At 70.3% G+C, this 57230-nt stretch carries 50 protein-coding genes and 3 tRNA genes (2 of these 53 only partly in view); 19 read left to right on the top strand and 34 right to left on the bottom strand.

Annotated features, from left to right (window positions below; genetic code table 11):
- The 4 genes from EF387_RS18085 to EF387_RS18070 all read right to left on the bottom strand — a co-directional run.
- A protein-coding gene (locus EF387_RS18085) for a dihydrolipoamide acetyltransferase family protein (protein WP_128377578.1) crosses the window boundary here: on the bottom strand, positions 1 to 1260 show its 5' portion. It extends 267 nt beyond the left edge of the window; only the first 1260 of its 1527 coding nucleotides appear in the window; its start codon is at positions 1258 to 1260; its stop codon lies off the left edge, out of view.
- A gap of 10 nt (positions 1261 to 1270) precedes the next feature.
- Complete coding sequence (locus EF387_RS18080; protein ID WP_128377577.1) at positions 1271 to 2248, bottom strand: alpha-ketoacid dehydrogenase subunit beta; 978 nt, start codon at positions 2246 to 2248, stop codon at positions 1271 to 1273.
- 1 nt (position 2249) lies between these two features.
- A complete protein-coding gene (pdhA, locus tag EF387_RS18075; RefSeq protein WP_128377576.1) occupies positions 2250 to 3434 on the bottom strand; it encodes a pyruvate dehydrogenase (acetyl-transferring) E1 component subunit alpha in 1185 nt (394 codons plus the stop codon).
- 786 nt (positions 3435 to 4220) lie between these two features.
- Entirely contained in the window at positions 4221 to 5792 is a 1572-nt protein-coding gene (locus tag EF387_RS18070) for a protein kinase domain-containing protein (protein ID WP_128377575.1), read from the bottom strand.
- A 383-nt stretch (positions 5793 to 6175) separates the two neighbouring features.
- Here EF387_RS18070 and EF387_RS18065 point away from each other — a divergent pair, with 383 nt between their 5' ends.
- Together EF387_RS18065 and EF387_RS18060 are read left to right on the top strand one after the other, a co-directional pair.
- Positions 6176 to 7858 (top strand): protein kinase domain-containing protein, encoded by a 1683-nt coding sequence (locus tag EF387_RS18065; protein WP_128377574.1) that lies wholly within the window; start codon positions 6176 to 6178, stop codon positions 7856 to 7858.
- A 101-nt stretch (positions 7859 to 7959) separates the two neighbouring features.
- Positions 7960 to 8394 (top strand): hypothetical protein, encoded by a 435-nt coding sequence (locus EF387_RS18060; RefSeq protein WP_155589769.1) that lies wholly within the window; start codon positions 7960 to 7962, stop codon positions 8392 to 8394.
- Between the two features lie 129 nt (positions 8395 to 8523).
- Here the strand turns inward: EF387_RS18060 and EF387_RS18055 are convergent, their stop codons facing one another.
- Positions 8524 to 9060, bottom strand: a complete 537-nt coding sequence (locus tag EF387_RS18055) for a bacterial proteasome activator family protein (protein WP_128377572.1) — start codon at positions 9058 to 9060, stop codon at positions 8524 to 8526.
- Between the two features lie 49 nt (positions 9061 to 9109).
- A complete protein-coding gene (locus tag EF387_RS18050; protein ID WP_128377571.1) occupies positions 9110 to 9670 on the bottom strand; it encodes a PadR family transcriptional regulator in 561 nt (186 codons plus the stop codon).
- Between the two features lie 250 nt (positions 9671 to 9920).
- Here EF387_RS18050 and EF387_RS47480 point away from each other — a divergent pair, with 250 nt between their 5' ends.
- Positions 9921 to 10292, top strand: coding sequence for a hypothetical protein (locus tag EF387_RS47480; RefSeq protein WP_202918299.1), 372 nt, complete (start codon positions 9921 to 9923; stop codon positions 10290 to 10292).
- A 184-nt stretch (positions 10293 to 10476) separates the two neighbouring features.
- On the opposite strand, the gene EF387_RS18040 is transcribed toward EF387_RS47480, so the two are convergent.
- Positions 10477 to 11457: an NAD(P)H-quinone oxidoreductase gene (locus tag EF387_RS18040; protein ID WP_128377570.1), complete on the bottom strand. Its 981-nt coding sequence runs from the start codon at positions 11455 to 11457 to the stop codon at positions 10477 to 10479.
- Positions 11458 to 11939: 482 nt separating this feature from the next.
- Here EF387_RS18040 and EF387_RS18035 point away from each other — a divergent pair, with 482 nt between their 5' ends.
- Together EF387_RS18035 and EF387_RS18030 are read left to right on the top strand one after the other, a co-directional pair.
- The gene (locus EF387_RS18035; protein WP_128377569.1) at positions 11940 to 12980 is read left to right on the top strand and encodes an ATP-binding cassette domain-containing protein; all 1041 of its coding nucleotides are present in this window, start codon (positions 11940 to 11942) and stop codon (positions 12978 to 12980) included.
- A complete protein-coding gene (locus EF387_RS18030) occupies positions 12977 to 13825 on the top strand; it encodes an ABC transporter permease (protein WP_128377568.1) in 849 nt (282 codons plus the stop codon). The genes EF387_RS18035 and EF387_RS18030 overlap by 4 nt, the downstream gene beginning before the upstream one ends.
- Positions 13826 to 13858: 33 nt before the next feature.
- On the opposite strand, the gene EF387_RS18025 is transcribed toward EF387_RS18030, so the two are convergent.
- The 6 genes from EF387_RS18025 to pdhA (EF387_RS18000) all read right to left on the bottom strand — a co-directional run bounded on the left by EF387_RS18025 (position 13859) and on the right by pdhA (EF387_RS18000) (position 21174).
- Positions 13859 to 14956: a potassium channel family protein gene (locus tag EF387_RS18025; RefSeq protein WP_128377567.1), complete on the bottom strand. Its 1098-nt coding sequence runs from the start codon at positions 14954 to 14956 to the stop codon at positions 13859 to 13861.
- 80 nt (positions 14957 to 15036) lie between these two features.
- Entirely contained in the window at positions 15037 to 16500 is a 1464-nt protein-coding gene (locus EF387_RS18020) for a molybdopterin molybdotransferase MoeA (protein WP_128377566.1), read from the bottom strand.
- Positions 16497 to 17435, bottom strand: a complete 939-nt coding sequence (locus EF387_RS18015) for a DUF6457 domain-containing protein (protein WP_128377565.1) — start codon at positions 17433 to 17435, stop codon at positions 16497 to 16499. The genes EF387_RS18020 and EF387_RS18015 overlap by 4 nt, the downstream gene beginning before the upstream one ends.
- A 57-nt stretch (positions 17436 to 17492) precedes the next feature.
- Positions 17493 to 18992 carry a dihydrolipoamide acetyltransferase family protein gene (locus tag EF387_RS18010; protein ID WP_128377564.1) on the bottom strand — a complete coding sequence of 500 codons (1500 nt, stop codon included), beginning with the start codon at positions 18990 to 18992 and terminating at the stop codon, positions 17493 to 17495.
- Positions 18992 to 19996: an alpha-ketoacid dehydrogenase subunit beta gene (locus EF387_RS18005; RefSeq protein WP_128377563.1), complete on the bottom strand. Its 1005-nt coding sequence runs from the start codon at positions 19994 to 19996 to the stop codon at positions 18992 to 18994. The genes EF387_RS18010 and EF387_RS18005 overlap by 1 nt, the downstream gene beginning before the upstream one ends.
- On the bottom strand, positions 19993 to 21174 hold the full coding sequence (gene pdhA / locus EF387_RS18000; protein WP_128377562.1) for a pyruvate dehydrogenase (acetyl-transferring) E1 component subunit alpha: 1182 nt from the start codon (positions 21172 to 21174) through the stop codon (positions 19993 to 19995). The genes EF387_RS18005 and pdhA (EF387_RS18000) overlap by 4 nt, the downstream gene beginning before the upstream one ends.
- A 207-nt stretch (positions 21175 to 21381) precedes the next feature.
- Here pdhA (EF387_RS18000) and EF387_RS17995 point away from each other — a divergent pair, with 207 nt between their 5' ends.
- Positions 21382 to 21867, top strand: a complete 486-nt coding sequence (locus EF387_RS17995; protein WP_128377664.1) for an Lrp/AsnC family transcriptional regulator — start codon at positions 21382 to 21384, stop codon at positions 21865 to 21867.
- Positions 21868 to 21887: 20 nt separating this feature from the next.
- Here EF387_RS17995 and EF387_RS17990 read toward each other — a convergent pair whose 3' ends face one another.
- Together EF387_RS17990 and EF387_RS17985 are read right to left on the bottom strand one after the other, a co-directional pair.
- Entirely contained in the window at positions 21888 to 22478 is a 591-nt protein-coding gene (locus tag EF387_RS17990) for a TetR/AcrR family transcriptional regulator (RefSeq protein ID WP_128377561.1), read from the bottom strand.
- Positions 22475 to 23986: a 3-hydroxyacyl-CoA dehydrogenase gene (locus EF387_RS17985; protein ID WP_128377560.1), complete on the bottom strand. Its 1512-nt coding sequence runs from the start codon at positions 23984 to 23986 to the stop codon at positions 22475 to 22477. The genes EF387_RS17990 and EF387_RS17985 overlap by 4 nt, the downstream gene beginning before the upstream one ends.
- Before the next feature lie 149 nt (positions 23987 to 24135).
- Here EF387_RS17985 and paaN point away from each other — a divergent pair, with 149 nt between their 5' ends.
- The gene (paaN, locus tag EF387_RS17980; protein WP_128377559.1) at positions 24136 to 25842 is read left to right on the top strand and encodes a phenylacetic acid degradation protein PaaN; all 1707 of its coding nucleotides are present in this window, start codon (positions 24136 to 24138) and stop codon (positions 25840 to 25842) included.
- Positions 25843 to 25882: 40 nt separating this feature from the next.
- Here paaN and EF387_RS17975 read toward each other — a convergent pair whose 3' ends face one another.
- The 3 genes from EF387_RS17975 to EF387_RS17965 are packed head-to-tail and all read right to left on the bottom strand — an operon-like array spanning position 25883 to position 28868.
- Positions 25883 to 26704, bottom strand: a complete 822-nt coding sequence (locus EF387_RS17975; RefSeq protein WP_128377558.1) for a TrmH family RNA methyltransferase — start codon at positions 26702 to 26704, stop codon at positions 25883 to 25885.
- The gene (locus tag EF387_RS17970; RefSeq protein ID WP_128377557.1) at positions 26701 to 27984 is read right to left on the bottom strand and encodes an HTTM domain-containing protein; all 1284 of its coding nucleotides are present in this window, start codon (positions 27982 to 27984) and stop codon (positions 26701 to 26703) included. Before EF387_RS17970 ends, EF387_RS17975 begins: the two co-directional genes overlap by 4 nt.
- Positions 27981 to 28868 carry a DUF5819 family protein gene (locus tag EF387_RS17965; protein ID WP_128377556.1) on the bottom strand — a complete coding sequence of 296 codons (888 nt, stop codon included), beginning with the start codon at positions 28866 to 28868 and terminating at the stop codon, positions 27981 to 27983. Before EF387_RS17965 ends, EF387_RS17970 begins: the two co-directional genes overlap by 4 nt.
- Before the next feature lie 305 nt (positions 28869 to 29173).
- Between EF387_RS17965 and EF387_RS17960 the strand changes: the two genes are divergently transcribed.
- A complete protein-coding gene (locus tag EF387_RS17960) occupies positions 29174 to 30319 on the top strand; it encodes an acyl-CoA dehydrogenase family protein (RefSeq protein ID WP_128377555.1) in 1146 nt (381 codons plus the stop codon).
- Between the two features lie 24 nt (positions 30320 to 30343).
- Here EF387_RS17960 and EF387_RS17955 read toward each other — a convergent pair whose 3' ends face one another.
- The 4 genes from EF387_RS17955 to EF387_RS17940 all read right to left on the bottom strand — a co-directional run bounded on the left by EF387_RS17955 (position 30344) and on the right by EF387_RS17940 (position 34091).
- Positions 30344 to 30673 (bottom strand): rhodanese-like domain-containing protein, encoded by a 330-nt coding sequence (locus EF387_RS17955; protein ID WP_128377663.1) that lies wholly within the window; start codon positions 30671 to 30673, stop codon positions 30344 to 30346.
- A gap of 41 nt (positions 30674 to 30714) precedes the next feature.
- Positions 30715 to 31734 (bottom strand): hypothetical protein, encoded by a 1020-nt coding sequence (locus EF387_RS17950; protein WP_420802592.1) that lies wholly within the window; start codon positions 31732 to 31734, stop codon positions 30715 to 30717.
- A 321-nt stretch (positions 31735 to 32055) separates the two neighbouring features.
- Positions 32056 to 33468, bottom strand: a complete 1413-nt coding sequence (locus tag EF387_RS17945; RefSeq protein ID WP_162467161.1) for a DUF2252 domain-containing protein — start codon at positions 33466 to 33468, stop codon at positions 32056 to 32058.
- 536 nt (positions 33469 to 34004) lie between these two features.
- A tRNA-Leu gene (locus tag EF387_RS17940) sits at positions 34005 to 34091 on the bottom strand.
- A gap of 508 nt (positions 34092 to 34599) precedes the next feature.
- Between EF387_RS17940 and EF387_RS17935 the strand changes: the two genes are divergently transcribed.
- The 6 genes from EF387_RS17935 (at position 34600) to pknB (ending at position 42735) form a co-directional block, all read left to right on the top strand.
- The gene (locus EF387_RS17935; RefSeq protein WP_128377554.1) at positions 34600 to 35445 is read left to right on the top strand and encodes an FhaA domain-containing protein; all 846 of its coding nucleotides are present in this window, start codon (positions 34600 to 34602) and stop codon (positions 35443 to 35445) included.
- Between the two features lie 10 nt (positions 35446 to 35455).
- Positions 35456 to 35974, top strand: coding sequence for an FHA domain-containing protein FhaB/FipA (locus EF387_RS17930; RefSeq protein ID WP_128377553.1), 519 nt, complete (start codon positions 35456 to 35458; stop codon positions 35972 to 35974).
- Positions 35975 to 36094: 120 nt separating this feature from the next.
- Complete coding sequence (locus EF387_RS17925) at positions 36095 to 37636, top strand: Stp1/IreP family PP2C-type Ser/Thr phosphatase (protein WP_238431570.1); 1542 nt, start codon at positions 36095 to 36097, stop codon at positions 37634 to 37636.
- A gap of 27 nt (positions 37637 to 37663) precedes the next feature.
- The gene (locus tag EF387_RS17920; RefSeq protein ID WP_128377551.1) at positions 37664 to 39103 is read left to right on the top strand and encodes an FtsW/RodA/SpoVE family cell cycle protein; all 1440 of its coding nucleotides are present in this window, start codon (positions 37664 to 37666) and stop codon (positions 39101 to 39103) included.
- On the top strand, positions 39100 to 40572 hold the full coding sequence (locus EF387_RS17915; protein WP_128377550.1) for a peptidoglycan D,D-transpeptidase FtsI family protein: 1473 nt from the start codon (positions 39100 to 39102) through the stop codon (positions 40570 to 40572). The genes EF387_RS17920 and EF387_RS17915 overlap by 4 nt, the downstream gene beginning before the upstream one ends.
- 168 nt (positions 40573 to 40740) lie before the next feature.
- On the top strand, positions 40741 to 42735 hold the full coding sequence (gene pknB, locus EF387_RS17905; RefSeq protein WP_128377549.1) for a Stk1 family PASTA domain-containing Ser/Thr kinase: 1995 nt from the start codon (positions 40741 to 40743) through the stop codon (positions 42733 to 42735).
- 232 nt (positions 42736 to 42967) lie between these two features.
- Here the strand turns inward: pknB and EF387_RS17900 are convergent, their stop codons facing one another.
- The 6 genes from EF387_RS17900 to EF387_RS17875 form a co-directional block, all read right to left on the bottom strand.
- A complete protein-coding gene (locus tag EF387_RS17900) occupies positions 42968 to 43702 on the bottom strand; it encodes a class E sortase (RefSeq protein ID WP_128377548.1) in 735 nt (244 codons plus the stop codon).
- A gap of 79 nt (positions 43703 to 43781) precedes the next feature.
- Complete coding sequence (locus tag EF387_RS17895) at positions 43782 to 45209, bottom strand: class E sortase (protein WP_238431569.1); 1428 nt, start codon at positions 45207 to 45209, stop codon at positions 43782 to 43784.
- Positions 45206 to 45844, bottom strand: coding sequence for an aminodeoxychorismate/anthranilate synthase component II (locus EF387_RS17890; protein ID WP_128377547.1), 639 nt, complete (start codon positions 45842 to 45844; stop codon positions 45206 to 45208). Before EF387_RS17890 ends, EF387_RS17895 begins: the two co-directional genes overlap by 4 nt.
- Complete coding sequence (locus EF387_RS17885) at positions 45841 to 46038, bottom strand: hypothetical protein (protein ID WP_162467154.1); 198 nt, start codon at positions 46036 to 46038, stop codon at positions 45841 to 45843. The genes EF387_RS17890 and EF387_RS17885 overlap by 4 nt, the downstream gene beginning before the upstream one ends.
- Before the next feature lie 17 nt (positions 46039 to 46055).
- Positions 46056 to 46784, bottom strand: coding sequence for a class E sortase (locus EF387_RS17880; RefSeq protein WP_128377659.1), 729 nt, complete (start codon positions 46782 to 46784; stop codon positions 46056 to 46058).
- A 71-nt stretch (positions 46785 to 46855) separates the two neighbouring features.
- Positions 46856 to 47635, bottom strand: coding sequence for a DUF881 domain-containing protein (locus tag EF387_RS17875; RefSeq protein WP_128377546.1), 780 nt, complete (start codon positions 47633 to 47635; stop codon positions 46856 to 46858).
- A 138-nt stretch (positions 47636 to 47773) separates the two neighbouring features.
- Between EF387_RS17875 and crgA the strand changes: the two genes are divergently transcribed.
- On the top strand, positions 47774 to 48028 hold the full coding sequence (gene crgA, locus EF387_RS17870) for a cell division protein CrgA (protein WP_128377545.1): 255 nt from the start codon (positions 47774 to 47776) through the stop codon (positions 48026 to 48028).
- 410 nt (positions 48029 to 48438) lie between these two features.
- Here crgA and EF387_RS17865 read toward each other — a convergent pair whose 3' ends face one another.
- Both EF387_RS17865 and EF387_RS17860 read right to left on the bottom strand, forming a co-directional pair.
- Positions 48439 to 49335, bottom strand: a complete 897-nt coding sequence (locus EF387_RS17865; RefSeq protein WP_128377544.1) for a rhomboid family intramembrane serine protease — start codon at positions 49333 to 49335, stop codon at positions 48439 to 48441.
- Between the two features lie 193 nt (positions 49336 to 49528).
- The gene (locus EF387_RS17860) at positions 49529 to 50062 is read right to left on the bottom strand and encodes a peptidylprolyl isomerase (RefSeq protein ID WP_128377543.1); all 534 of its coding nucleotides are present in this window, start codon (positions 50060 to 50062) and stop codon (positions 49529 to 49531) included.
- Positions 50063 to 50450: 388 nt separating this feature from the next.
- On the opposite strand from EF387_RS17860, the gene EF387_RS17855 reads away from it, so the two are divergent.
- Complete coding sequence (locus EF387_RS17855) at positions 50451 to 51158, top strand: DUF5324 family protein (RefSeq protein ID WP_128377542.1); 708 nt, start codon at positions 50451 to 50453, stop codon at positions 51156 to 51158.
- A gap of 334 nt (positions 51159 to 51492) precedes the next feature.
- On the opposite strand, the gene EF387_RS17850 is transcribed toward EF387_RS17855, so the two are convergent.
- Positions 51493 to 51565 (bottom strand) — tRNA-Ala (locus EF387_RS17850).
- A gap of 183 nt (positions 51566 to 51748) precedes the next feature.
- Between EF387_RS17850 and EF387_RS17845 the strand changes: the two genes are divergently transcribed.
- Positions 51749 to 52297 (top strand): helix-turn-helix domain-containing protein, encoded by a 549-nt coding sequence (locus tag EF387_RS17845; protein ID WP_128377541.1) that lies wholly within the window; start codon positions 51749 to 51751, stop codon positions 52295 to 52297.
- Between the two features lie 405 nt (positions 52298 to 52702).
- A complete protein-coding gene (locus EF387_RS17840) occupies positions 52703 to 54628 on the top strand; it encodes a serine/threonine protein kinase (protein WP_128377540.1) in 1926 nt (641 codons plus the stop codon).
- Positions 54629 to 54701: 73 nt separating this feature from the next.
- On the opposite strand, the gene EF387_RS17835 is transcribed toward EF387_RS17840, so the two are convergent.
- Positions 54702 to 55985: a hypothetical protein gene (locus EF387_RS17835; RefSeq protein WP_128377539.1), complete on the bottom strand. Its 1284-nt coding sequence runs from the start codon at positions 55983 to 55985 to the stop codon at positions 54702 to 54704.
- 278 nt (positions 55986 to 56263) lie between these two features.
- Positions 56264 to 56392, bottom strand: coding sequence for a DLW-39 family protein (locus tag EF387_RS48390; RefSeq protein ID WP_003999697.1), 129 nt, complete (start codon positions 56390 to 56392; stop codon positions 56264 to 56266).
- 324 nt (positions 56393 to 56716) lie between these two features.
- Here EF387_RS48390 and EF387_RS17825 point away from each other — a divergent pair, with 324 nt between their 5' ends.
- On the top strand, positions 56717 to 57043 hold the full coding sequence (locus EF387_RS17825) for a DUF6344 domain-containing protein (protein ID WP_238431568.1): 327 nt from the start codon (positions 56717 to 56719) through the stop codon (positions 57041 to 57043).
- 166 nt (positions 57044 to 57209) lie between these two features.
- Here EF387_RS17825 and EF387_RS17820 read toward each other — a convergent pair.
- Positions 57210 to 57230, bottom strand: a tRNA-Ile gene (locus EF387_RS17820); it runs 56 nt beyond the window's last position.

Here is a 57230-nt window from a genome sequence, read left to right as displayed (position 1 = left end):
CTGCATCGCCGCCGGAGACGTCTTGCCCTCGCGGGCCGTCGACACCAGCTCACTCAGGGCCGCGGCCAGTTCGGGCAGCGTCTTGGCATGCGCGTCCTTGATGTTCGGCACGATCAGACCGCGCGGGGTGGCCGCCGCGATGCCCAGGTTGACGTAGTGCTTGAGGACGATCTCCTGGTTCGCCTCGTCCCAGGAGGCGTTGACCTCCGGATTGCGCCGGATCGCCACCAGCAGCGCCTTGGCGATCAGCAGCAGCGGGTTGACCCTGAGGCCCTCGAACCCGTAGTCCTCCGGGGCCCGCTTGAGCTCTTCGACCAGCCGCATCGTGCGCGTCACGTCGACCGTCACGAACTCGGTGACGTGCGGTGCGGTGAAGGCCGAGCCGACCATCGCGGCGGCCGTGGCCTTGCGGACGCCCTTGATGGGAATCCGGGTCTCCCGGGCGTCCGAGGCCGCGGCGGGCGCCGGGACCTCGGTCACCGCCGGGGCGGGTGCGGCGACGGGCGTGGCAGCGGGCGCGGCCTCCGGGGCCGGGGCCACCGCCGCGTGCACGTCCTCGCGGGTGATGATCCCGTCCGGGCCGGACGGGGTGACGGTCGCCAGGTCCACCCCGAGGTCCTTGGCCAGCTTGCGCACCGGAGGCTTGGCCAGGGGGCGCGCGGCCTCACGGCCGTGGCCGTTGAGCTCGGACTGGACCGCCGTGGCGGCGTCGTAGGGGTCGGCCGGCGGCTGCGGGACCGGGGCCTGCTTCGGTGCCGGGATCTGCTGCGGGGCTGCGGGGGTCCGGGCCACGGGCGCCGCGGAGGGCTCCTGACGCGGGGGCTCGACCGGCTTACGGGGCCGGCGCCTGGTGGAGGACTCCGCGACGCCGTATCCGACGAGGACCGGCTTGCGGCCCTTCGACCCGGCGGGGGCCGCGGGCTGCGCGGACGGTCCGGCGGGGGCCTCCTCCTGGGCCGGCGGGGCCGCCTGTGCCGTCTCGGCGGCGGCGGGAGCGCCCCCGCCCACGTCCACCGAGATGATCACCTGGCCGACGTCCACCGTCGTGCCCTCGGCGAAGCGCAGTTCGCGGACCACGCCGTCGTACGGGATCGGCAGTTCCACCGCCGCCTTGGCGGTCTCCACCTCGCAGACGACCTGCCCGTCGCTGACCTGGTCCCCGGGCTGTACGTACCACTTGAGGATCTCGGCCTCGGTGAGTCCCTCGCCCACGTCGGGCATCTTGAACTCCCGCACGGACGTGTCTGTCATCGTCGTCACGGCCTCTCCCTCAGTACGCCAGCGAGCGGTCGACGGCGTCGAGCACCCGGTCAAGCCCCGGCAGGTACTCCTCCTCCAGGCGCGCCGGCGGGTACGGGGCGTGGTAGCCGCCGACCCGCAGGACGGGCGCCTCCAGGTGGTAGAAGCACCGCTCGGTGATCCGGGCCGCGATCTCCGCGCCCGAACCGAAGAACACCGGTGCCTCGTGCACCACCACCAGGCGGCCGGTCTTCTGGACCGAGGCCTGGACGGAGTCGAAGTCGATCGGGGAGACCGAGCGCAGGTCCAGCACTTCGAGGGACTTGCCTTCCTCGGCGGCCGCCTGGGCCACCTCGTGGCAGAGCTTCACCATCGGCCCGTAGGCGGCCAGCGTCAGATCGGTGCCCTCGCGCACCACACGCGCCTTGTGCAGCGGGTCGGGGATCGCCTCACGGCTGACCTCCGCCTTGTCCCAGTAGCGCCGCTTCGGCTCGAAGAAGATCACCGGGTCGTCGCTCTGGATGGCCTGCTGCATCATCCAGTACGCGTCCGACGCGTTGGACGGGGAGGCGATCTTCAGGCCCGCGACATGCGCGAACAGCGCCTCGGGGGACTCGCTGTGGTGCTCGACCGCGCCGATGCCGCCGCCGTAGGGGATGCGCACGACGACCGGGAGCTTGACCTTGCCGAGGGAACGCGCGTGCATCTTCGCGAGCTGGGTGACGATCTGGTCGTAGGCCGGGAAGACGAAACCGTCGAACTGGATCTCCACCACCGGGCGGTAACCGCGCAGCGCCAGGCCGATCGCGGTGCCCACGATGCCGGACTCGGCGAGCGGGGTGTCGATGACCCGGTCCTCGCCGAAGTCCTTCTGCAGACCGTCCGTGACCCGGAAGACACCGCCGAGCTTGCCGACGTCCTCACCCATGATCAGGACCTTGGGGTCGGCTTCGAGGGCCTTGCGCAGCGACTCGTTGATCGCCTTGGCGAGCGCCATCTTCTCGGCCATGTCACTTGCCCCCTTCCACGTCCGCGAACGACGCCTGGTACGCGGCGAACTGTGCGCGCTCCTCGTCGACCAGCGCGTGTCCGTCCGCGTACACGTTCTCGAAGATGGCGAAGTGGTCCGGGTCCGGCATGGCTCGCACCACTTCGCGCACTCGCCTTCCCAACGCCTCGCTCTCGGTCTCGAGTTCCGCGAAGAAGCCCTCGAGCTCCTGGGGCGTGTCGGTTTCGGACTCGAGGTAGCTGCGCAGGCGGGCGATCGGGTCCTTCGCCTCCCAGGCGGCCCGCTCGTCGTCGTGGCGGTAGCGGGTCGGGTCGTCGGAGGTGGTGTGGGCGCCCATGCGGTAGGTGAACGCCTCCACCAGCGTGGGTCCCTCGCCCCGGCGGGCCCGCTCCAGGGCCCACCTGGTGACGGCGAGGCAGGCGAGGACGTCGTTGCCGTCGACGCGGACGCCCGGGAAGCCGAAGCCCTGCGCGCGCTGGTAGAGCGGCACCCGGGTCTGCTTCTCGGTGGGTTCGGAGATCGCCCACTGGTTGTTCTGGCAGAAGAACACGACGGGGGCGTTGTAGACGGCGGAGAAGGTGAACGATTCAGCGACGTCGCCCTGGCTGGACGCGCCGTCGCCGAAGTACGCGATCACGGCGGAGTCGGCGCCGTCCTTGGCGATGCCCATGGCGTAGCCGGTGGCGTGCAGGGTCTGCGAGCCGATGACGATCGTGTACAGATGGAAATTGTTGCCGTTGGGGTCCCAGCCGCCGTTGTTCACACCGCGGAACATGCCGAGCAGATTGGTGGGGTCGACCCCGCGGCACCAGGCGACGCCGTGCTCGCGGTAGGTCGGGAAGACGTAGTCGTCGTCGCGCAGGGCCCGCCCGGAGCCGATCTGGGCGGCCTCCTGGCCGAGCAGCGAGGCCCACAGGCCCAGCTCGCCCTGGCGCTGCAGGGAGGTGGCCTCGGCGTCGAAGCGGCGGGTCAGCACCATGTCCCGGTACAGTCCGCGCAGCTCTTCGGGGGTGACGGCCTCGACGTACGGTTCGTACTCCGCGTTCTGCGCCGTCCTGACCCGCTTGCCCTCGGGCGTCAGAAGCTGAACGAGTGCGGGCTCTGTGCTCGGTGACTTCCTGGCGCTGGTGCGCTTCGTACCGGCGCTGCGTCGCGGTTTGCGCGCGGCAGTGCTCTCCACGGTCACGTGTGCTCCTCCGTCGGTCCGGCTCCCGGGTTCGCCGGGTGCCTGGGGGTCCCTCCGCTCCTCAGAGTCTGCGGAGCTCGGGGAGGCTCGCCCGCCCGCACGGACGCACGGGGTGGGTGCGGCCCGGTCGGAACAGGCGTGACAGGTGCCCCGGCGAGCGCCCTGCACAGGGCACGTTACCCAGTGCCTCACATTTCTGTGAAACCCCTCCTGACCTGCGATTTTTGCTTGGATTTCCAAGTAAAAGGTACTTGGAAGACCGAGTACCCCGCAGGCGTCGGGAACAGGCACTGGTCACAGCCTTGCAGGGGGCCGGAACACCGGCACGTTATCCCGGCCACCCCGGGCTCGGGAAGGGCCTGATCGACTGCTCCGTCCGGGGGCTCCGATGGCCCGGACGGCCCTCTCCGGGCGCGTCGGGTGCCCCGCACGAGAGCCGACAGCACACGTCACGGAAGGTCACACCAAGTGGGGATCGAAGCACTCCGGGTGACGAAGCCGAGCTCATGGGCCCCTGCGGTGCCCTACGATCTGCCGGGTGCCACGCCCATCACCCTCCAGTCCGCATGCCGCGACCGCTCTCCGTGAGGCGCTGCGGGCGCCCGGCAGCCCGCCTGTGGGCCCTTCTGAGCGTCGTACAGGCGTTCCTGGGGCGGATCCGCACAGGTGACGGCCCCGGAGACGACACGCGCGCGTGGAGCCCGCTTCCGGGCCACACGCGCGCGTGGAGGTCTGTCGGTGCCGCCGGGGCCGTGGCCGCGGCGGGTACCGGGGTTGGCGTCGGGGTCAGAGACCCTCGCCGCCGGCCGTGTCCCCGCCTCCCCCGGCTCCGCCGTTCTCCTCGCCGGTCGGCTGGCTCGCCGTACCCGTCGGCTCCGGATCCGTGCCCGTCGGCTCCGGATCCGTGCCCGTCGGCTCCGGATCCGTGCCCGTCGGCTCCGGATCCGTGTCCGACGGCTCCGCCTGCGACTCGGACTCGGTGGGGGTCTCGGAGGGCGTGGACTCCTCGCCGCCACCGCCGCCGCCCGAGGTGTTCTCCTCGACCGAGGCCTCGTTCGACGGCTCCTCAGAGACGTCGGCGCTGGACTTCTGCTCCTTGCTGGGCGTCGAAACCGTCGGCGTCTGCGGCTGTTCCGTCTTGCCACCGCCGCCGCTCTGCAGGGCGAGAGCGACGCCCGACCCTATGGCGATCACCGCCAGCACGGCGAGGATCCACAGCTTGCCGCGGCCGGCGCCGCCGTTGCCGTTCCCCTCGAAACCGCCGTCGTCGCCGCCCCTGGGAGGCAGGATCGGCGAGGCGATCTGGCTGGTGCCGGAGTCACCGCCGGGGTGCGGCAGTACACCGGTGCCCGCGAAACCTGCCGCCGGGGTGTGGCCGCGCTCGTGCATGTCCACCGGGCCGGTGTTCCAGGTGCCCGTGTGGCTGCCCTGCTCGTACAGCATCTGCAGCCCGTACTGGACCAGGCCGCGCATCTCCTCCGCGGTCTGGAAGCGGTCGTCCGGGTCCTTCGCGAGCGAGCGCATGACCAGCCCGTCGAGCTCCGGCGGTGCCGCGTCCGAGGCCTCCGAGGGCGGCACCGGGGCGTCCTGGACGTGCTGGTAGACGACCGACAGCGGGGTCTCACCGGTGAACGGGGGGCGCAGCGCGAGGAGTTCGTAGAGCAGACAGCCCGTCGCGTACAGGTCCGAGCGGTGGTCGACCGCCTTGCCCAGCGCCTGTTCCGGCGACAGGTACTGCGGGGTGCCCATGACCATGCCGGTCTGCGTCATCGTGGTGGACGCCCCGTGCAGGGCGCGCGCGATGCCGAAGTCCATCACCTTCACGGCGCCGTTGTTGGTGATGATGACGTTGGCCGGCTTGATGTCGCGGTGCACGATGCCGTGTTGGTGCGAGTAGGCGAGCGCCTCCAGCACACCGGAGACGATGATCAGGGCCTGCTCCGGGCCGGGCGCCTCGGCGTTGATCAGCAGATCGCGGATCGTACGGCCCTCGACCAGCTCCATGACGATGTACGGCACCACGTTGCCGCCGATCATGTCCTCACCGGAGTCGTAGACCGCCACCACCGCGTGGTGGTTGAGGCCTGCCACCGACTGCGCCTCGCGCGTGAAACGCGCTTTGGACACGGGATCCTCGGCCAGGTCGCCGCGGAGCAGCTTGACGGCGACGGTGCGCCCGAGCCGGACGTCCTCGGCCGCGTACACGTCTGCCATGCCGCCCCGGCCGAGCTTGCGTGTCAGCCGGTACCGGCCGTCCCCGACCAGCCCGCCGTTACCCCACATGTCCGGCGTATCTGACATACCGCCGCCAGCCGCCTCGGGGTCGGACGGGCCCTGAGCGCGCTGCTGCTGTGCCATCAGTCCTCGCCGTTCTCTGTCCGCACTGTCGGAGTACGCGCGGTGGTTTTACGGTCTCCGTCGGCCCACGCTACAGCCTCCGTACGACACTCCGGTCCGTGATGGACCGGCCATTTGGTCCGGGATGGACCGGCCATGAAACCCGCAGCGAGCCTTCAGGAAACCCGCAGGGGGTGTCCGGGTGCAAATTCTGTGTTCCGGGCGTACGGCCCTCGTAACGCTTCCGCGACGCTTCTTTCGCGTACGGTCACGGAACGGGCACCGCGCTTGACGTGTCTTGGCCCTGGGGCAGACTTGGCCGGGAAGAGCGCCGGGAAGCGCAGCCGACCAGTGATCGCGGAAGCACACGAGCAGCTGCCGAGTGCCGATGGGGGACGCAGGACATGAGCCAGGACGGCGCTCAAGGCAGGTACGCGGGGCGTTCGGTGGCCGGTGGCCGGTACCAACTGCGTGACCTCCTCGGCCAGGGCGGCATGGCCTCGGTGCACCTCGCCCACGACTCGGTGCTCGACCGGCCGGTCGCGATCAAGACCCTGCACACCGAACTCGGACGCGAGCAGGCTTTCCGTGAGCGTTTCCGCCGCGAGGCCCAGGCGGTGGCGAAACTCACGCACACCAACATCGTCTCCGTCTTCGACACCGGCGAGGACGACCTCGAGGGCACGGCAACCCCCTACATCGTCATGGAGTACGTCGAGGGCACGCCGCTCGGCTCGGTCCTCGACTCCGACATCGCGCGCTACGGCGCGATGCCCGCGGAGAAGGCGCTGAAGGTCACCGCGGATGTGCTGGCGGCCCTGGAGATCAGCCACGAGATGGGGCTGGTGCACCGGGACATCAAGCCGGGCAACGTGATGGTGACCAAGCGCGGCGTCGTCAAGGTGATGGACTTCGGCATCGCCCGGGCGATGCAGTCCGGTGTGACCTCCATGACACAGACCGGCATGGTGGTCGGCACCCCGCAGTACCTCTCTCCGGAGCAGGCGCTCGGCCGGGGCGTGGACGCGCGCAGCGACCTGTACTCCGTCGGCATCATGCTGTTCCAACTCGTCACCGGCCGGCTGCCCTTCGAGGCGGACTCGCCGCTCGCCATCGCGTACGCGCATGTGCAGGAGCCACCGGTCGCGCCCTCCGCCATCAACCGTTCGCTGCCGCCGGCGGTGGACGCGCTGGTGGCTCGTGCGCTGAAGAAGAACCCGAACGAACGCTTCCCGAGCGCCGAGGCGATGCGTGACGAGTGCCTGCGGGTGGCCCAGTCGCTGCAGTCGGTCGCGCCGAGCATCGTGCCCGGGGCCCGGACGCCGAACGGCGCCGGCGTCGCGTCCGCGGTGTTCCCGCCGGTCGACACCGCTTCTCCGGCGCCCACGGGCCCGGTCCAGACGCCCTATCAGCCGGGCCCCTACGGCCCGCCGGCGGCTTCTGAGGCGAATCCGGTTGCTCCCGCGAATCCGCAAGTGAATCCCGCGCCCGTGGGGACTCCGCCACAGGGGTACGGCTATCCGCACCAGGGCGGCTACCCGACCCCGGCGGCGTACTCCCCGCAGTCCGGCGCGCAGACCCCGCCGCCGTACCTGATCTCCCCGCAGCCGGCGACACCGGTGCCCACCGGGGGCGGCGGCACGAAGAGCAACACTCCGGTGATCGCCGGTTCCGTCGCCGTCGCGCTGCTCGCGATCGGCGGCCTGGTCGCGGCGCTGATCCTCAACGCGGGCGACGAGGGAAAGGGCGGCTCCGCGGACGCCACTTCCTCGCCGTCCGTGTCGGTGGTGGCCGGTCACAAGGGACCGGAGACCACGAGGACGATCGAGACGACGAAGTGCACCGAGCCGCAGGAGTCCTTCAACGACGAGGAACAGGTCAAGATGCCCAACTTCGTCTACAAGAACTGGGATTCGGTCCTGTCCTGTCTCCAGGCCGCGGGCTGGCGCTACGACAAGAACCCCGTCAACGAGAACACCTACGGGCAGGACACCGTGATGCGGCAGTCCCCCAAGGCAGGCACGGACTTCGACCCGGACGAGCCGCCGACCATCCAGTTCGACATCTCCACGGGCAACCCACCCTGATCCGCGCCCCGCACCAAGACCGATTGCTTTACAAAAGATCACTTCCTGCATAACTTTTCGATCTCCAACAAGTCCGGATGACCGAAAAGTAGGGGGAGTACATGCGCGTGCGCAGAGCGACCGTCGCCCTGGCCGGCGTCGCCGCGGCCTTTCTGGTGCCGGTGATCGCGACGCCCGCGGCGGCGGCCACAGCCGACGTCGGCTGCTCGATGTCGGCGGGCAGGGGCACCGGAAGCTGGACCTGGGCCAGCAAGACCAAGCTGACCAACGTCCATCTCTGGGCCAAGGACACAGACGCGGACGGTTGGCACCCGGCCATCCGTCTGGTGACCGTCACGGCGAACAACGAGGTGAAGCACTGGGGCTGGCGCCACGTCTACGGGGGCTCCGGGGCCATCGACTCGTGGGACACCTACGCCGAGGACTCCCGTGGCATCAAGCGGGCCTCCATCGAGGTGGGCACCTTCAACGGCACCACGTTCCTCCAGGCTCCCAACTGCGGCTCCGTCGGTCCGCTGAACCCGTTCTACGCCTGAGGACCATAGGCTTCCTCAGCACCGTGTGGCAGCACCTGCGTGCTGCCACACGGCTTTTCGACAGGTGTGGTACGCGCGTCGGCGTCGCGGACCCTCCGTGGTCCGAAAGAACGCTCAGAAAGGGGGTTCCTAGAGGTACGGGCCTCCCGAACGCCCTGTCCGCTGGTCGGGGCCGTCCTCGCTGACGATCCCCGGCGGGAGCGCACGGCGCATCTGCTCCAGCTGGGCCCGCGCCGCCATCTGCTGGGCGAACAAGGCCGTCTGGATGCCATGGAACAGGCCCTCCAGCCAGCCGACCAACTGGGCCTGCGCGATCCGCAGTTCCGCGTCACTGGGAACCGCCTCGTCCGTGAAGGGCAGGGAGAGCCGCTCCAGCTCCTCAACCAGCTCCGGGGCCAGACCGTCCTCGAGTTCCTTGACGGAGCTGGCGTGGATCTCCTTCAGCCGGACCCGGCTCGCCTCGTCGAGGGGAGCCGCCCGCACCTCCTCGAGCAGCTGCTTGATCATGCTGCCGATGCGCATGACCTTGGCCGGCTGTTCCACCATGTCCGTCACCGGGACCTCGCGGGAGTCCTCGTCTCCTCCGCCACCGAGCGCCATCCCATCCTGGCCCACGACCAGGACCTGGGGGCTCTCCTGCGACCTTTCGTTCCTCGGCATCTCCATGCCGCCATTCTCTCGCACGCACCCACCTCATCACCGTGGCGCCCCCGCCTCAAGGGCCCGGGGGTTCCGTAGCCGCTGCCTCCGCCAGGCGCACCAGACGGGCCTCACAGTGATCGAGCCAGCGCGCCTCGGCCTCCGCGGTGAAGACGAGGTGCTCCAGGACGAGCAGCCGGGCCACCTCGTCCCGGTGCGCGGGCGTGTCCGCCAGCACCTGCGCGCGCAGCCGCGTGTAGGTGTGCATCGCCTCCGAGACGTGCCGCCGCTGGGCCTCCATGACCTCCCGTACGTCGACGCCGGGCGCCGCGACCGCCATCGCCAGCTTGATGGCCAGCTCGTCCCGCGGCGGGCTGGTCCGCTCCACGGGCCGCGCGTACCAGGACCGCAGCTCAGCCCGCCCGTCGTCGGTCAGCGCGTACAGCGCCCTGCCCGCCTCGTCCGTGCCCTCCTGCACGACCATGCCGTCCCGTTCCAGCCGGGCCAGCGTCGTGTACACCTGACCGACGTTCAGCGGCCAGGTGGCGCCGGTGCGCGACTCGAACTCGGTGCGCAGACGCGCGCCGTAACAGGGGCCGCGTTCCAGGAGCGCCAGGAGGCCGTGACGTATCGACATAACCGGTATTGGTACCCGGAGCTTCCGGGTGCGCAAGACCGTCCGAGATGCCGGACCGGAACAACCGTGTGAGGCTTGTGCCGTCTTCGCTTCGCCTTCGCCCGCCTTCGCCCCGGCTTCCGCCCCGCCTCCCCCTCGCTCTTCGCTCCGTCTTCGCCCCGCCTCCCCCTCGCTCTTCGCTCCGTCTTCGCCCCGTCTTCGTCCGTCTCCGCTCCGTTTTCGCTCCTCGCACCGGGAGGAGGTCGCCGACGTGACACCGTGGCTCCGCGCACCGCGCACCGCCTGCCTGCTGCTGGTCCTGGCGGCCGCGTCCGTCCACCCCGCCCACGCGGCGGACACCGACCCCGGCCAGGGCGCGTCCCGCGCGGGAAGCCGCTACGGGGAGGGACGTGAGCGCCCGGGACGCAACGAGCCCCCGCCACCGGAGGCCGTGCCGACCTACACCGCCGAGGCGCCCCCCGCCGTGGCCCCCTCCCGGGACGCCGCACTGCCCACCGGCCGCGGCCTGCCGCCCGCCTCCACCGAGCCGGTCCTGCGGGTGCTTCCGCTGGGCAGCGGACTGATCCTCATCGGAGCGGGCCTGGGCCTGGCATTCGTGGGCCTGCGGGTACGACGCGGCTGACCCGGCCCGAGCGGCCCACGAGCACCTCCCACGGCTTACCCCACGCCTGTCCGGCCCCGGCCCACGAGCACCTCCCACGGCTTACCCCACGCCTGCCCCGGCCCCGGCCCACGGGCGCGCCTGCGACGGGTACCACGCGGCTGACCCGGCCGTCGGGGTTCTCCGCCGCACCCGCGGACCGCGTTCAGGCGAGAGTCAGCACCACCTTCCCCACGTGCCCGCCCTCCTCCAGCACCCGATGGCCCTCGGCCGCCTCCCGCATGGGCGCCTCCCGGTCGACGACCGCCCGCACCCGCCCGGCCGTGATCAGCGGCCACACGTGCTCGCGGACCGCCGCGACGATCGCCGCCTTCTCCCCGAGCGGTCGCCCGCGCAGCGAGGTGGCGGTGATGGCGCCACGCTTGGCCAGCAGCGCACCGAGGTTCAGCTCGCCCTTCACCCCGCCCTGCAGACCGATGACCGCGAGCCGACCGTTGACGGCGAGCGCCTTCACGTTCCGCTCCAGATAGCGGGCCCCGATGATGTCGAGGATCACGTCGGCGCCCGCCCCGTCCGTGGCCCGCCGCATCTCCTCGACGAAGTCCTGCTCGCGGTAGTCGATGAGCACGTCCGCGCCCAGCTCACGGCACCGCTCCAGCTTTTCCCTGCCGCCGGCGGTGACGGCGACCTTCGCCCCGACGGCCTTGGCCAGCTGGATCGCCATCGTGCCGATGCCGCTGGCCCCGCCGTGCACGAGCAGGGTCTCGCCCGGACGCAGATGGGCGATCATGAAGACGTTCGACCAGACCGTGCAGGCCACCTCGGGCAGCGCCGCGGCCCGGGTGAGCGGGACGCCATCCGGCACGGGCAGCAGCTGACCGGCCGGGACGGCGACCTTCTCGGCGTAACCGCCACCGGCGAGCAGCGCGCAGACCTCGTCGCCGACGTCCCACCCGGAGACCCCGGGGCCGAGCGCGGAGATCCGGCCCGAGCACTCCAGGCCCGGGTACGGGGGAGCGCCGGGCGGCGGGTCGTAGAAGCCCTGCCGCTGCAGCAGATCGGCGCGGTTGACGGCGCTCGCCGCCACGTCGACGAGTACTTCGCCCTCGCCGGGCACCGGATCGGGGACCTCGGCCCACACCAGCGCCTCGGGACCACCGGGTTCGGGAATCGTGATCGCGTACATGAAAAGGGACGCTACTCCTCATGGGATCCGGGCTCGGCGGGGCCTGCACGGGCCGCTTCCGCCCACGGTCCGGACGGGCCCTTGCCGAGGTACCCCCCGCCTCAGGGGTCCTTGCACTATGCCCGCCCGGGTCGCGCGGCCTGGCACCGCTCCCCCAAGCTCTCGGCTGCGCTCGAGCAGGGGGCACCCCCATCGCCGCGTTGCCGAAAAGCCCAGGTAGCTCCTCCCCCAAGCTTTCGGCTCCGCTCGAACAGGGGGCACCCCCATCCAGGGCTCTCCGGCGCCTTGCGATGCACGGCACCAGACCACGCGACCTCATCGGACGCTCATAGTGCAAGGACCCCTCAGCCGGTTCGCGCCAAGCTGGCCCATTCCCGTAAAGAAGGTGACCGCGAGCCGATTTTCCGTACCGTTGACGATGAGTTTGCGCGCCCCTGGGGGTCTGCCTTCCGTAGCCCCCGTACGCGGAAGGACTCCGACAGATGAGTGCACACCCATCCGGGCTCGCGATCGAGACCGCGGGCCTGGTGAAGACTTTCGGCACGACGCGGGCCGTCGACGGCGTCGACCTCTCCGTGCCCGCCGGCACGGTCTACGGCGTCCTCGGCCCCAACGGCGCGGGCAAGACCACCACCGTGAAGATGCTCGCCACCCTGCTGCGCCCCGACGGCGGCCAGGCGCACGTCTTCGGCCACGACGTCGTCCGCGAGGCGGACCAGGTGCGCAGCCGGGTCAGCCTCACCGGCCAGTACGCGTCCGTGGACGAGGACCTGACCGGCACCGAGAACCTGGTCCTGCTGGCCCGCCTCCTCGGCCACGGCAAGCGCGCCGCGCAGCTGCGCGCACAGCAGCTGCTGGAGGCCTTCGGGCTGACCGAGGCCGCGGGCAAGCAGGTCAAGCACTACTCGGGCGGCATGCGGCGCCGCATCGACATCGCCGCGTCCATCCTCAACACCCCCGACCTGCTCTTCCTGGACGAGCCGACCACCGGCCTCGACCCGCGCAGCCGCAACCACGTCTGGGACATCGTGCGCGCGGTGGTCGCCCAGGGCACCACCGTGCTGCTGACCACGCAGTACCTCGACGAGGCCGACCAGCTGGCGTCCCGGATCGCCGTCATCGACCGGGGCAAGGTGATCGCCGAAGGGACCAAGGGCGAGCTGAAGTCCTCCGTCGGCGCCGGCTCCGTCCATCTGCGGCTGCGGGACCCGGAGCAGCGCCCGCAGGCGCGGGAGGTGCTGCGGCTGGCCCTGGACGCGGACGTGCAGCTGGAACCCGATCCGGTGGCCCTGACGGCCCGCGTCGGCACGGGATCGGCGAACGGTCAGGGCGCCGCCGAGCAGGCCGCCCGCGCCCTCGCCGAGCTGGCCCGCAGCGGCATCACCGTCGACAACTTCTCGCTGGGACAGCCCAGCCTGGACGAGGTCTTCCTCGCCCTCACCGGACACGACACCCAGGCCCGCGACACCGACGGTGCCGCAGGCACCGCCGGGCACGACACGAAGGACGAGGCGGCCGCATGAGCACCGCGACCAGCACCGAGAGCAAGGAACTCGCCCCCGTCAGCGCCGAGTCGCTGGCCGCGCTGCTCGTCGCCAAGGAGCGGCCGCCGCGGCCCAGCGCCCTGTCGGCGTCGCTGACCTTCGGCTGGCGGGCCATCCTCAAGATCAAGCACGTCCCGGAACAGCTCTTCGACGTCACCGCGTTCCCGATCATGATGGTGCTGATGTACACCTACCTCTTCGGCGGCGCCCTGGCCGGGTCGCCGAGGGAGTACATCCAGTTCCTGCTGCCGGGGATCCTGGTGATGTCGGTCGTGATGATCACGATGTACACCGGCGTCTCGGTCAACACGGACATCGAGAAGGGTGTCTTCGACCGCTTCCGTTCGCTGCCGATCTGGCGGCCGTCGACCATGGTCGGCTATCTGCTGGGGGACGCCCTGCGCTACACGATCGCGTCCGTCGTGATGCTGACGGTCGGCCTGATCCTGGGCTACCGCCCGGACGGCGGGATCGTGGGCGTGCTCGCCGGGATCGCGCTGCTGGTCGCCTTCTCGTTCGCGTTCTCGTGGATCTGGACGATGTTCGGACTGCTGCTGCGCACCGAGAAGTCGGTGATGGGGGTCAGCATGATGGTGATCTTCCCGCTGACCTTCCTCTCCAACGTCTTCGTCGACCCGAGGACCATGCCGGGCTGGCTCCAGGCCTTCGTCAACAACAGTCCGATCACCCATCTCGCGTCCGCCGTGCGCGGTCTGATGGCGGGTGACTGGCCGACGGCGGAGGTCGCCTGGTCGCTGGGCTGGGCCGGGCTGTTCGTGCTGGTCTTCGGCCCGGTGACGATGCGGCTGTACAACCGCAAGTGACCGAGGGCGGGCGGCCTCTCCCGCGACGGTGGTTCAGTCGTGCGGGAGGGGCCGCAGATCGGGCGTCGTCTTCGTGCCCGGCGTGGCCCGCACGATGGTGATGAGACGGTCCGTCAGCTGCAGGGTCCCGATCGACGGATCGTCGTACCCGAGCACCCGGTGCCCGCGCACGACACTCACCACCAGGTCCTCCGTCTCCCGAGCGCGCTTGCCCACCTCGGCCTTTATGACGGGCCTTTCGACGATGTCGAGCCCGCTGCCCTGCTGGATGAGGTCCTCCATCACCATGCCCGCGGCGGGGCTCAGCACGGACAGCCCGAGCAGCCGCCCGGCCGCGCTGGCGCTGGTGATGACGGCGTCGGCCCCGCTCTGCTTGAGCAGCGGCGCGTTCTCCTCCTCCCGCACGGCGGCCACGATCTTCGCCCCGCGGTTGAGCTGCCGGGCGGTCAGCGCGACCAATACGGCCGTGTCGTCCCGCTGGGTGGCGATGATGATCTGCCGGGCCTTCTGCACCTCCGCCCGCAGCAGCACATCACTGCGGGTCGCGTCCCCGACCACCCCTGCGTACCCATCGGCCGTCGCCGCCTCGACCACCTTCGAGCTGGGGTCGACGACCACGACCTGCTCTTTCTTCAGCCCGGTGGCGCACACGGTCAGAATTGCCGAGCGACCCTTGGTCCCGAACCCGACAACGACGGTGTGATCCCTCAAGGTCGCCCTCCAGCGAGACAGCCGCCACTCCTCCCGGGTGCGCTCCGTGAGGACCTCGAGAGTGGTGCCGACCAGGATGATCAGGAACAGCACGCGCAGGGGCGTGATGACGAAGATATTGGTGAGCCGGGCGGCGTCGCTGACCGGGGTGATGTCGCCGTATCCGGTGGTGGAGAGGGTGACGGTGGCGTAGTAGAAGGAGTCGAGCAGGTCGACGCCGCCGTCGGAACTGTCCTTGTAGCCGTCGTGGTCGGCGTAGACGATGAACGCCGTCGCGACGAGCACCAGCAAGGCCATCACCAGCCGTCTGCCGACCTGCCGTATCGGACGCTCGACGATCTTTCTGGGCAGCTGGACCCGATGGGTCACCAAACGCTCGTCCGCCTGGCGGGCGATGGCGTCCTGGCCCGGAAGTTTCACGTGAAACACTCCCCGTTCTGGTTCACGTCAGACACGCCGTATGTCCCGTGTCCGCCGCTTCATGTGAGGCACACCGCCGTTCACGCGCCGGGCGCCCCGATCCCGGCCGGCGCCCAGGGCAGGTGGAGAGGTGCCAGCTCCTGCCCCGCCCGGGCGCCGCCCGGGGGGACGACCGCGAGCGCGTCCGCCGCCGCGATACCGCGGAGCATGGCCGGACCGTTGTAGTGCAGCGGTACGGCGCGGCCGGCCCGTACGGCGACCGGGATCAACCTGGTGTCCTGCGGATGCCCGTGCACCGTGCCCTCCACGGGCAGCGCCTCCGGCTCGTGGGCCGGGCGGCCCGCGAGGGTGCGCAGCAACGGCTCGGCGAGCGTGAGCAGCCCGGAGACCGCGGCCAGGGGGTTGCCCGGCAGGCCCACAAGATGCTGGTTCTCCCTGGTGCGGGCCAGCAGCATGGGGTGACCCGGGCGCACCTTGACGCCGTGCACCAGGAGTTCGGCGCCCACGCGACGCAGGGTCGGCTGGACATGGTCGACGGGCCCCGCCGCCGTCCCGCCGGTCGTGACGATCAGATCCGCGTCGGAGCTGGACACGGCCCCGTACAGGGCCGCCGCGTCGTCACCCAGCCTGCGCACCTCGACGACCTCCGCGCCGAGCGCCCGCAGCCACGAGGGCAGCATCGGCCCGAGAGCGTCCCGGATCAGCCCGTCGTGCGGCAGACCTTCGGTGAGCAGTTCATCGCCGAGGACGAGGACGTCGACGCGCGGGCGGGGAACGGCCTGCACCGTGTCGTAGCCGGCCGCCGAGGCGAGTCCCAGCACGGCCGGGGTGACCGTCGTACCGGCGGGCAGCAGCTGGTCGCCGCGCCGGCACTCCTGGGCCCGCGGACGGATGTCCTGCCCCGGCACGACCTCACGGGTGGCGTGCAGCCGCCCCAGATCGTCGGTGTGCCCGTGCTCGGAACGCAGGACGGCGGTGGCCTCGTGCGGGATACGGGCCCCGGTGGCGATCCGTACCGCCTCGCCGTCGCCGAGCGGTTCGGGCTCGGCATGCCCGGCCAGCACCCCGTCCTCTCGTACGGCCCAGGGGCCGGGGCCGGCGACGGCCCAGCCGTCCATGGCCGAGGTGTCGAAGGACGGCAGATCGGTGAGGGCGGTGAGAGGGGCGCCCAGGGCCAGGCCGAGGGCGTCGTCGAGGCGCACGGTGACGGGACCGTGCGCGCGCACCGAGCGGGCCGCCCGCTCGGCGATCGCCCGGGCCTCCGGCCAGGGGGTGGCCGCGTGACGGGCGTGCTTGCGCCGGGCCACATCGTCCCGTTCGGTGGACACGGGGTCGGACTCCGAGCCGTGGCCGGACTCCCGCGGGCCGCTCGGGGCGTCCGTGGGAGCGGGGTCCGGGCCGTCTGCCGGTGTCCCCGGCAAGCCGGCCTCAGGGTCCTGATCGCCGACCGGGACGGACGCGGCGGGCCGTACCAGGGCGAGGGCCTCCTCGACGTCGAGGTCGTCGGCGTCATGGCCGCCCCGGGTGCCGCGGGTCGCGGTCATCCTGCCTCCGGACCGGTGTCGGGCCCCGCCGTCTCGTCCGCCCAGCGCAGCGCGAGGGCGGTCGCCTTGCGGGAGGCCTCGGCCACCGCTTCGGGGCCGCCGCCCGCCCGCGCGGCCGCGTAGCCGACGAGGAACGTGGTCAGCGGGGCGGCCGGACGCGCGACACCGTGCGCGGCGTCGCGGGCGACGTCCAGCAGGGCCTTGATGTCGACGTCGAGGTCGATGCCCAGCTCGTCCTTGACTGCGGAGATCCATTCATCCAACACGTGCCCATGCTCCCTGATACGCGCTCTGGCCGCTGCAATGTCGTCCCAGGTGTCGCAGTCGAAGGACGCGACGGGGTCGCAGACACGCGTGAGTTCGAGCGCTCCGACCAGCCGCCGCAGCGGCAGTCCGGCGAGCGAGTGGTGTTCCTCGCCCAGCCTCGTCAGCTCACGGCGCAGCGCGTCCGCTCGGTACGCGGCCACGAGTGGCTGATCGCGTCCGTCGGGGTCGGTGAGCATCGCGCCGTCCGAACCTGCCCGGTTCGTCGCCGCCGCGTCGGCAAGGGCGCCACTCGCCCGCGGCGCCACCACACCGGTGTCGGTGGTGGTCGCGCTCGCCCGGCCGAGGGCGTCCAGCAGGTGCCGTACTGTGCTCTCCGCCAGAAACGGCAGGTCGGCGGAGAGCACGACGACATGCTCGGCCGTCGTCCGGCGCAGTCCGGCGTCCAGCGCGGCCAACGGCCCGCCGCCGGGTGGATCCTCGCGCGCCCAGACCACCGGGCGCGCGGTCACCCTGGGGTCGGCGACCACCACGGTGGTGTGCGCGCCGGCGCAGGCCGTCAGCACCCGGTCGAGCAGGGCCCGCCCGCCGACACTCAGCCCGGGCTTGTCCACCCCGCCCAGCCGCCGTGCGGCGCCCCCGGCGAGCACGATCGCGTCGTACGAGGTCATGCCCCGAGTATGGGCGCCCGCCGGATCATTGCCACCCCCCTTCGGGGGATCAAAGGGTTACAGGGTCCTCAGCAGCACCGCCGGCTGTTCCACGCAGTCGGCCACGTACCGCAGGAACCCTCCGGCGGTGCCGCCGTCGCACACGCGGTGGTCGAAGGTGAGCGAGAGCTGGACGACGTGGCGTACCGCCAGCTCCCCCTGGTGCACCCACGGCTTGGGGACGATGCGACCGACGCCGAGCATGGCCGCCTCGGGGTGGTTGATGACCGGTGTGGAGCCGTCGACACCGAACACTCCGTAGTTGTTCAGCGTGAAGGTGCCGCCCGTGAGGTCCCCGGGCGTCAGCGTTCCGGACCGGGCCGCCTCGGTGAGCCGCGCGAACTCGGCGCCCAGCGACTCCGCGTGCCGCGTGTGCGCGTCCCGGACGACCGGGACCAGCAGCCCCCGATCGGTCTGCGCGGCGAACCCGAGATGCACCGCGTCCAGCCGGACGATCTCACGCGCCTCGGTGTCGACCGTCGCGTTGAGCTCGGGGTACCGGGCCAGCGCCGCGGTGCAGATCCGGGCCAGCAACGCGATCAGCGGGATCTTCGGTCCCGCCGCGGCGTTCATCGCCGCGCGCGCGTGCAGCAGTTCGGTGGCGTCGGCGTCCACCCAGCAGGTGGCGTCGGGGATCTCGCGCCGGCTGCGGGAGAGCTTGTCGGCGACGGCGCCCCGGATACCGCGCAGAGGGACCCGCGTACCCGCGCCGGCGGCCGCACCGGCAACGGGCACGGTACCCGGCTGCGCTGACACCGGTCGGACCGGTTCCACCGGGACCGCCGGGACCGCCTCGACAGCCGGGCCCGACCGGGTTGCCGGAGCCGTGGGGACGGCGGGGGCAGCGGGGGCAGCCGCGACGGGTACCGTCCGCGTCGCGTGCGCCGCGTGCTCAACGTCTGCCCTCAGGATCAGCCCGTCGGGCCCGGACCCCGCCAGCTCCCTCAGGTCGAGCCCGTACTGCCGGGCCAGACGCCTTACGAGCGGCGAGATGACCGGCACTGGACCGTCGGGGCTCCGCCGTCCGGCCGCGCGGGCGGACTCGTGCTCGCCCTTCCCCGGCGAAAGCGGATCGCTCCTCCCCGCCGAACGCGGTTCGCTCGTCCCCGCCGAGCGCGGTTCGCCCGTTCCCGGCGAAGGCGGTTCGCCCGGGCCCGGCGCGCGCAGCCCCACGACCCCCGGTCGCACCCGCCTGCGCCGTGCGGGAGCGGCCCCCGTGCCATAGCCCACGAGCACGTTCCCCGACCCGGCGTCCTCACCGGCCGGGGCAGGCGCACCCACCGCCACCGTCAGCAGCGGTGCACCCACGGGAAGTTCACTGCCCTCCTCGCCGTAGCGGGCCGTGACGACGCCACCGTACGGGCAGGGCACCTCGACCATCGCCTTGGCCGTCTCGACCTCGACGACCGGCTGGTCGACCGCGACCACATCGCCGACCTGGACCAGCCAGCGGACGATCTCCGCCTCCGTGAGCCCCTCGCCGAGGTCCGGCAGCTTGAATTCGAGGACCTGCGCCATCAGCTCTCCGCCTCCCACTGCAGGCGTGCCACGGCGTCCAGGATGCGGTCGACGCCGGGCAGGTGGTGCCGCTCCAGCATCGGCGGCGGATACGGGATGTCGAACCCGGCGACCCGCAGCACCGGGGCCTCCAGATGGTGGAAGCAGCGCTCGGTGACGCGCGCGGCGATCTCCCCGCCGGGTCCGCCGAAGCCGCCGGACTCGTGCACCACCACCGCCCGGCCCGTCCTGCGGACGGACGCGGCGACCGTCTCGTCGTCGAACGGCACCAGCGAGCGCAGGTCGACGACCTCGAGGTCCCAGCCCTCCTCGCACGCCGCCTCGGCCGCCTCCAGGCACACCGGCACGGACGGCCCGTAGGTGATCAGCGTGGCGCTGCGGCCCGGACGCCGCACCACCGCGCGGCCGATGGGCTCGACGGGCACCGGCTCCTCGGGGTTCCAGGACTCCTTCGACCAGTACAGCCGTTTGGGTTCCAGGAAGACCACCGGGTCGTCGGAGGCGATGGCGGCGCGCAGCAGCCCGTAGGCGTCGGCGACGGTCGCGGGCGTGACGACGTGGAGCCCCGGCGTGGCCATGTAGTACGCCTCGGAGGAGTCACTGTGGTGCTCGACGCCGCCGATCCCGCCGCCGTAGGGGACCCGGACGGTGATGGGCAGCGGCATCGCCCCGCGCGTGCGGTTGCGCATCCGCGCCACGTGAGAGATCAGCTGCTCGAACGCCGGGTAGGCGAAGGCGTCGAACTGCATCTCCACCACGGGCCTCAGGCCGTACATGGCCATGCCCACGGCCGTCCCCAGGATGCCCGCCTCGGCGAGCGGTGTGTCCGTACAGCGGTCCTCGCCGAACTCCTTGGCGAGCCCGTCGGTGACCCGGAAGACACCGCCGAGGGTGCCGACGTCCTCGCCCATGACGTGGACCGTCGGATCGGCGGCCATCGCGTCGCGCATCGCGCGACCGAGGGCCTGCGCCATGGTTGCGGGCTTGAGGGCGACCGTGGTCATCGCCGGTCTCCTTCCGCGTGGGCGGCGGCCCCGGCTTCCGCGGTCACGCCCTGCTCGGCGTCCAACTCGGCCCGCAGCTGGGTCTGCTGCTCCAGCAGCTGGGGGGTGGGTTCGGCGTACACATGGGCGAACAGGTCCATGGGGTCGAGCGCCGGGTCCTGGTTCATGCGCTCGCGCAGATCGGCGGCCATCGCCTCGGCGTCCTCGCGCGCGGCCCGCACTCCGTCCTCGTCGAGCAGCCCGCGCGCGGTCAGCTCCCGCTCCAGCAGGGCGATCGGGTCGTGCTCACGCCAGGCCTCGACCTCGCTGTCGTTGCGGTAGCGGGTCGCGTCGTCGGCGTTGGTGTGGGCGTCGATCCGGTACGTCACCGCCTCCACCAGCGTGGGGCCACCGCCCGCGCGCGCATGCCGTACGGCGGCGGACAGCACCTCGTGCAGCGCCACCGCGTCGTTGCCGTCGACCAGACGGCCGGGCATGCCGTAACCGACGGCCTTGTGGGCCAGGGACGGCGCGGCGGTCTGCTTGGCGAGCGGTACGGAGATCGCGTAACCGTTGTTCTGGACCAGGAAGACCACAGGTGCCTGCCAGACGGCCGCGAAGTTCAGCGCCTCGTGGAAGTCACCCTCGCTGGTGCCGCCGTCGCCGACCATGGCCAGCGCGACCACGTCGTCGCCCTTGAGACGGGCGGCGTGCGCGAGGCCCACGGCGTGCGGGAGCTGGGTGGCGAGCGGTGTGCACAGGGGCGCGACGCGGTGCTCGTGCGGGTCGTAGCCGGTGTGCCAGTCTCCGCGCAGCAGCGTCAGCGCCTGGACCGGGTCCAGGCCGCGGGCCACGGCGGCCAGGGTGTCGCGGTAGCTGGGGAAGAGCCAGTCGTGGTCCTCGAGGACGAGCGCCGCGGCGACCTCGCAGGCCTCCTGGCCGGTGCTGGAGGGGTAGACGGCGAGGCGGCCCTGCCGGGTGAGGGCGGTGGCCTGGGTGTTGTAGCGGCGGCCGCATACCAGCTGCGCGTAGAGCCGGCGCAGCAGCGCGGGGTGTGCATCAGCGACGGCGTCGGCGGCGTCGGTGCCCAGCACGCGGTACGGCCGCGCGTCGGGCAGCAGCGGCGCGGGGTCGGTGCGGGGCTGCCAGGCGGGCGGCGGGGTGGGCCGGTAAGCGCCCCGCTGCTCCATGACCGTCATGACGGCACCTCCTCGTGGTCCGAACCGGCTCCGGGTGGGAGCCGCGTCGAGGCGCGCCGGTGTGATGCGCCTCACCTACCGATTGTTCGGTCGTCGGCACATTTTGGCTACAGGCACCTCCAGGCTGTGGACAAACGGTTCTCCACACCCTGAGATGGACGCAGTACGTCCATGGTATTGAGGCGGGGGGGCATGGCTCCTGAACAAATGGCCGACGAGCCCGAGAGCGATCGCGCGCTCCCGCCCGCCCGGCCACTGGACGCCATAGACCAGGACATCCTGCAGATGCTGCGGGCCGACGGCCGGGCCTCGGTCCGCTCCGTCGCCGAACGCGTCCATGTCTCCCGCGCCAACGCCTACGCACGCATCAACCGCCTCATCGAGGACGGCGTGATCCGTGGCTTCGGAGCCCGCGTCAACCACGAGCGGGCGGGCAAGGGCGCGGCCGCGTACATCACGCTGAAGATCGTGCAGAACTCCTGGCGCTCGGTGCGCGAACAGCTGCGCGCATTCCCGGAAGCGGCGCACATCGCCTTGGTCAGCGGCGACTTCGACGTCCTGCTGCTGGTGCACACCCCGGACAACCGGGCGCTGCGGGAACTGGTGCTCACCAAGCTGCAGGCGATACCCGAGGTGCTCAGCACCCACACGCTGCTGGTGTTCGAGGAGGAGGACCTGGAGCCCTCGGGCTGAACGCCGGCCCGGGGCCCGCCTCAGTGCTCCTCGCGCAGCCCCGCGAAAACCAACCGCACCACGGCGTCGGCCACTTCCCGCGCGCCCATGCCCCGCCCGTCGGGCCGGTACCACTCGACGATCGAGTTGATCATCCCGAAGACCAGCCGGGTCGCGAGCCGGACCTCGACGTCGCCGCGCACGTCGCCGTCCGCCGCGGCGGCCTTGAGCAGTTCCGCCACCCGGTGGTCGAACTCGCGGCGGCGCTCCAGGGCCCACCGCTCCGTATGGGTGTTGCCGCGCACCCTCAGCAGCAGCGTCACATACGGCAGTTCGCCGGTGAGCACCTCGACCATGCGCCGCACCACGTACTCGAGGCGCTCCACGGCCCGTCCCTCGCGCGCGTGCTCCTCGTCGAGGATCCCGAAGAGGCCGTCGATCGCCCGGCTGACGGCCCGGCGCAGCAACTCCTCCTTGCCGGCGACGTGGTGGTATATCGACGACTTGGAGATACCGGCCGCCTTGGACAGGTGCTCCATCGAAGTGCCGTCGTAGCCACGTTCGTTGAAGACCTGCACGGCGACGGAAAGCAGCGTCTCCGGGGTGTAGGTGTCGCGCTTGGCCGTGGTCATGAAGTGCCCTCCCACTGGTCGGAGGAATAGTGGCGGAACAGCGCCAGGGAGGGCGCGTAACGGCCGGAGGGCTCGCGTTCGTGCATTTCCTCGAGGAAGTCGTGCGCCCAGCCCTGACCGAGTCTGCGGCACCACTCCATCGGCCCGAGAGGGTGGTTGGCGCCGAGTGTCATCGCGGTGTCGACGTCCTCCGGGGTGGCCACACCCTTGGCGACCGCCTCGACCGCCAGATCGATGATCCGGGCCACCGTCCGGGCGACGATCATTCCGGGCATGTCCCCGATGACGCTGACGTCCTTGCCGAGCGCCTGGAACAGCCCGCACGCCTCGGCGAGGGTCTTGGGCGAGGTGTCCTGCGAGGCGGACAGCGCGACCCGGGTGGCCCTGCGGTAGTCGAACGCGAGGTCGAAGTAGACGACGTCGCGGAACTCCACGGAGGTCTGTCCGTCGGCGAGGACCAACTGGCCACCGCCGGGCAGGATGAGACGGGTGCCGTGGTCCTCCTCGTCGTCGCGGACCGTGATGCCCGCCTCGCGGATCATCGCGAGCAGCGCGGCGGCCGGTCCGAGACCCCCCTCGGCGACGACGTAGGCGGGCGGCTCGCACCGGTCCGCGGTGTGGGGCTCCGGGCGCTCGGCGTCGGCCGAGTAGTCGTACCAGCCGTGCCCGGTCTTGCGGCCGAGCCGGCCCGACTCGACGAGCCGCCGCTGGGCCAGCGACGGCGTGAAGCGCACATCCTGGAAGAAGGACCGCCATACCGAGTGCGTCACCGACTCGTTGACGTCCTGCCCGATCAGGTCGGTCAATTCGAAGGCGCCCATGCGGAACCCGCCGGACTCGCGCAGCACGGCGTCGATCGTGGCGGGGTCGGCGGCCTGGGCCTCGTACACCGCGAAGGCCTCGGCGTAGAAGGGCCGTGCGATGCGGTTGACGATGAAGCCGGGGGTGTCGGCGCAGGCGACCGGTGTCTTGCCCCAGGCGCGCGCCGTCTCGTACGCGCGCGTGGCCGACGTGAAGTCGGTGGCGAACCCGGAGACGACCTCCACCAGGGGCATCAGCGGAGCCGGGTTGAAGAAGTGCAGCCCGACGCAGCGGCCGGGGTTGCGCAGCGCGCCGGCGATGCCCGTGACGGACAGGGACGAGGTGTTCGTGGCGAGCAGACAGTCCTCGCCGACGATCTCCTCCAGCTCCCTCAGCAGCGCCTGCTTCACGTCGAGCTGCTCGAGCACCGCCTCGACGACCACCCCGCAGTCGGCGAGCTCGGCGAGGGAGGTGACGGGACGCAGCCGGTCGCGGGCCTCGTCCCGGGCGGACCCGGTCAGCCGGCCCTTCTCGACGAGCCGGTCCAGGCGGCCCCCGATCGCGTCGGCCGCCGCATCGGCCCGGCCCGCCACGGAGTCGTACAGCAGCACGGGATTGCCCGCGACCAGAGCCACCTGGGCAATGCCCTGGCCCATGGTGCCGCTGCCCACGACGGCCACGGGGCTGGTGAGGTCGAGTGCTGTCATGCCCGTGATCCTCCCGCACGGGGTTTTCCACAGATGCGGCGGACCCCCTTGTACCGACCGATCGTTCGGTTACTCTAACCCTGTCCGTCCATTACTGCCCAGCTCATGAGCGCGATGAAGCGCTCCCCGGAACGAGGAGTTGGTCCCTCATGGCCGCCGAGCTCACCGCACACCAGCTGGTCGCGCAGCACCGGCCCACCCTCGACAACGCGCTGGAAGCGATCCGCACGCGCGCGTACTGGTCCCCGCATCCCGAGCACCCGAAGGCGTACGGGGAGAACGGCAGCCTGGACATGGCCGCGGGCAAGGCCTCCTTCGACGCCGTCCTCGGCACCCGCCTCGACCTCGGCCAGCCCGGCACGGACGACTGGGTGGGCGGCGAGGTCTCGCCGTACGGCATCGAGCTGGGTGTCACGTATCCGCACGCGGACATCGACGTACTGCTGCCCGCCATGCGCGCGGGGCAGCGCGCCTGGCGCGACGCGGGCCCGGAGACCCGTGCGGTGGTGTGCCTCGAGATCCTGAAGCGCATCAGCGACCGGACGCACGAGTTCGCGCACGCGGTCATGCACACCAGCGGCCAGGCCTTCATGATGGCGTTCCAGGCCGGCGGCCCGCACGCACAGGACCGCGCCCTGGAGGCGGTCGCGTACGCGTACGCGGAGCAGGTGCGCACCCCCGACACCGCGGAGTGGACCAAGCCGCAGGGCAAACGCGACCCGCTCGCGCTCACCAAGCAGTTCAAGGCCGTCCCGCGCGGCATCGCGCTGGTGATCGGCTGCAACACCTTCCCGACGTGGAACGGCTACCCGGGCCTCTTCGCCTCCCTCGCCACCGGCAACCCGGTACTGGTCAAGCCCCACCCGCGCGCGGTGCTGCCGCTCGCGCTCACGGTCCAGGTCGCGCGCGAGGTGCTCGCCGAGGCGGGCTTCGACGCGAACCTGGTGGCGCTGGCCGCCGAGCGGCCCGGCGAGGGCATCGCCAAGACCCTGGCCCTGCGCCCGGAGATCAGGATCATCGACTACACGGGCTCGACGGCGTTCGGCGACTGGCTGGAGACCAACGCCCGCCAGGCGCAGGTCCACACGGAGAAGGCCGGCGTCAACACGGTGATCGTGGAGTCGACCGACGACTACAAGGGCATGCTGTCCAACCTCGCCTTCTCCCTGTCGCTGTACAGCGGCCAGATGTGCACCACCCCGCAGAACCTGCTGATCCCGCGGGACGGCATCACCACCGACCAGGGCGCCAAGACCTACGACGAGGTGGTCGCCGACCTGGCGAAGGCGGTCGGCGGTCTGCTGGGCGACGACGCCCGGGCGAACGCCCTGCTCGGCGCGATCGTGAATCCGGACGTCAAGGCACGACTGGAGGCCGCGCCCGGCCTCGGCGAGGTCGCCCTCGCCTCCCGAGAGGTGGCCAACCCGGAGTTCCCCGGCGCCGTGGTCCGCACCCCTGTGATCGTCAAGGCGGACGGCGCCCGCAAGTACTGGGAGCGGCCGGACGACGAGGCCGCGTACCTCAGCGAGTGCTTCGGACCAGTCTCCTTCGCCGTCGCGGTCGACTCCACCGCCGATGCCGTGGAGTTGCTGCGGCGCACGATCCGCGAGAAGGGCGCGATGACGGTCGGGGCGTACACGACCTCCCAGGAGGTCGAGGAGGCCGTAGAGGAGGCCTGTCTGGAGGAGTGCGCCCAGCTGTCGCTCAACCTCACCGGCGGGGTGTACGTCAACCAGACCGCCGCGTTCTCGGACTTCCACGGCTCCGGCGGCAACCCGGCGGCCAACGCGGCCCTGTGCGACGGTGCGTTCGTGGCCAACCGGTTCCGGATGGTGGAGGTGCGCAGGGAGGCATAGCCGACCGGGGGCGCCGGGCGGGCGCCTGCCGCACGGCCGCTCAGGCCGGCGCGTCCCCGGTGGCACTCGGAGCGCCTCCCGAGGCACTCGATGCGCCACGCGTGGCGCTCGATGCGCCGACGGTGGCGCTCCAGTGGAACAGCGTCATGGCCACGCTGGTCGCGAGGTTGTAGCTGGAGACCTGGGGACGCATCGGCAGGGACACCAGGTGGTCCGTGCGCTCGCGCAGCTCGGCGGAGAGCCCGCTGCGCTCCGAGCCGAAGGCGAGCACGGCGTCGTCCGGGAGCTTCAGCCCCCTGATGTCCTCGCCCTCGGGGTCGAGGGCGAACAGCGGGCCCGGCGGGAGTTCGGCGACCGTCAGCCGCTCCACGGCGGTCGCGAAGTGCAGACCCGCGCCGCCGCGGACCACAGTGGGGTGCCAGGGATCGAGCGTCCCCGTGGTGACCACCCCGCTCGCCCCGAAGCCCGCCGCCAGCCTGATGACCGCTCCGGCGTTGCCCAGGTTGCGGGGGTTGTCGAGGACCACGACCGGCGCGCGACGGGGCAGATGCGCCAGTTGCCGCAGATGCGCGTCGCGGGAGGGCCGCAGGGCCAGGGCGGCCACCGCGGTGGGGTGCGGGCGCGGCACGAGGCTGCGGTAGGTGGCTTCCGTGACCTCGGCCAGCAGCCCGTCAAGGGTGTCGTGGACGTCCGGGGCGAGTTCCTCGGCCAGCGCGAGCGCCGCCCGCCGGTCGGTGGTGACCGCCACCCGGACCTGGGCCTGGAAACGCAGGGCGTGCTTGAGGGCGTGGAAACCGTCGAGGAGCACGGAGGTCTCGGCGAGCCGGTGCCAGACGCTCAGGGGGTCGGTGAGGGCGGTCATGCCGTGAAGCCTACGTGCGACTGCTCGGCCTCCTCGGGAGTGTGTTCCTCGGCCCTGCGGGGTCCGGGCACCCTGCGCGGGACCCGCGACAGCAGTGCGCCCCGGGCGCGGGCCGCCCATCCGCCCAGCCGCTTGAGGAAGGAGGTCGGCAGGAACACGGCGTCGGCGGCGATCATCGCCAGCGAGAAGAACGGCAGCCCCAGGACCACGGCGATCGCCGCGTGCTCGGTCATCATGACCGCCAGAAGCACGTTCTTGACCCGCCGGTTGAAGAGCGTGAACGGGAAGGCGACCTGCACGAGGACCGTCCCGTAGGTCACCAGCAGCACCAGGACGCCGCTCGAGGACAGCAGGTCGGACAGTGCGGGCCAGGGCGAGAAGGAGTCCAGGTGGAGCGGGTAGTAGACGGCTGTGCCGTCCTGCCAGCGAGTGCCCTGGATCTTGTACCAGCCGGCGGTCGCGTAGATCAGACACGCCTCAGCCATGATCACCAGCAGTGCCGCGTTGTGCACCACGTTGGCGATCACGTCCAGCATGATCCGCGGCTGGCCGTACGGAGCGCGGCGGCCGAGCGCCCACCACACGGCGTGCACCGCGAGCAGTCCCCAGAAGAGCGTCAGCCAGCCCCCCAGCACACCGCCGTCCAGCCGCCCCACCAGGGTCACCGCCGCCAGCACCAGCGCCAGTACCCACCACAGCACTACTCCGGCACGGTCCTCGCGCCTACCCGGGCTCCCCGGAACGGCGGGGCTGCTGGTGCTGGTTGGTTCGATCGGGCTCGTTGGGCCGGTGATGGTGACACGGGAACGTGCGGCGCGGCGCGCGTCCAGTGACCAGACCTGCCCGCACCGCGTGAAGACCAGGTAGATCGCCATGAGGTGGATGACGTTGTCACCGCCGTCCCCCACGAAGACACTGCGGTTCTGCAGCGACAGCACGCAGACCATGAAGAGCACCGACATGGTGCGGGTGCGCCAGCCCAGCACCAGCAGAGCGCTGACGACGACCGACAGCACATAGCCGATTTCGAACCAGATGCGCCCGTCGAACCACAGCAGGGCGGTGAAGGCGTGGTTGGCGGCGATGAGCTGCTGGGCCATGTCCCAGCTCCAGGGCCCGTCGGGCCCGTACAGATCCTGGCGGTGCGGGTATTCGCGCAGCAGGAACAGCAGCCAGGTGACGGCGAAGCCGATACGGATCACAGCGGTCTGGTACGGGCCCAGCGCCGTGTCGGTGACGCGGGCCAGGGCGCGCGCGAGCGACCGGTCGGAGCGGATCATTCGGCATCCGCCTTCCCGGCCGTGCCGACCGGTCCGTCGCCGTCCGACACCGGCCACCAGGGCAGCTCCCGGTAGGAGGGGGTGAGCGACACCTTCTCGTCGCTCCACTCGGGCGGCGGCACGTTGGTCGTACGGGAACGGAGCTGCACGCGCTCGACGACCACGCCTTTCCCGATGCCCGGCACAGTCTCGGTCTCCAGGCGCAGCAGCGCGATCCGGAGCATGTAGCGCTCCGACAGTGCGCCGCGCAGACCGTTCGGCCGGTTCTCGGCGTCGTGCGTCGCGGTGTAGAAGTCCCAGGCCCGGCGCAGTTGGTTCTGCCGGGTGTGGCTCGGCAGCAGACTGCCCTCTATGGCCGCGCCATCGCTCGCGGACAGGTCGTACCAGCCGGTCGTATCCGCCCCGCCGTCCGGCGTGCGCACGTCGGCGCGGACCTGCACCGCGATGTTCTGCTGCAGCGGGTTGGGGGCGAACAGCTTCCAGTTCTGCTCGAACTCCGGGTAGACCCACTCGCCGATCGCCGTGCCGTACTCCTTGCTGACGGTGTTGTCGGGTGCGACGTGCAGGAACACCATGCCCAGGTGCACACCCGCCGCGGAGGCGACGACGGCGAGGGCGAGGAGCACGGCGATCCGGTAGCGGAGGGACAGCGCACCGATACCCGTGCCGCGGGCGGGCACCGCCCCGGACCCGTCGCCGGGGATCCCGTCACGCTCGTCCGGACCGGAGCCGACGATCCCGGACCGGATCACGACCCCGGTCTCGGCGCTCCGGATCACGACCCCGGTCTCGGCGCTGCGGGGCGCACCGTCTTCGAGCCCCCCGGCGCACTCGGGGGCGCCCGGTACGGGCCGGGCGCTCGAGCCCTCGTCGTACGCGTCCATACCGCCCCGTCCGCCGTTCGTCCGCTGTCTCGTCGACGGGCCGCAGGGCCGCAGGGCGACGAGGCACCCGTGCGCGCCGCCGCGCCGTTCGCACCCGGAACGGTACTCAGGCCCGCCGCCCCGGCACAGCCGGACCGGCACACCGGCCGTGAGTCGTCCACAGCGGTTGACACCCTACGGCCCTCGCCCCGGAAGACGGACGACCGAGCGAACAGGACGGTGGTCGTGGCGTTCCCTTCTTGTAGAACCTGTTCTATCTTTGCGCCCCGTCGGATCAGCCGGTGGGCGCGTGGGAGGGCGGAACCGTGGACTTCACCTTCACCGAGGAGCAGCAGGCGGCGGTCGAGGCGGCACAGGCGGTGTTCCGAGGGGTCGCAGCCGACGGGGTGCCGAGCCCCGCGCTGACCCCCGGTGCCGTCGCTGACGACTTCGACCGGGCCCTGTGGGCCAGGCTGGCCGACGCTGACCTGCTGAGCCTGCTCCTGGACACCGAGTACGGCGGGGCCGGTCTCGACGCCATCGCGCTCTGCCTGGTGCTGCGCGAGTCGGCGAAGGTGCTGGCCCGGGTGCCGTTGCTGGAGCACAGCGCGGCGGCCCTGGCCGTACAGGCCTGTGGCAGCACCGAGCTGAAGGACGAACTGCTCGGCCCGGCCGGACGTGGCGAGCGGGTACTGACCGTCGCGTCGAACGGCCGCACCGGGCACGACCCCGCCGAACTCGCCGTGACGGCACACGAGACCGGGGACGGCTGGGTACTGGACGGCGTGCAGACAGCGGTGCCCTGGGCGCTGAACGCCGACCATGTCGTCGTGCCCGCCCACACCGTGCCGGCCCACACCGGAACCAGGGCGGTGCTCGCTGTCGTCGGCCCGGCGCAGGAGGGCGTCACGCTCGCCGAACAGATCTCCACCACCGGGGAACGGCTCGGCGAACTGCGGCTGGACTCGGTACGCGTCGCCCCCCGGTATGTGATCACCGCGGACGGAGCGTGGGAGCGGTTGCGGCTGCTGCTCGCCACTGGCACCTGTGCGCTGGCGCTCGGCGTGGGCATGGGCGTACTCGCGATGACCAGCGCGTACACCGGGAAGCGCGAACAGTTCGGGCACCCGATCGCCACGTTCCAGGCCGTCGCCGTACAGGCCGCCGACCGGTACATCGACCTGCGTGCCATGGAAGCGACCCTGTGGCAGGCGGCCTGGCGCGTCAGCACCGACGCCCAGGGCGCGCTGCCCGCCGCCGGTGACGTGTCGGTCGCCAAGATCTGGGCGTCCGAAGGGGTGCGCCGGTTGGTGCAGACGGCGCAGCACCTGCACGGCGGTTTCGGCGCGGACACCGACTACCCGCTGCACCGCTACCACGCCTGGGCCAAGCAGCTGGAGCTCTCACTGGGCCCCGCGGCGGCGCACGAGGAGGCGCTGGGCGAACTCCTGGCGGCGCACCCCCTGGGATGAACAAGCCCCGCGGCGGGTACCGCGCTACAACACGTGGCCGGGCTCACCCTTGGCGTCCACCACCGGGCGGCCCGCCGCGGCCCAGACCTGCATGCCGCCATCGACGTTCACCGCGTCGATACCCTGCTGCACCAGATACATCGTGACCTGCGCGGAACGCCCGCCGGAGCGGCAGATCACATGCACCCGGCCGTCCTGCGGCGCGGCCTCGGTCAACTCGCCGTAACGGGCCACGAACTCGCTCATGGGGATGTGCAGCGCCCCCTCGGCGTGACCCGCCTGCCACTCGTCGTCCTCACGGACGTCCAGCAGGAAGTCACCGTCCGACAGGGCAGCGATCTCGACCGTGGGCACACCAGAACCGATAGACATGCCCCCGACGCTACCGGAACCGGCTACGCGCCACCGATGAGCTCCGCCAGCTCCGCCTCCCGCTCGCCGACCTGGGCGAGCAGCTGTTCCGCGATCTCGTCGAGGAGCCGGTCCGGGTCGTCCGGGGCCAGCCTGAGCATTCCGCCGATCGCGCCCTCCTCCAGTTCCCGCGCGACCAGGGTCAGCATTTCCTTGCGCTGGGCCAGCCACTCGAGCCGGGCGTAGAGCTCCTCACTGCGGCTGGGGCGCCGTTCCTCGGGGACCGGGCCGGCCGCCCACTCCTCGGACAGCTCCCGCAACAGCGCCTCGTCGCCCCGGGAGTACGCGGAGTTGACGCGCGCGATGAACTCGTCGCGCCGCTTGCGCTCGTCGTCGTCCCGCGCCAGGTCGGGGTGGGCCTTGCGGACCAGCTCGCGGTAGAGCTTGCGGGCCTCATCGCTGGGGCGGACGCGCTCGGGCGGGCGTACCGGCTGCTCGGTGAGCATCGCGGCGGCCTCCGCGGAGAGGCCGTCGGAGTCGATCCAGCCGTGGAACAGTTCCTCGACGCCGGGCATCGGCATCACCCGGGCCCGCGCCTCCTGCGCCTTCCGCAGGTCCTCTGGATCGCCGCTGCGTGCAGCGCGCGCCTCGGCGATCTGCGCGTCCAGCTCGTCGAGACGGGCGTACATGGGTCCCAGCTTCTGATGGTGCAGCCGGGAGAAGTTCTCTACCTCGATCCGGAAGGTCTCGACGGCGATCTCATACTCGATCAACGCCTGCTCGGCCGCCCGGACGGCCCGCTCCAACCGCTCCTCGGGCCGCGCCTCACCGGCAACCGCCCGGCCGTCCCCGGCTTCAGCAGCATCCGCCCGGCTGTCCCCGGAGGGATCTCGCGCCTCCTCGGACCGCAACCCTTCGGACCGCGATTCCTCGGATCCCGGATCGGGCGACGCCTCGGATCCCGGATCGTCGGACGGCGTCTGGTCGGGCCGCGTCTCGTCAGCCCCGTCCCGGCGGCCGGTGTCGGACGGCTGCCGCGCCTCCTCAGTGCCGGCCCCGCCCATACCGGACTGCTCCGGCAACTGCTCGGCGACGGGCTCGCCCTCGGGCTCGGACGGGGACTGTTCAGCTTCCGGGGTACTCACCCGCCCAGCCTAGCCACAAGGCCACGCCCCTCACACAAACCCACTGGTGAGAGCCTCCGCCACCGACCGGAGGGAACACCCTCCGCCGACCGCACACGACCCCCGCCACCTGCGGGAAGGACCACCGCCGACCGGAGAGAACCCCCGCCAGCCGCGGGGAAGACCACCGCCGACCCCAGCTCGGGCCTCGTCGGCACCCTCGCCCTGCTCGGTGCTCGCCGCCGTCAGACCCCCACTCCGTCAGACCCCCAACTCCGCCTCGACCCGCCCCTGACGGACCGCCTTCAGCAGTTCCGCGTGGTCCGCCTCCGTGATGTCCGCATAGGCCACCGCGAAGGAGGCGACCGCCTCGTCCAGCTCCTCGTTCTTGCCGCAGTAGCCCGAGATCAGTCGGGGGTCGGCGCTGTGGGCGTGCGCTCGGGCGAGGAGGGCGCCGGTCATGCGTGCGTAGTCGTCGATCTGGTCCGCGGCCAGGGCGGCGGGATCAACACTGCCCTTGCGGTTGCGGAACTGGCGTACCTGGAAGGGCCGGCCGTCCACCGTGGTCCAGCCGAGCAGGATGTCGCTGACGACCTGCATCACCTTCTGCCCCAGCACCACCCGGCGCCCCTCGTGCGCCACCTGCGGTATCGGGTGACCCGCTGCGGCGAGGTGGGGGAGCAGGACCGAGGCACGGGCCTCCTTCACCTGCAGGACGAGGGGTTCGCCGCGGTGATCGAGCAGCAGCACCACGTACGACCGCGTTCCCACGCTTCCCGTGCCGACGACCCGGAACGCGACGTCGTGCACCGCGTAGCGGGCGAGGAGGGGGCGGCGGTCCTCGGACAGGGTCGTCAGATACTCCTCCAGCGCCCCCGCGACGGCCGCCGCCTCGGCGTCCGGGACGCGGCGCAGCACCGGCGGCGCGTCGACGAAGCGCCGCCCTCCGCCTTCGACGGGCTCGGTCGACTTGGCGGCGAACCGCCCGCTCGTGTTCGCCCGGGCCTTCTCCGAGACGCGTTCCAGCGTGCCCAGCAGATCGTGTGCGTCCGTGTGGGAGACGAGTTCCTCGTCCGTGATCGCGTTCCACGCGTCCAGCACGGGCAGCTTCGCGAGCAGTCGCATGGTGCGCCGGTAGGAACCGGCCGCGTACTGAGCCGCCTTGCGGCAGGTGTCCTCGTCGGCCCCCGCTTCCCGGCCGGCGAGCACCAGCGAGGTGGCGAGACGCTTGAGATCCCACTCCCAGGGGCCGTGCGCGGTCTCGTCGAAGTCGTTCAGGTCGATGACGAGTCCACCGCGGGCGTCCGCGTAGAGCCCGAAGTTGGCGGCGTGGGCGTCGCCGCAGATCTGTGCGCCGATCCCGGTCATGGGGGTGCGGGTGAGGTCGTGCGCCATGAGCCCGGCGGATCCCCGCAGGAACGCGAAGGGCGAGGCGGCCATCCTGCCGACCCGGATCGGGATCAGCTCGGGGATCCGGCCGCGGCTGGACTCCTCCACGGCCGCGACCGGGTCCGGCCGGTCGTCCTCGGCCGGTAGCTGCCCGTGGGCACTGCGAGGCACGCTCGCGCGCAGCGCCCGGCCCTCTTCCTTGGGGGAATCCTTAGGGGGCCATGCCACGAGGCCCGGGACGCGGAAGACCCGCTGCGCCGCCTCCGTCGATCCGGCTTCCGTCATACCGACCCCTCCCCCGTGCACGAACATCAAGTGGGGACGACCGTACAGCCGTCGATCACGACGCGTTAAGCCCTGTGGACAACTCGCCACCTGTGGAAACAACCATCACTCATTCGGCCAGGAACAGTCGCCTCCCGGCCACCACCCGACCCGCGTGACCGGCTGCATCCGGTTCGTCCCCACTCCGGCCACCGCCGGCCCCCACCAGAACCTCCGGCACGGACGAACTCCAGCCATCCCGCCGACAGCCACACAGAGATCGCAGGCTGCCGCAGTCGGGAATGGCCTCCCTCTCAGCCGTCCGGCAGCCTGAGCCTGCCTCCAGAGCTTGGGCCTGTCCGCTGAGCCCGAGCCCGCCCCCTGAGCTTGCCCGAGTCCGAGCCCGCGCCCGAGCCCAGCCCTTGAGCCTGGCGCCTGCCCCAGAGCCTCTGGCCCGACCGTAACCCTCCGCCTGACCTGAGAAATGCCTCACACCCGCACAACGCGACAAAAGACCGGAGCCCCGCAGGTTCAAGACCTGCGGGGCTCCGGTCAGATGGTGCGCGAGGGGGGAGTTGAACCCCCACGCCCTTGCGGGCACTGGAACCTGAATCCAGCGCGTCTGCCTATTCCGCCACCCGCGCATTGGGTGTGTCCTCCGGCTCCTGCCATTGTGGTGCTGGCGCCTTCCGACATCGAGAAGATTAGCACGGTGCCGAGGGTGGGTTCACATCCGTTTCCTGTCCGCTCCGGCGCGGTACTGCCGCAGGCCCGGCCGCCGTTGTGCGCTGGGCCACGTCCAGTGCAACAGACGCGTCCTCGTTTGCGCACCAACGGGCATCAACACGTATCAACCTCGTACCGGTACCGGCCATCCGTCCACAGGCGGGGCAGGGTCCACAGCCCGGTGCGGGACACTGTTCTCGGACCCCCTCTACGATCCTCTCCGAGGGGAGTTCGAAGGGGAGCCCCCAAGGGAACTTCGGGAAGGTCGACACCCGTCGGCCGGGCCGCAAGGGGGAACCAGCCGATTTCCCTGCGCGTGGATACGATCAGTAAGCAGTACCAGGCGGGCGGCGGCGCGCCACGCATGGGCACGCCGCACGTGAGCAGTATGAGCAGTACCAGGACGTACGTAGGAGGAGGTGCCACATGGGAGTCCTGAAGAAATTCGAGCAGCGCCTCGAAGGTCTGGTCAACGGCACCTTCGCCAAGGTGTTCAAGTCCGAGGTCCAGCCCGTCGAGATCGCCGGCGCCCTGCAGCGCGAGTGCGACAACAACGCGACGATCTGGAACCGCGACCGGACCGTCGTTCCCAACGATTTCATTGTGGAACTGAGCACACCGGACTACGAGCGGCTGAGCCCGTACTCGGGCCAGCTCGGCGACGAGCTGGCCGGCATGGTCCGCGACTACGCGAAGCAGCAGCGCTACACGTTCATGGGCCCGATCAAGGTCCACCTGGAGAAGGCCGACGACCTCGACACCGGCCTGTACCGGGTACGCAGCCGCACCCTCGCCTCCTCGACCTCTCAGGACGGCGGCCCCGCGGACCGCAGCGCCTACGGCTTCCCGCCGAGCGCACGGCCCGCGGGAGGGCCGGCGGGAGCCCCGCCCATGCCCTCCGCGCCGCCCCCGGGCGCCCGTCCCGGTGCCGCGCCCGCGGGCCAGCCGGTGGGCGGACGCCCCATGGGCGGCGGCCCGCAGGCAGGCGGGCGTGCGCGGCACTGGATCGAGATCAACGGCACTCGCCATCAGATCTCCCGCCCGACGCTGGTGCTGGGTCGCAGCACCGAAGCCGACGTGCGGATCGACGACCCCGGCGTCTCGCGCCGGCACTGTGAGATCCGGACCGGAACGCCCTCGACGATCCAGGATCTCGGGTCCACCAACGGCATCGTGGTGGACGGGCAGCACACCACCCGCGCTACGCTCCGCGACGGCTCGCGGATCGTCGTGGGCAGCACCACCATCATTTACCGGCAAGCCGAAGGGTGAAGCGGGGGCAATGTCAGAGCTGACCCTCACGGTCATGCGGTTGGGTTTCCTGGCCGTACTGTGGCTGTTCGTGATCGTGGCCGTGCAGGTCATCCGCAGCGACCTGTTCGGTACGCGTGTCACCCAGCGCGGCTCCCGCAGGGAAAACCCGAGCCCGCGGCAGGCCGCGCGTCAGCAGGCCGCGCCGCCGCAGCAGCGCGGCCAGCAGTCGGGCGGTGGCCGGCAGCGCCGCGGTGCACCGACCAAGCTGGTCGTCTCCGAGGGTTCCCTCACGGGCACCACGGTCGCGCTGCAGGGCCAGACGATTACGCTCGGGCGGGCGCACGACTCCACGATCGTGCTGGACGACGACTACGCCTCCAGCCGCCATGCCAGGATCTACCCGGACCGGGACGGCCAGTGGATCGTCGAGGACCTCGGCTCCACCAATGGCACCTATCTCGACCGGAACCGGCTGACCACACCGACACCGATTCCGCTGGGCGCGCCGATCCGCATCGGCAAGACCGTCATCGAGCTGCGGAAGTAGTACGACAATGAGCGAGCGGAGCGAGCACGCAGCGGCGGTCCCCGTGACGGGCCCCGGCGCGCTCCCGACCGGAGGGTGGGCACCGTGCGGATGTACCCGGAGCCGACGGGCGAGGTGCGCATGAGTCTCTCACTGCGCTTCGCCGCCGGATCGCACAAAGGCATGATCCGCGAGGGCAACGAGGACTCGGGCTACGCCGGGCCCCGGCTGCTCGCGATCGCCGACGGCATGGGCGGTCAGGCGGCCGGCGAGGTCGCCAGCTCCGAGGTGATCTCGACCATCGTCGCGCTCGACGACGACGTGCCCGGATCCGACATCCTCACCTCGCTCGGCACCGCCGTTCAGCGCGCCAACGACCAGCTACGGATGATGGTCGAGGAGGACCCGCAGCTCGAGGGCATGGGCACCACGCTCACGGCCCTGCTGTGGACCGGCCAGCGCCTCGGCCTGGTGCACGTCGGCGACTCCCGCGCCTATCTGCTCCGTGACGGCGTCCTGACGCAGATCACCCAGGACCACACCTGGGTGCAGCGCCTCGTCGACGAGGGACGCATCACGGAGGACGAGGCCACCACCCATCCGCAGCGCTCGCTCCTGATGCGCGCCCTGGGCAGCGGTGACCACGTCGAACCGGACCTGTCCATCCGTGAGGTCCGCGCCGGTGACCGTTATCTCATCTGTTCCGACGGTCTGTCCGGCGTCGTCTCCCATCAGACGATGGAGGAGACCCTCGCCAGCTACCAGGGCCCGCAGGAGACCGTGCAGGAGCTGATCCAGCTCGCACTGCGCGGCGGCGGCCCGGACAACATCACGGTGATCGTCGCCGACGTCCTCGACATCGACGGCGGCGACACCCTGGCCGGACAGCTCTCCGACCAGCCCGTCGTCGTGGGCGCGGTCGCGGAGAACCAGCTCCAGCTGCACGACCCGTCCACCATGCAGACCCCGGCGGGCCGCGCCGCCGGCCTCGGCCGGCAACCGCAGCACGGCGGAGGTGGCGAGTTCGGCCCGCCCGGCAGCGGCGACACCACCGGCTTCGTCCCGACCGACGGCTTCGGCGGCTACACCGACGACGACTTCGTCAAACCCCGCAAGGGCCGCAAGTGGCTGAAGAGATCGTTCTACTCGGCGCTGGTCCTCGCCCTGGTCGGCGGCGGCCTGTACGGCGGCTACCGCTGGACGCAGAACCAGTACTACGTCGGCGCCAAGGGCGAGCACGTCGCCCTCTACCGCGGTATCAGCCAGGACCTGGCCTGGGTTTCGTTGTCGAAGGTGGAGAAGGACCACCCCGAGATCGAACTCAAGTACCTGCCGCCGTATCAGCAGAAGCAGGTCAAGGCAACGATCACCGAGGGTGGCCTGGGCGACGCCAAGTCGAAGATCGAGGAATTGGCGACGCAGGCGTCGGCTTGCAAGAAGGACGCCGAACGCAGGCAGGCCGAGAGCCGTAATAACTCTCAGACGGGCGAAGGCGAAGCCGGCGGCACGACGGGAACCAACCGGACCTCCCTGACGTCGAAGGCCTCACCGAGCCCGACTCCGAACCCGTCGACGTCGTCGTCACCGTCCGCCAAACCGTCCCAGACCGCACCCACACCCACACCCGGCCCCAGCCTCTCCGAGGAAGAGCAGAAGCTGGTCTCGCTGTGCGGTAAGCAGTAAGCACGCCGTGAGGGGCCCTGTCACACGATGAGCAGTACTACCAACGCACCGACGCACCACACGTCCACGATCGGCGCGATCGGCGCACCGAGCAGACGCAACACCGAGCTGGCACTGCTGGCGTTCGCGGTCGTCATTCCGGTGTTCGCGTACGCCAACGTCGGTCTGGCCATCAATGACCAAGTGCCGGCCGGCTTGCTGGGCTACGGCATCGGCCTCGGTCTGCTCGCCGGCGTCGGTCACCTCGTCGTGCGCAAGTTCGCGGCGTACGCGGACCCGCTGCTGCTGCCGCTGGCGACGCTGCTCAACGGGCTCGGCCTGGTGGCCATCTGGCGGCTGGACCAGTCGGAGCGATTGCAGCAGCTGGCCATCGACCGCTTCGACGTCTTCAGCCCCTCGGCCCCGAAGCAACTGCTGTTCTCGGCGCTCGGCCTCGCGCTGTTCGTGGCGGTCCTCATCTTCCTCAAGGACCACCGCGTCCTGCAGCGCTACACCTACATCTCGATGGCAGCCGCCCTGGTGCTGCTCCTGCTGCCCCTCGTCCCGGGCCTCGGGGACAACTCCTTCGGCGCCAAGATCTGGATCCGGATCCCCGGCGCGGGCACGATCCAGCCGGGTGAGTTCGCGAAGATCGTCATCGCGATCTTCTTCTCCGGCTATCTCATGGTGAAACGGGACGCACTCGCGCTGGCGAGCCGCCGCTTCATGGGCCTCTACCTGCCCCGCGGCCGCGACCTCGGCCCGATCATCACCATCTGGCTCGTCAGCCTGCTCATCCTCATCTTCGAGAACGACCTCGGTTCGTCGCTGCTGTTCTTCGGCATGTTCGTGATCATGCTGTACGTCGCCACCGAGCGGACCAGCTGGATCGTCATCGGTCTGCTGATGTCCTCCGCAGGTGCCGTCGGCGTGGCCTCCTTCGCAAGCCACGTCCAGGCCCGTGTCGACGCCTGGCTCGACCCGTTCGGCTGCTACGCGGATTCCGGCGCCTGCGAGCAGATCGGCCAGTCGATCATGTCCTTCGGCTCTGGTGGCGTCATGGGCACCGGCCTCGGCCAGGGCCACTCCGACCTCATCGGCTTCGCCGCCAACTCCGACTTCATCTTCTCCACCTTCGGCGAGGAACTCGGACTGGCCGGAGTCATGGCGATGTTGCTGCTCTACGGCCTGATCATCGAGCGCGGTATCCGTACCTCCCTCGCCGCCCGCGACCCCTTCGGCAAGCTCTTCGCGGTCGGCCTGTCCGGCGCCTTCGCGCTCCAGGTCTTCGTGGTGGCCGGCGGTGTCATGGGCCTCATCCCGCTGACCGGTATGACGATGCCGTTCCTCGCCGCCGGTGGCTCCTCCGTCATCGCCAACTGGGCGCTGATCGCCATCCTGCTGCGCATCAGCGACACCGCACGCCGCCCGGCCCCGGCCCCGGCAGCGAACCCCGACGCCGAAATGACCCAGGTGGTCCGCCCGTGAACAAGCCCCTGCGCCGGATCGCGATCTTCTGCGGACTGCTGGTTCTCGCCCTGCTCATCCGGGACAACTGGCTCCAGTACGTCCAGGCGAACGCCCTGCAGGAGAACACGAACAACCGCCGGATCGCCATCGAACGCTACGCCAAACCGCGCGGCGACATCATCGTCGACGGCAAGCCGATCACCGGTTCCAAGAAGACTTCCGGCAGCGACTTCGCGTACAAGCGCACTTACACGAACGGCGAGATGTGGGCCCCGGTCACCGGTTACGCCTCGCAGGCCTTCGGTGCCACACAGTTGGAGTCGATCGAGGACGGCATCCTCACGGGCAATGACGACCGGCTGTTCTTCCGCAACACCCTCGACATGCTGACGGGCAAGCAAAAGCAGGGCGGCAACGTCGTCACCACCCTGAACGCCGCCGCGCAGAAGGCGGCCTTCGAGGGGCTCGGCAACAAGAAGGGCGCCGTGGCGGCCCTCGACCCGAAGACCGGGGCGATCCTGGCGCTGGCGTCGACCCCCTCGTACGACCCCTCGACGTTCGCCGGCAACTCCGTGGACTCGGACACCAAGGCCTGGGCGAAGCTGCAGAAGAAGAACAACCCCGACGACCCGATGCTCAACCGAGCCCTGCGCCAGACCTACCCGCCCGGTTCCACCTTCAAGGTGGTCACCGCCGCGGCGGCCATGGAGCACGGGCTGTACACGGACATCGACGCGAAGACGGACTCGCCGCTGCCGTACACCCTCCCGGACACCAGAACCGAGCTGAAGAACGAGGGCAACATCCCCTGCAAGAACGCCACCCTCCGGGAGGCACTGCGGGTGTCCTGCAACACCGTCTTCGGCAAGATCGGCGCCGACCTCGGCAAGGACAAGATGCTGGAGACCGCCGAGAAGTTCGGCTTCAACTCCCAGCAGTTCGTCCCGGTCCGCTCCAACGCCTCCGTCTTCCCCAAGGAGATGGACAAGCCGCAGACCGCGCTGAGCTCCATCGGTCAGTTCGACACCAACGCGACCCCGCTGCAGATGGCGATGGTCGCCTCGGCCGTCGCCAATGACGGCAGGCTCATGGAGCCGTACATGGTCGACAAGCTCCAGGCCCCCAGCCTGGACGTGATCGAACAGCACGAGCCGAAGCAGATGAGCCAGCCCCTGACCGAAGAGAACGCGCAGAAGCTCCAGGACATGATGAAGACCGTCGTCCAGAGCGGCACCGGTCGCAATGCCCAGCTCAGCGGCGCGACCGTGGGCGGCAAGACCGGTACCGCCCAGAACGGCATCAACAACAGCGGCAACCCCTACGCCTGGTTCATCTCGTTCGCCGAGCTCGGCGACGGCAGCAGGCCGGTCGCCGTGGCCGTGGTGGTCGAGGACAGTGACGCCGCGCGCGGCGACATCTCCGGCGGTGGTCTCGCCGCCCCGATCGCAAGGGACGTGATGAAGGCAATCATCGACAGCAAGAAGTGATCTGTCTCACGTCTCCCTTCGCATCGGTGCACGTTGCGATACCGGTCCTGTATCGGGTGACGGTTACGGCCAGGTCATACAGGAAGAGCCGGGTACGGTAGCCCGGACAGCACACCGCCGGACCACAGGCATGTGGTCGGGACCGTCGGAGAGGGCTGGTAGGTAGCTATGGAAGAGCCGCGTCGCCTCGGCGGCCGGTACGAGCTGGGCCAGGTGCTCGGTCGTGGTGGCATGGCGGAGGTATACCTCGCGCATGACACCCGTCTCGGTCGCACCGTGGCGGTGAAGACACTGCGAGTCGACCTCGCACGCGACCCGTCGTTCCAGGCCCGGTTCCGCCGGGAGGCCCAGTCGGCCGCCTCGCTCAACCATCCCGCGATCGTCGCGGTCTACGACACGGGCGAGGACTACATGGACGGGGTCTCGATCCCGTACATCGTCATGGAGTACGTCGACGGCTCCACCCTCCGTGAGCTCCTGCACAGCGGTCGCAAGCTGCTGCCCGAGCGCTCCATGGAGATGACCATCGGCATCCTCCAGGCGCTGGAGTACTCGCACCGCGCCGGCATCGTCCACCGAGACATCAAACCGGCCAACGTCATGCTGACGCGCACCGGTCAGGTCAAGGTCATGGACTTCGGTATCGCCCGCGCCATGGGCGAGTCCGGCATGACGATGACGCAGACCGCGGCCGTCATCGGCACCGCGCAGTACCTGTCGCCGGAGCAGGCCAAGGGCGAGCAGGTGGACCACCGCTCCGACCTGTACTCGACGGGCTGCCTCCTCTATGAGCTGCTCACCGTGCGACCGCCGTTCATCGGGGACTCGCCGGTCGCGGTGGCCTATCAGCACGTACGGGAGGAGGCGCAGCCGCCCAGCGTCTTCGACCCCGAGATCACGCCCGAGATGGACGCCATCGTCCTGAAGGCACTGGTCAAGGACCCGAACTACCGGTACCAGTCCGCGGACGAGATGCGCGCCGACATCGAGGCCTGCCTCGACGGTCAGCCGGTCGCCGCGACCGCCGCCATGGCCTCGGTCGGCTACGGCGGCTACCCCGACGACCAGCCGACCACCGCGCTGCGCTCCGACAACGGCCAGGCAACGACGATGCTGCCGCCGATGAGCCCGGACGACGGCGGCTTCGGCTACGACGACCGCCCCGACCGGCGGCGCGGCGGTGGTGGCAGGAAGAACAACACCTCCACGGTGCTGCTGGTGCTCGCCGGCGTCCTCGTGCTGGTGGGGGCCATCCTGATCGGCAGGTGGGTGGTCAGCGGTACCGACTCGGGCAACGAGGCGTTCCCGAACCCCAATTTCGTGAGCCAGACGCAGGAAAACGCCGAGAACATGGCGAAGAACCGCGATCTGACGCTCAAGATCACCAAAGAGGAATGCGACAACCAGCCCAAGGGCAATGTCTGCTCTCAGAACCCGGCGCCGAGGGCGCAGGTGAAGAAGGGCGACATCGTCAATGTGGTGGTGTCGACGGGGGCGCCGAAGGTGGCGGTGCCAAGCGTCGAGGGCCTGTCGTTCGAGAAGGCGAAGGAACAGCTGGAAGAGAAGGGCTTCAAGGTCGACAAGAAGGAGCAGGAGTCCGACCGAGATCCCGACGTCGTCATCGACCAGGACCCCAAGGGCGATACGGAGCTGGAGAAGGGCTCCACGATCACCCTCACCGTCGCCATCGAGAAGAAGCAGGTCACCGTCCCCGACGTGATCGGCCAGTCCTGTGACGACGCCAAGGAGCAGATCGAGGACAACGGTCTGAAAGCGGGCGACTGCACCGACGTCGAGGTTCAGGACCCGAACCAGGTCGGCAAGGTCATCAAGACCACTCCGGATGTGAACACTCAGGTCAGCCCCGGTACCACTGTGAACCTTCAGGTCGGCAAGGCGCCCGAGCAGCAGCAGAAGGTCCAGGTACCCCAGCTGGCGGGCCGTACCTTCGGCGAGGTGAAGCAGCTCATCGCCAGCGCGGGCCTGCAACTCGGCAATGTCCAGGGCTCGCAGGACGACAACGCCATCGTCCTGGCCTCCAGCCCCGGCGGAGGCGAGCAGGTCGACCCCGGCACGGCCGTCAACCTGATCACCAATGGCGGCGGTGGTGGCAACAACAACGGAGGCAACGACGGAGGCAACATCGGAGGCTTCTTCGGCTAGGGGAACGCCTCCGGAATCTCCTCCCGCGAGGACTGATCCGATCTGGTACGGATCCGCTCCCCGCTCAAGCGGTACGGGGAAGGCCCCGGCCCCTCTTCGGAGAGGGGGCCGGGGCCTTCCCCGTACCGGGGCCGTCGCCCGTCGACCCGTCCAGCGTCCAGCATCAAACGGTCGCCCCAGTGGCCCATTTGGCCCATCGGCGGCGGCCTGTCGGCCCGTCGCTGAGCCGCGGCTAGCGCAGCTCCACCGGCGGCGTCCGCTTGCTGTTCACCTTCTCGACGCGCACCAGCTCGCCCCACACCACGTACCGGTAGCGGGAGGTGTACACGGGTGTGCAGGTCGTCAGGGTGATGTAGCGCCCCGCCTTCGTCTTGCCGGACTCCTTGGGGATCGGCTGGAGGACCTTCACGTTGTACTTCGATGTCTCCGGGAGGATCGCGTACACCTTGTAGACGAACCAGTCGTTCTTCGTTTCGAAGACGATCGGGTCGCCTTTTTTGAGCTTGTCGATGTTGTGGAACTTGGCGCCGTGCCCGTCACGGTGCGCGGCAAGGGTGAAGTTGCCCGTCTTGTCCTGCGGCAGGGCGGACTTGATCGGTTCCGTGTAGTAGCCGGCCACACCGTCGTTCAGGACCTCCGACGAGGTGCCCTTCTCGACCAGCACCTCACCGTTGCGCATCGCCGGCACGTGCAGGAAGCCGATGCCGTCGCCGGTGTCCAGCTCTCCCGGGGCTTCGTTCTGGGAGGCTGCCCAGTCGTCGCGGACCCGGTCGCCCTGCCGGTTCGCCGCACGGTCGGCGAGCACGTTCGTCCACCACAGCGAGTAGACGACGAACAGGCCGAGCACCAGGCCCGCCGTGATGAGGAGTTCACCGAGGAGGCTGACGGCCGCCGCGATCGGGCCGGGCCTTCGGCGTCGTAGTACGGACGCCTCCACACGCCCCTCCTGCTCGGTGGTCGCTGCCACTGCATCTGCCCCGTCTGTGCGTGTGCTCGTACTGGATGAGCGCCGCTTGAGCGCTGTGGGGCGCGTCGTCCCGGTGCTGCTACCGGATGAGCGCGTCCGGTTTGCCCTTGCTGCGTGGGCGTTCCTCGACCATCTTGCCCCAGACGATCAACCTGTACTTGCTGGTGAACTCGGGTGTGCAGGTCGTCAGGGTGATGTAACGGCCCGGCCCGGTGAATCCCGAGCCCTTGGGTATCGGGTCGAGCACGCTGGTGTTCTTGGGAGAGGTCACCGGCAGCACCGACGTCATCTCGTAGACGTAGTACGTGTCCTGTGTCTCGACCACGATCGGGTCGCCCGGCTGCAGCTTGTTGATGTACCGGAACGGCTCACCATGCGTGTTGCGGTGCCCGGCGACGGCGAAGTTGCCGGTCTTCGCGTCCGGCATCGCGGTCGGAATGCTGTCCTCGCCGTAGTGGCCGACCATTCCGCGGTCGAGCACCCGCTTCTTGTCGATGCCCTCGGCGATCGGCACGACCACGTCCAGCTTGGGGATGTCCATGATGGCGAAGCCCTGGCCCGGCTCGAACGCGCCGGGGGCCCGCTTGCCCGAGGCCCAGTCCTGCTGGAGGTTGTTCGCCTCGGTACCTGCCTGCTGATGCGCGCGGTAGTTCGTCCACCACAACTGATAGCCGACGAAGAGCAGCATCAGCACACCCGTGGTGATGAACACCTCACCGATGGCGCGGCTGACGACAACCCCAGCGCTCGGCTTCTGCGCCCGCGCGGCCCGTCGTGCCTCCATGCGTGACCCGGGCGGCGCCACCGTCCCCGAGAACGCCTCGGCTCCCGCGACCGTCTCATGCGCCCCGCCGTGCCGTCCGTGGCGCCTGGCGGCCTTCCTCCGGGCCGCACGGCCACCCTGGGAGGTTATGGACTCGCCCTCCCCCAGCCCCTCCTGGAAGGCCTCCAGAGGGGAGCCAGCGATCCGCAGCGAGACCGTCTCCTCGTCGATCGGAGGGAGATCCGGCTCTTGGATGCCATGGGCGGGTGTGGAGTCGGGGAGCTGGTACGCCGACATGGACGGGCGGGACGCGTGGGCCACGTCGGTCGGGTACCCGTCCCCGGACCGCGGGCCCGGCAGCGGCTGCTGAAGGTTCTCGTACTGCGGGCGGCCCGGCCGCCCGTACACCGGCGGGTTCTCGTCCTGCGTGGCCCGCGGCTCCGCGTACGCGTGCTGCGCGCCGCCCTCGTACCGGGGGATCGGGCCGGTTCCGCGCACGGACGACAGGCCGTCGGGGCCCGTAGGAGCCGTCAGGGACTCGACAATGCCGTCTGCCGCCGCCTCGAACGCGCCCGGAGCCCTCTGGGCGCCCGAAGCGCCTGGAGCGCCCGCAGGACCCGGAGCGCCCGGAGCACCCGGAACCTGGAACGAACCGGAGACGCCGTACGGCCGCTGCTCGTACGGGGTCCCGTCCGATCCGGGTTCCTGGTATCCGGATTCGCGCTCGGGGCGCAACGCGGTCACGCCGTGGCCCTGCCCACCACCGGGGTCAGCCCCGCAGATCTCGCCACGGCGCCCTGGTCACCGCACTCCGCCAGCCAGTTGGCGAGCATCCGGTGACCGTGCTCGGTCAGTACCGACTCCGGATGGAACTGCACTCCCTCGACCGGGAGTTCACGGTGCCTCAGGCCCATGATGATGCCGTCGTGCGTACGGGCCGTGACCTCGAGCTCGGCCGGGACGGTCTCCGGTTCGGCGGCCAGCGAGTGGTAACGGGTCGCGGTGAAGGGAGACGGCAGCCCGGCGAAGACGCCCAGGCCGGCATGCTCCACCAGCGAGGTCTTGCCGTGCAGCAGCTCGGGCGCGCGGTCCACGACACCGCCGTACGCCACCTGCATCGACTGCATGCCGAGGCAGACCCCGAAGACGGGGACCCCGGTCGCGCCGCAGTGCCGGACCATGTCGATGCAAACACCTGCCTCCTCGGGGGTGCCGGGGCCCGGGGAGAGCAGCACCCCGTCGAAACCGTCCTGGGCATGCGCGGTCGACACTTCGTCGTTGCGCAGCACCTCGCACTCGGCGCCCAGTTGGTACAGGTACTGGACCAGGTTGAAGACGAAGCTGTCGTAGTTGTCGACGACGAGAATCCGCGCGCTCACTGGTTGTCCACCGTCACATCGTTGAAGGGCAGCAGCGGCTCGGCCCAGGGGAAGACGTACTGGAAGAGGACGTACACGACGGCGAGGGCCAGCACGAGCGAGATCAGTGCCTTCACCCATGCGTTCCCCGGCAGATGCCGCCAGAACCAGCTGTACATGCCGTCCCTTCCGTCGTACCACGGCACCACACTCACGCCGTACCGCCACCAGACTAACGGCGCAGGGCCTCCGGTTTCCCTGCCTCCACGGGCCGGGTCGAGTCAAGATGGGCCCATACGATCAGCCGGTGGCTGCGCCCCCACTCCGGCTCGCATGTCGTCAGCGTGAGGTAGCGGCCCGCCCGCGTGTAGCCCGACTTGCGCGGCACCGGGTCGATGACCTCGATGTCCGTGGGCACCGTCTTGTAGGGGCCGGTGTCGATCCGGTACGTGAACCAGGTCGTGCCATCGGTCAGCACCACGGCGTCGCCGCGCTTGAGCTTGGGGAAGTCCTTGAAGGGGTCGCCGTACGTGCGGCGATGGCCGGCCACCGCGAAGTTGCCCTGCTGACCGAGCTGGGCCGTGCGCGCGTAGTGGCCGAGCCCCTTCTTGAGGACTTCGGTGCCGGTGCCTTCGAGCACGGGCTTGTTCCACGTGAAACCAAGGCGGGGGATGTACATCACGGCGAACGCCTTGCCGTTCTCGTAGGGGCCCGGCGGCGCTGGGGCGGCGCCGGGCCCCGGCGACCCCGCCGGGCTTCCGCTTCCGCCGCCCTGGGCGGAATCGGCGGGGGTCTGCCGGGCCGCGCCCTTCGCCCACTTGTTCTGCAACTGCTCGATCTGGCGGTTCATGTCGGCGTCCGCCTTCACGCCGGTCCAGAACAAGACGTAGACCACGAACAGCACAATCAGGGTGCCTACGGTGATGCACAGTTCACTGAACGTCCTGACGAGCACTCGCAGCGACACGGGTCCCCCAGCGGCAGCTACTCCACGGGCTTGTGTTCCGCGGCTCTACCCGGGCCTGCCCGGCCCTACTCCGCGGGCTTCGCGTACTGGAGATCCACTGTGCCCGAGTAGCCGGGAAGAGTCACCGTCCCGTCCTCGGTGACTTTCCAGCCGAGTCCGTAGACATTGACGTAGACCATGTAGTTCTGGATCGCCGGGGAGGCCGAGAGCGCCTTCTGCAGTTTCTCCGGGTCTCCGACCGCCTGGATCTTGTACGGCGGCGAGTAGACACGGCCCTGCAGGATCAGGGTGTTGCCGACGCAGCGCACGGCGCTGGTGGAGATCAGCCGCTGGTCCATCACCTTGATGCCCTTGGCACCGCCCTGCCACAGCGCGTTCACCACGGCCTGCAGGTCCTGCTGGTGGATGACCAGGTAGTCGGGCTGCGGCTCGGGGTAGCCGGGGAGCTTGGCAGTGGCGTTCGGCGGGGCGTCGTTGAGGGTGACCGTGATCGCTTCGCCCTTGAGTTTCTGGGTGCCCGCGTTCTTTTCCAGCGCGGTCAGCTCGGCGTCCTCGGAGGCTGAGCGGCCGTCGTCGCGCTCCGCGAGCGCATCGACGTCGTCACGCAGTGCCGCGTTGGCCTCGTCGAGCTCTCCGTTCTTGTGACTGCGCTCCTGGATGAGGTCGGAGAGCTTCAGCAGCGAGGTGTCGGTGCGGATGTTAGTGCCCTTGGCGGTGTTGAAGCTGGTGAAGAAAATCAGCCCGGCCAGCGCGAAGACGCCCACGGTCAGTACCCGAACAGGCCGGAAACGCCCGCTACGGGCGGGACTGGAACCGGTCCCGGGGGAGTCGGCAGAATTGCTCAACGTACCCTTATCTCCTTCGGCGCGGCGGAAGCACTACGCTAACGGACGCCCGGGGGAGCACTAAGCGTCCCCTTACGCTGCCCCGGACTCGCCCCGCACCCTGCGCGGCCACGCAGCGCATCGACAGGAGAGACCCTCGTGCCGAAGTCACGTATCCGCAAGAAGGCCGACTACACGCCGCCGCCGTCCAAGCAGGCGGCGAACATCAAGCTGAACAGCCGCGGCTGGGTGGCTCCGGTCATGCTCGCCCTGTTCCTCCTCGGCCTCGCCTGGATCGTCGTTTTTTACGTGACGGACGGCTCGCTGCCCATCGATTCGCTGGGCAACTGGAACATCGTGGTGGGCTTCGGGTTCATCGCCGCGGGCTTCGGCGTCTCCACTCAGTGGAAGTAACGGCACGGTAACGCCGAACAAAGCGCAGGTGGACGGGGCTCTGGCCCAAGTTGTCCACCGAGTTATCCACAGGCTTTTTCCACAGTGGGGAAAAGGTCAGACGATCTGTGGATAACCCATCAGAGGTTGACGCCGGTATGACCGGGCCGCCGGTATCCGCAAGTCTGTTCGCCCCCTGCTCTGCCTGGGAAAACACAGGTGAGCGGCAGGGGGCACAGTTGTGGAAGCACAGCATGCACAAGATCCGCCACCCGCTGTGGACAACTGTGTGCGCTACCTGCAGTAACCCTCGGCGGGGCCGCACCCGAGGCTCGCCCCGTCTCATATGCCGGGCAGCCTCGATCGCTCAGACAAGCCTGGGAGACCGGCACCGAGATCGGCCTCGACTGCTCAGACTCGACTTCGACTGCTCAGATCAGCTGGCCGTTGCGTACGACCGTCAGGACGATCACCGCGGCCAGCACCACCGCGCAGGTGCCGTACTGGATCAGTGCCCTGCGCTTGCGCGGCGCGTTGACCATCGCATAGCCGACCACCACACCGGCGACGAGTCCGCCGATGTGCGCCTGCCAGGCGATGTTGAAGGCGGGGCTGAAGGTGAAGATCAGGTTGATCACCAGCAGGGCGACGACCGGCCGCATGTCGTAGTTCATGCGCCGCATCAGCACGGCGGTCGCACCGAACAGCCCGAAGATCGCCCCGGAGGCACCCAGCGAGAACCCGTTGGGCTCCGCGAGGAGATACGTCAGAGCACTGCCGGCCAGCCCGGAGACCATGTACAGGGTGAGGTAGCGGGCACGGCCGAGCGCGGCCTCGAGCGGGCCGCCGATCCACCACAGGCTGAGCATGTTGAAGATGATGTGCATCGCGCTGCCGTGCAGGAACATCGAGGTCAGCAGCCGGTACCACTGCCCTTCCGCGACGCCCTCCAGCGAGCCGAGATCCGGCACGTAGGCGCGCCCGATCAGGGCGAAGCTGTGGGTGAACCTGTCCCCGGCCACGAGCTGCACCAGATACACGGCGAGATTTGTGACCAGCAGGATCTTGGTCACCAGCCGCGGATCCGAGGTGACGGTGCCGCCGGCGAGCGTCCTGGGCCGGGCCGCGTCCGGCGCGTGCCCGGTGCCCGATCCACCCCGCACGCACTCGGGGCACTGGAATCCGACCGAGGCGCTGACCATGCACTCGGGACAGATAGGCCGCTCGCAGCGGGTGCAGCGAACGCCCGTCTCCGTACCCGGGTGCCGATAGCAGGTGGGCAGGCTCTGGGCGTCCTGCGGCCCCTGTGAGCTGCCGGCCTGGTCCATGGGGTCCCCTCAATCTCCGTACGACTGCACATGGCGGCCTCGGCTCAACGCACCGCCCCGCCCATCCTTTGTACGGACGGGCGGGGCGCTTTGGTTCCCTGGCGGGCGTGGGCCCGCCGTACGAGACAGTGCCCAGGCGGCCGCGGCGGAGCCGGGTGGCTCGGCGTGGCCGGACGGCTCGGGCCGCAGGGGCTCAGCCCTGGCGGGTCTCCACGACCACCGTCTCGATGACCACGTCGTTTACCGGGCGGTCGGTGCGCGGATTCGTCTTGGTGTTGACGATGGAGTCCACGACCTTCTGGCTGGCCGTGTCGGTGACCTCGCCGAAGATGGTGTGCTTGCGGGTCAGCCAGGCCGTCGGCGCGACGGTGATGAAGAACTGCGAGCCGTTGGTGCCCGGGCCGGCGTTGGCCATGGCCAGTAGGTAGGGCTTGTTGAACGCGAGATCCGGGTGGAACTCGTCCTCGAACTCATAGCCCGGGCCGCCGGTGCCGTTGCCCAGCGGGTCCCCGCCCTGAATCATGAAACCGCTGATCACCCGGTGGAAGACCGTGCCGTCATAGAGCTTGTCCGTGGACCTCTGGCCCGTTGCCGGGTTGACCCACTCGCGCTCGCCCTGGGCGAGCTCGACGAAGTTACGGACCGTCTTGGGCGCGTGGTTCGGCAGGAGCCGTACTTCGATGTCGCCGTGGTTGGTCTTCAGGGTGGCGTAAAGCTGCTCAGCCACGATGTGCCTTCCGTTGTCCTCTGTGACTCCCCGATCCTCGCACGGACCGCGCCGCACGTCGCCCGGCCGCCCTATACCAAGGGAGATCGGCTGTACGCGCGGGCAGAAAACCGGCCGAAGTACGCCCGAAAGTGCCCGCCTCCCGGCTATCCGTGGCATTGTCGTCGCCAGGTCCCGTTGCACGGTATTTGACTGCCATTGGTTCGTTGGTAGCCGTGAGGCCGCCATTGACCCGAGTTCATCCGGAGTCATGGCTCATGACCCGGATGCCCGCGCTCGCATGCCCCGCCGCGCCACGACAGGCATGATCCCGTTAAGGGTGGAAAGGTGAACTGTGTCTTTCTGGGGGGCGAGACCCCCCACGTACGCCACCGAGGAGGAGGATCCCGTGACCCGCATCGACAGCGTGCGCGCCGCGAGCAGCTCGGCGAAGGACAGCGTGCGGCACGCCGCGGAAGCGGTGGCGCCCTACGCCGACACCGCCAAGGACCGGGCCGCGCAGTACGCGCACGAAGCACGCGTACGGCTCGGCCCCAAGGTGTCGGCCGCCGCATCGCAGGCCGCCGAGCAGGCCCGCAGCACGTACGACGCCCGTGTCGCCCCTCGACTGAAGGATGCGCGCACCCATGTGCCACCGAAGGTCGATCACGCGGCGCACGAGGCGGCGATCCGTACCCGCAAGGCGGCCCGCCAGGCCGCCGACTACTCCCGCCCCAGGATCGAGCAGGCCGTGGCCGCTGCCGGTCCGGTGCGCGAAGAGGCGGCGGCGCGCAGTGCGGCGGCGCTGGCTGCCCTGCGTGGTCAGGTCTCCGCGAAGGACGTCCGCAAGCTGGTTCGCCGGCAAGAGCGCCGCGCCCGCGCCGGTCGCCTTGCCAAGGGCCTGGCGATGCTGGGCGCCCTCGCGGGCGGCGCCTACGCCGCCTGGAAGTGGTGGGACAAGCAGGCCAACCCTGACTGGCTGGTCGAGCCGCCCGCGGCCACCGAGATCTCCGACACAGGACGCCTCTCCTCGGTGGACGGCTCGGCACTCGATCCCGAGGTCCAGGCCAAGGAGGCCGCGGAGGCGGAGGCGGCTGATCGCGACGACCGCCGCTGACTCTCAATGACGCTGTGGGGCGAGCGACTTGATGTCGCTCGCCCCACAGCGTTGTTTCACGTGGAACACGTCCCCCGACGCCTCCAGCACATGTGCCGCACGAACCGGACGAAAGTCCATGGACATCGTGTGAAGCTTTCGCGAATGTGTACGTTGACGCTCCCCACCCCCCAACGATCTGGATAACCACGTTTTCAGACGTGCCCGTAAACGATCGCAATCGCGACGACGAGCTTCCTTGTCAGGCCGTTTCCCGCCACGCGATCCGCACGGAACGGCAGACAAAAAGCCCGGCCCGGACGTCCTTGGGACGCCCGGGCCGGGCTGTGTCGAGTGGAGCCAAGGGGAGTCGAACCCCTGACATCTGCCATGCAAAGACAGCGCTCTACCAACTGAGCTATGGCCCCTGGAGGGTGGCCCCCGACGGGGAAAACCCCTCGTCGACAACCGCCGGGAACCAGAGTACCGGGTCCCAGGGGGGATCTCGCAAAAAGATTGGGGGTCCCAGTTAACGACCACTCTCCGTAAGATGCTCGACGTGGTTCGCTACAGCGAACCGCCGTACTTGGGGAAGCGATGGGGAGACGCACATGGACGCCGCACAGCAGGAAGCGACCGCGAGAGCACGGGAGCTGCAGCGGAACTGGTACGGGGAGCCTCTGGGCGCGCTATTTCGCAGGCTCATCGACGATCTGGGACTTAACCAGGCTCGCCTCGCGGGGGTTCTCGGCCTGTCGGCGCCCATGCTGTCCCAGCTGATGAGCGGTCAGCGCGCCAAGATCGGCAACCCTGCGGTCGTCCAGCGCGTACAACTGCTGCAGGACCTGGCGGGGCAGGTCGCCGACGGCAGTGTGAGCGCCGCCGAGGCGACCGAGCGGATGGACGAGATCAAGAAGTCTCAGGGGGGCTCGGTGCTCAGCAACACCACTCAGACCACGAGCAGTTCGGGTGCGCCCACGGTCAAGCGCGTGGTCCGCGAGATCCAGTCGCTGCTCCGCTCGGTGGCCGCCGCGGGGGACATCATCGACGCCGCCAACACCCTCGCCCCAACCCACCCGGAACTGGCAGAGTTCCTCCGGGTCTACGGCGCGGGCCGCACCTCCGACGCGGTGACCCACTACCAGTCCCACCAGAACTGACCACTGCGACTCGGCACCGTCCCCTCCCCGGCTCCCACCGACCACCTGACCACCGGGACTGGGGGGAGACGGGGACGGCCCGGGCCGAAACGGGGCGCGGGCTCCCGGTCGGGGCCAGAATGCGGGCTCTGGGACGAGGCGAGCGGGCAGACTCCGGGTCGACGTGAGCAGGGAGGCAGCGGAAGTCCCGCCTCTCGTGGATTGCCGCGGGAGGCAGCCGCTGAGACCGTCCGACGAGCCCAGCGCCGAAGGATCACCGTGCCGAGGCCTGCTCCTGGGGCGAGGCCGGCCGAAGGCCGTCGGCCCAAGGACCGTCGGCCGGAGCGCGGAACGCCGTCCAACCGGATGCCGGGCGCCTCGCAAGGGGTGCCGGGCCGACCGCCGAAGGGGGAGCGACGCACGACCATGGGTGAGGTCTTCGCCGGACGGTATGAACTGGTCGACCCCATCGGGCGCGGGGGAGTCGGTGCGGTCTGGCGCGCCTGGGACCATCGGCGGCGCCGATATGTGGCCGCCAAGGTACTGCAGCAGAGCGATGCCCACTCGCTGCTGCGCTTCGTGCGGGAACAGGCGCTGCGGATCGACCACCCGCATGTGCTCGCTCCCGCCAGCTGGGCCGCCGACGACGACAAGGTCCTGTTCACCATGGACCTCGTAGCCGGCGGCTCGTTGGTCCACCTGGTCGGGGACTACGGTCCCCTCCCGCCGGCCTTCGTGTGCACCCTGCTGGACCAACTGCTCGCCGGACTCGCCGCGGTGCACGCCGAGGGCGTCGTGCACCGGGACATCAAACCCGCCAACATCCTGCTGGAGGCCACCGGCACGGCCCGGCCAAGGCTGCGGCTGTCCGACTTCGGCATCGCCATGCGCCTGGGGGAGCCCCGGCTGACCGAGACCAACTACGTGGTGGGAACGCCGGGTTACTTCGCCCCCGAGTCCATGCTCGGCGCCGAGCCGGACTTTCCCGCCGACCTCTTCGCCGTGGGCCTGGTCGCCCTCTACTTGCTCCAGGGCGCCAAACCCGATGCCAAGGCCCTGATAGAGCACTTCGCGGACCATGGCACGCCGAGTGCCCCGCAGGGCGTACCGGAGCCTCTCTGGCAGATCGTCGCCGCGCTGCTGGAGCCCGATCCTCAGGCTCGATTCCGCACGGCCACCGGCGCTCGCAAGGCCCTGGCCTCGATAGCCGACCTCCTCCCGGAGACGGGCCCCGACGACGAACAGATCGAGATCTTCGACCAACTCGGCCCTCTGCCACCGGCGTTCGGACCTGATGGCCCACTGACGACCGTGAGACAGGCCGACGGCCGCACGGTTTCCCACGACGTCGCCACCGAGGCCGGTACCGGTGGAACGCTGCCTGACGCGGATCCCCGTTCGCCCGAGTCGGCGTCGCGACCGGCGTGGCCCGGCGGAGCCTCGCCCCCGGCCGGCCCTGTCTTGGGCGCAGCTCCTCCACCTGGGCCCGATCCACAGTCTGGCTCGATGTCCACGGACACCGACCGAGCAGTGCCCGGCATGCGCACCAGCTCTCGTACGGACACCAACGTCGTCAGCCCCGCCGACCTCCCGCCGGACACGGGGCCCGGCACAGTCCAGCCCCCAACCGACGGCGGGACCGTCCACACCGGCGCCGGACCGCAGGACGAGGGACCGCTGCGGCCCATCTCCGGGTCCGGCCCAGGCGAGGGCCTCATCGGTGCTCCCCCGACCACGTCCTACGACCCGCCCGGGCCGGCCCCCATCACAGAGGCGTCGGACTCCGCCCCAGCCGTCGACAAGCCGCCTACCGATCCCAGCGGGCAAGACAGCCCTCCCGGGCAACCGCGCACCCTTTCGGGCACTGACAGCTTCCGCCTTCCCCCTCCACCGTGGCCCGCTCATCCCGGCCCACAGAAGCAACACCAGCCACAGCCGCAGCGGTACCCAAAGCAGCAGAACTCTCCAGACCAGCAGCACTACCCGGGGCCACAGAACTACCCAGCGCATCAGAACCGCGAAGGCCGGCAGAAATACCCGGAGCAGCCGCCCACTCCCCCGACGGCCACCGTGCTGCCCGCTCCCGCCTACGGAACCGTGGAATTCGGAATCACCGATTCCCCCGCCGCGTCCACGCACGTGACCTCCCCCCACCAGCACTCCGCGGGCTCCGCCGCCTTCGCTTCTACTGCTTCATACACCGCTCGAGTCGCAGAGGTTCCCACCCCGCAGCAGGCCACCGCTCGGCACCGCGCCAAGCCCCCCGGTCCGCCTGCGAAGGTGGCCGTGCCGGTGCTGCTGTTCGCGCTGATCTGCTTCGCCGTGGGGTTCTGGGCCCTGTTCAGGATCTGATCCGTTCCTGATCAGGAACGGATCAGGAACTGTCCGGCCAAGATCCGGCAACGGCCGGGTCCGCCTCCGCCCCTCAGCCCCGCTGCGCGCCGGCGGCGCGTCGTCGGGCCACCAGCGTCCACACGCCCAGGCCGGCCACCAGGACCACGCCGGTCCCGATGCCGCCTGCGGCCAACAGCTTCATCGCCGTCTTCTCGTCCCTGGGCCCGGCTTGTTCCGACCCGCTCGCCGCCGCTTCCCGGTCGCCCGCCGATACCTCGAACACATCGCGGGGCTCTGCCACGCCGTCGTACGACGGCCCGCTCTGTGCCGTCCCGCTCACCCGTACCCGCAGCGTCAGCCCGAGGGGACCGTCACCGAACTTCTCGGCCACCTCCGGGCTGAGGTGGAGCACCAGGTAGTACCACCCTGCGAACCGCATCGCGCTGGTCCTGTCGGCGAGGGCGTAGCGGTTCTCGTACCGGACCGGCGGCAGCGGCTCCAGCCCCGCCGTCCTCTGACTTCCGCCGTACGCGGCGCCGACGTCGTCCACGAACCCGCGCACCGGGTTGTAAAGCTGCATGACCAGCGCGCTGCCCACGATGCCGTCACCGCTCGACGTACCCAACTCGGCTGTGGTGTGCAGCTGCTGTCCCCAGTCGACGGGCACCCGGTAGAAGAGCGTCTGCCCCGCCCCGATCCGGCCCGTCCAGACTCCCTGCCCCAGTGCCCGGGCGTCGCTGAAGCCGGTACCGCCGGGACGGCTGCGTGGCTCTCCCACGAGCGCCTCGGGAGAAGCCGAGTCCCATGTCTTGGGGGCGACGGTCGGACCGCCGCTCCGCACGGCAGGTTCGGAGACGTACTGGAGCTCGAGGTTCCATCTGCCGGGCGCCGAATCGGTGCCACTGGTGCGCTCGACGAGCATGTAGTAGGTGCCGGACGTCCGGCAGGTCGACTCATCCGGTCCGATACTGACCGAGGACCAGGCGGTGATCGGTCGCACGCCGGCCGTCGCGCCGAACCTCGCGTTTGCGGACTCACCGGAGAAGCAGCGGTGTCCGTCCCCGTCCTGGATGGACACCTTGATGCCGTCGGCATACGAGACCGTCGCCGCCGGCCCGGGCACGGCGGTCGCGGATACGTACGCCGTCTCCCGAGAGTCCAGTTCGAGGCGGTAGTAGAGCTTGCCGTCGAAGGGGATGGAACTCCGATATGTGGCACCGGCGTTGAGCTGCTCGGCGTCGGTGGTGCTCTGCGCACCCTCGATCGTCCGAGCGTCCGGGGCATAGCTGTACGGGCCCGGCGTGTCGGCGACCGCGGTATGCACAGGCAGCGCGGCTACGCCCAGGGCCACCGTCGCGGCCAGAGCGCGCCTCAAGACCGTACGCCGCCCCATCACGCGCCCCCTCGTCACCGATCCGGATCACCAGCCCCCGCTTGGGATCACCGGCCCGACCGGGTACGGAACCCCCGGCCGCGAGCCGCCACGCGGCCATCCTGCCCCGCACGCCACCTCTCCACCCCTCAAATTCGCCAATGCAAGTAATCCGTTCGCTAAAGCGAAAGGGGGTGCCTCCAGGCAGCACCAAGCCCCGAACAGCACGAAGCCCCGACCGCAACCGCGGTCGGGGCTTGCTAAGAGAGTGTGGTCGGTACTCACGAACCCGTGGGCACGGAGTCAGTCGCCTCCGTCCACAGATCCTGCTCGGCGCGATCCGCCTGGATCTGGCGGTACACGAGGAGCCCGCCGATGGCGGCCAGTGCGACCAGGAGAAGCTTCTTCACCGCGCGACCTCGTCTTTCCTTGACGTAGGGGACCTCTGGCGCCCGACTATACACACCGTTCGAGACCGATCGGTGACCTCCGTCGGACCCCAACTCCCGTCCGGCACCCAGCGATCCATCCCTCACCAGGCTCTTCGCCTCAGAGTGAGCAATCACCACACAACGTGACAAACATCGCTCATCGCATTTCCGGGCCCTTTGCCCCCATCCGAGTGGTGTTCATCGGAAGATCAATGCGCCACGGGCGTCGTTCCTTCGCTTTGGTCCCCACATACACATCATGAGGAAAGTACGCAAATCCCCCTGATCCGAAAGTGAGGGACCATGGCCCGCGCCCAGGTCATGAAGCTGTGGACCGTCATCGTCACCGCCTTCCTCGCGCTCTGCACGGCGCTGGGACTCGGCAAGCCGGCCGCCGCCGCTCCCGTACCCCAGGCCGAGGTCCCGCGCAAGAGCGCTCCGCTCCGCTGGGCCTGGTCCTTCGTCCGCTCCCTCCCGCCCACGATGAAACAGCGCATCCGCGCCGAGGCCCACGGCTCCTCCCCCGGCTGCCGCCACCGCTCGCCGACGGCCCAGGACGAGGACGGCATCCGCCTCCCTGCGCGTGAGTCCCTCGCCGCGGCCCTGACAGGGCGGCACGCCTTCCCGTAGCGCCTCTCACTCCCGTAGTGGCCCTTCAATCCCGCAGCCGCCCCTACCCGGTACGGCTCCGCTCCGGGCGACCCTCATGAGCAGGTCAGATTTGCGTACTACGCCACGCATGAAGACGTACGCATGAACAAGACCCCCAACCGTGATCGGTTGGGGGCCTACGTACTGGTGGGGCTAACAGGATTTG

Source organism: Streptomyces cavernae (assembly GCF_004023625.1).
In the GTDB taxonomy this organism is placed as follows: Bacteria; Actinomycetota; Actinomycetes; order Streptomycetales; family Streptomycetaceae; genus Streptomyces; species Streptomyces cavernae.
Note: the sequence above shows the minus strand (reverse complement) of the source record. Positions and strands in the feature narration are given on the sequence as shown.

What these genes read in the sequence shown, in the direction of transcription:
- pknB (WP_128377549.1), top strand. Translation starts at nt 40,741, where the DNA reads ATGGAAGAGCCGCGTCGCCTCGGCGGCCGGTACGAGCTGGGCCAGGTG.
- EF387_RS17925 (WP_238431570.1), top strand. Translation starts at nt 36,095, where the DNA reads ATGAGTCTCTCACTGCGCTTCGCCGCCGGATCGCACAAAGGCATGATC.
- EF387_RS18055 (WP_128377572.1), bottom strand. Translation starts at nt 9,060, where the DNA reads ATGGAGATGCCGAGGAACGAAAGGTCGCAGGAGAGCCCCCAGGTCCTG.
- EF387_RS18065 (WP_128377574.1), top strand. Translation starts at nt 6,176, where the DNA reads ATGAGCCAGGACGGCGCTCAAGGCAGGTACGCGGGGCGTTCGGTGGCC.
- EF387_RS17985 (WP_128377560.1), bottom strand. Translation starts at nt 23,986, where the DNA reads ATGACAGCACTCGACCTCACCAGCCCCGTGGCCGTCGTGGGCAGCGGC.
- paaN (WP_128377559.1), top strand. Translation starts at nt 24,136, where the DNA reads ATGGCCGCCGAGCTCACCGCACACCAGCTGGTCGCGCAGCACCGGCCC.
- EF387_RS17995 (WP_128377664.1), top strand. Translation starts at nt 21,382, where the DNA reads ATGGCCGACGAGCCCGAGAGCGATCGCGCGCTCCCGCCCGCCCGGCCA.
- EF387_RS17865 (WP_128377544.1), bottom strand. Translation starts at nt 49,335, where the DNA reads ATGGACCAGGCCGGCAGCTCACAGGGGCCGCAGGACGCCCAGAGCCTG.
- EF387_RS18060 (WP_155589769.1), top strand. Translation starts at nt 7,960, where the DNA reads ATGCGCGTGCGCAGAGCGACCGTCGCCCTGGCCGGCGTCGCCGCGGCC.
- EF387_RS18010 (WP_128377564.1), bottom strand. Translation starts at nt 18,992, where the DNA reads ATGGCGCAGGTCCTCGAATTCAAGCTGCCGGACCTCGGCGAGGGGCTC.
- EF387_RS18020 (WP_128377566.1), bottom strand. Translation starts at nt 16,500, where the DNA reads ATGACCGCGACCCGCGGCACCCGGGGCGGCCATGACGCCGACGACCTC.
- EF387_RS17845 (WP_128377541.1), top strand. Translation starts at nt 51,749, where the DNA reads ATGGACGCCGCACAGCAGGAAGCGACCGCGAGAGCACGGGAGCTGCAG.
- EF387_RS18050 (WP_128377571.1), bottom strand. Translation starts at nt 9,670, where the DNA reads ATGTCGATACGTCACGGCCTCCTGGCGCTCCTGGAACGCGGCCCCTGT.
- EF387_RS17935 (WP_128377554.1), top strand. Translation starts at nt 34,600, where the DNA reads ATGGGAGTCCTGAAGAAATTCGAGCAGCGCCTCGAAGGTCTGGTCAAC.
- EF387_RS18005 (WP_128377563.1), bottom strand. Translation starts at nt 19,996, where the DNA reads ATGACCACGGTCGCCCTCAAGCCCGCAACCATGGCGCAGGCCCTCGGT.
- EF387_RS17970 (WP_128377557.1), bottom strand. Translation starts at nt 27,984, where the DNA reads ATGATCCGCTCCGACCGGTCGCTCGCGCGCGCCCTGGCCCGCGTCACC.
- EF387_RS17965 (WP_128377556.1), bottom strand. Translation starts at nt 28,868, where the DNA reads ATGGACGCGTACGACGAGGGCTCGAGCGCCCGGCCCGTACCGGGCGCC.
- EF387_RS17950 (WP_420802592.1), bottom strand. Translation starts at nt 31,734, where the DNA reads ATGGGCGGGGCCGGCACTGAGGAGGCGCGGCAGCCGTCCGACACCGGC.
- EF387_RS17930 (WP_128377553.1), top strand. Translation starts at nt 35,456, where the DNA reads ATGTCAGAGCTGACCCTCACGGTCATGCGGTTGGGTTTCCTGGCCGTA.
- EF387_RS18070 (WP_128377575.1), bottom strand. Translation starts at nt 5,792, where the DNA reads ATGGCACAGCAGCAGCGCGCTCAGGGCCCGTCCGACCCCGAGGCGGCT.
- EF387_RS17975 (WP_128377558.1), bottom strand. Translation starts at nt 26,704, where the DNA reads ATGACCGCCCTCACCGACCCCCTGAGCGTCTGGCACCGGCTCGCCGAG.
- EF387_RS17945 (WP_162467161.1), bottom strand. Translation starts at nt 33,468, where the DNA reads ATGACGGAAGCCGGATCGACGGAGGCGGCGCAGCGGGTCTTCCGCGTC.
- EF387_RS18015 (WP_128377565.1), bottom strand. Translation starts at nt 17,435, where the DNA reads ATGACCTCGTACGACGCGATCGTGCTCGCCGGGGGCGCCGCACGGCGG.
- EF387_RS17920 (WP_128377551.1), top strand. Translation starts at nt 37,664, where the DNA reads ATGAGCAGTACTACCAACGCACCGACGCACCACACGTCCACGATCGGC.
- pdhA (WP_128377562.1), bottom strand. Translation starts at nt 21,174, where the DNA reads ATGACGGTCATGGAGCAGCGGGGCGCTTACCGGCCCACCCCGCCGCCC.
- EF387_RS18035 (WP_128377569.1), top strand. Translation starts at nt 11,940, where the DNA reads ATGAGTGCACACCCATCCGGGCTCGCGATCGAGACCGCGGGCCTGGTG.
- EF387_RS17825 (WP_238431568.1), top strand. Translation starts at nt 56,717, where the DNA reads ATGGCCCGCGCCCAGGTCATGAAGCTGTGGACCGTCATCGTCACCGCC.
- EF387_RS18030 (WP_128377568.1), top strand. Translation starts at nt 12,977, where the DNA reads ATGAGCACCGCGACCAGCACCGAGAGCAAGGAACTCGCCCCCGTCAGC.
- EF387_RS17990 (WP_128377561.1), bottom strand. Translation starts at nt 22,478, where the DNA reads ATGACCACGGCCAAGCGCGACACCTACACCCCGGAGACGCTGCTTTCC.
- EF387_RS18080 (WP_128377577.1), bottom strand. Translation starts at nt 2,248, where the DNA reads ATGGCCGAGAAGATGGCGCTCGCCAAGGCGATCAACGAGTCGCTGCGC.
- EF387_RS17840 (WP_128377540.1), top strand. Translation starts at nt 52,703, where the DNA reads ATGGGTGAGGTCTTCGCCGGACGGTATGAACTGGTCGACCCCATCGGG.
- EF387_RS18040 (WP_128377570.1), bottom strand. Translation starts at nt 11,457, where the DNA reads ATGTACGCGATCACGATTCCCGAACCCGGTGGTCCCGAGGCGCTGGTG.